Below are 57,671 nucleotides of genomic sequence, written 5' to 3'. Positions count from 1 at the left end.
TCCAAGGGGCGTGCTTCCAGCGTTTCAAAGGGATCGCCGCCGCGCGTGATGTGTTCCAGATGCATTTGCACGCTGGCGCGGATCGCGTCGCCGGTGGCTTGCGGATCGCGTTGACGAATCTTTTCGGCATCGCGGCAAACCTGTTCAAAGGCTTGAGGTTGCTTCAGCAGCGAAACCTTGACGACTTCGCTGAAGCCGCAGCGGAAGTCGCGATCGGGCAGCGTTTGCAGAATCCCAGCATCGTTGATCACACCCCACGGAACCGCAAATGTTCCCTTCCAGTTCTTCTTGCCGAACCAGTTCACCGCATTCTTGACCCCCACCCCCGAATCGGCTTGCGCCAGCGTGGTTGTTGGGATCCGGATCAAGCGAATGCCGCGGTGGGCGACCGATGCGGCATAGCCGACGGTATCCAAGACCGCTCCGCCGCCAACGACGATGACATAGCTGCGGCGATCGAGATCGTGGTCATTGAAATTTTTCAGCAGGTTGTCGACGATCGCCGGATCGTTTTTGCACGCTTCGCCACCGACCAGCGTTTGCGGCGGTTGGGTCAGCAGGACTTGGTCGGGGACCGAATGCAGCGTCGCTGCAATCCTTTCACCGATCGCCGGGTTCGCATCGGCCACGTGTTGGTCCAACCAAACCTGCACACGCGCCGGCGCATCGCCCGACGGTTCCAGCAGATCGATTAAAACTTGCGCATCGTCGCCGATGACGTCGCCAGTGAAACGCAAGCGCTGGACCAAAGGCAGCGAGAACGAAATATCAATCGAATCCGAAGACTTCATCAGCATGGCAGAGGAGATGCGGCAGCGGGTGGGAGATGATCGCAAACGTGGGTATGGCAGACAGGCGTCGACCATCCGCCTATTGTACGTGAAAAGAACGCGTAATGCTGCGCTGTCGGGCAAGGCACTTGATTGGATTTGGTGAGTGGGTGATAACCAGGACTGCAATCGCAATGGTCCGCCCCACAACATTTTGTCGACAGGAATTTACCCAATGGTCCGCACCGCAAGCACCATGCTGCCGCTGGGCACGCAAGCCCCTTCGTTTTCGCTGCCCGATACCGACGGGAAGCTTGTTTCGCCGAGCGATTTCACCAATTCCAGGGGCTTGTTGGTGATCTTTCTTTGCAATCACTGTCCGTATGTCAAACACGTTGCCCCCGAACTGGCTCGTTTGACTGCGGAATACGCAGCGAAAGGCGTCGCGACGATTGGGATCAGCAGCAACGATGCCGATGCGTATCCCGACGACTCGCCCGCCAAAATGGTCGAAGAGAAGGCAGCGCAGGGATACGAGTTCCCCTACTTGTACGACGCCGACCAATCGGTCGCCAAAGCGTACCATGCCGCTTGCACTCCCGATTTCTTCCTGTTTGATGACAAGCATCGATTGGTCTACCGCGGCCAATTGGACGACAGCCGTCCGAAGAACGATGTCGAGCTTTCGGGCAGCGATCTCCGCGACGCCTTGGATGCGGTCCTTTCCAGCGCCGCTGTCCCCGAACCGCAAAAGCCAAGCATCGGGTGTAACATCAAATGGAAGCCTGGAAACGAACCGGGATACTTCGATTCGGTTGGCATCCGTTAAACGACGATTCGTTTGCAACCGAAATCGTCAGTCGCGGGAAGGCCCGTTCGCTAGCCTTTTCCGTTGAATTCTGTCTCTCGTTCCGCTCTTCTCAAGATAAATTTCAAGTCGATGCCAGAAGCAAAATCGCTCCGTCTGGGCGCCCACATGTCGATCGCGGGAGGGCTTGAAAAAGCTGTCCAACGAGCCCACGATGCGAGTTGCGATGTGGTCCAGATCTTCACCAAAAACAACAATCAATGGGCCGCCAAACCGCTGACCGATGCGGTGATTCAGGCCTGGCGGGATGCATTGGTCCAGACCGGGATTGGATCGCCCGTCGCACACGCATCTTATTTGATCAATCTGGCGTCGCCCAAGGAGGAGTTGTTTCGCAAGTCGATCGAGGCATTGGTGGTCGAGTGGGAGCGCGCCGAACAATTGCAATTGGAAGGCTTGGTCGTCCACCCCGGCGCGTTTACCGACAGCAGTGAAGAACTGGGGATCGCCAAAATCGTCGACGGGGTGCGTGAGATTATCGATCGCGTCAAACCGCAACACTGTCGATTGCTGCTGGAGAACACGGCCGGCCAAGGGTCGTGTCTGGGGCATACGATCGCCCAGCTTGGTGCGATGTTCCGCGGTATCGATAACACGGAAAACCTAGGTGTTTGTTTCGACACCTGCCATGCGTTTGCTGCCGGATACGATCTGACAACCGACGCCGGATACGCGGTCATGCAGACTGAAATCGCCAACGAATTACCCCCGTCAGTAATTCGAGCGGTGCACATCAACGACAGCAAAAAGGGGTGTGGATCGCGCGTCGATCGACACGATCACATCGGTCAGGGGATGATCACGCTGGATGGATTCCGCCGCGTGTTAGCCGATCCTGTGTTCAATGTCTGCCCGATGTATCTGGAGACGCCCAAGGGAGTGGATGACGAGACGGGGGAGGACTTCGACGTTAACAACTTGAATACACTGCGCGGTCTTGTGGGGGGGCGTGCTTAGACAATAACGGCTACGGGAAACCACAAGTTATGTGTCTCTTTCCGCGATCTACCACCTTCTTTTGATAATCGTTCGACTAGAAGCCACGGGCGTCCCGAAAAGAGTATTGACGAGTCCGCGGCTCGTCAACGACAGGGGCAGCGGCACTGTTTGGTGGATACCGAGCAGTGCCGCGTTTTTTTTGCGCTAAGCTTCGATGACGCTGCCCGGTGTCGACGGGGAAGCATCATCGGCGAGCCCACGGGGAAGATTGCGTTCCCAGCCCCGTTGTATCTTCGCCAGATGTAAGTCGATTGGTCCGGTGAGCCTACAGCCCCAGATCCTCTTCGTCGACTTCGTCCTCGTCGTCCCGATCGGGGTGCAGCGGATCGTTGGGATCGAAGAAGAAGTCGGCCAAGCCCATCGGGACCGAATTCCCGCCGAGCGTCCGTTGTTTGCGCTCGGCCAGCGATTCGAGGTCCAACGCGTCGGGGCCTAAGCAATTTTGCAGCGCTTCGTGCCAGGCTTGATCGCGACTGAGCGGATGAGCTCTGTCCTGCGAGAGTCGCTTGAGTGCATACCGCAACATGTTGATTCCGTCGCGGGGGGAGAAGTCGAGTTTCAGTTGATGGGATCGTTGCAGGAAATCGACAGTCAGCGCCAGCATCTCCGCTTCGGCAAACGGCAGGTGGTATTGCAGGATCGCCATCTCATCCTGCGGGTCGGGAAATCCGACTTCCAATGTAGGTTGCAAGCGGCTGAGGATGTAGTCGGGGATTTCGAAGGTCGATTCATCTTGGTTCATGGTCACCGCGGCGCGGAAATTTTCATGGGCACCAATCGTGATTCCGGCCACAATCGATTCGACATACCGGCGCTGATCGAACAGCGGCGCCAGGCTGGCCCACGATTTTTCGTTCATCCGGTTGCCCTCATCCAAAATGCAGACTCCGCCGCATAACATCGCTGTCACCAACGGCGAAGCGTGGTAGGAGATGTTGCCGTTTTGCGACAGCACGGGCGTGACCAACAGATCCTCGGGACGCGTGTCGGCGGTGCATTGGTAGATGTAGATCGGCAGTTCGCGTTGCTGCGCACCGGCGATCGCCAGTTGGGTCTTGCCGACTCCTGGCGGGCCGATCAACCGAGGCGTCAAAGGCAGATCGGTCGGATCGACAGTCAACCAACAAGCCAGCAGTTGAGTCAGGATCTCGCCTTGTCCAATCCATTGGGTCTGGGATTGATGCGGGGCGGACAGCTTCAGCCGCACGCCGTCAATTTCGACAAAGCCTTTGTCGGCTTCAGCATTCATGATTCAAATCCAAGGTCAAACGGTGGTGATCGCGATGTGATGACGTAGGCTTCAGGTCGCACAGGGCAGCGGACGCGAGAGGGGGGATCGCCGAACGCGAGATGACCGTGGCGACAGGCCGGGCAAACCGTCTAGCAAAGAATTCTATCGTATCGGTTGGTGAGACGCGTCGAAAGTAGACAGCGGAATTGCCTCGAACGATCTCGGGAAGCTTTTGACAAGCTCCGTTAGTAGGAGGTAGGTTTGAGTGCAGGCGGCTCGCGTTGGGGACGCCATCCAGAGCGGATAGCGAGGAAATTCTCGATGACGACGAACGTGCGACCATGGATCCCCGCGATCTGCGGCGGCTTGCTGTTGACGATGCTTACACCCGCGATCGGGCAAACGCCCCAGCGGTCCTATCCGTCGCAAGAATATTACGTCGGTTTGGCTCTGATGCGCGAAGCGGCGCTACCCGATGCTGTCGAAATGTTCGAAGCGTCGATCCGTCGCGGCCGGACCGATCCGTCGGGCAAATGGATCGATTCGATTCCTGGATATGCGATGCTGGGCGAATGCAATTACCAGCTGGGAAATCTGCGGCTCGCTCATCAAAATTTTGACGCCGCAATCGGGTTGATGTTGCGGCATTCGGGGTGGCTCCAAGCGGTGCAATGGCCGCAATCGTTGGCCGGGGGGCGGGCGCCGGTCCCCGTTGGCACATGGGCAGCCAGTGGTCGCCGTTCAGCGCTGGCGAACGTTCCCGAAACGATGCAGATCATGATGGGCAGCCAGGACGTGCTGGGCCAGATTCAACAAGGGGGAACGCTGCAGACCGCTCAATTGATGAAGATCGATGCGGCGGAGATCATCCGCGCTCTCGCTTGGGCGGTCTATCGCCGCAGCCAGATCCTTGGCGGATTGTCGGTCGATGATTCTTTGAACGAACAATTGATCTCGTCGATGGGGCGGACCAATCTGCCACCGGGCCCAGGACAGGCGTGGGTCGATCTATTGCGAGCGATCGCGTTGCTGGCCGACAATCAACCTCAACAAGCGGTCGGGCTCGTCGATCGCGCCGCGACGCTGCCGGGCAACTTCGACCATCCCTTAACCCCCATCGCGCTTTTGGTGGGAGCGAACCTGTTGACCGTTGCCGGTAAACCACAAGCGACGAATCAATATGTCGAGGCCGCACTGTCGGCTGCGGCGTATGGGCACTACGAGGTCGCCGCCGAAGCGATGCGAATCGCGGTCGGACCGTTGGCCAGCCAGGGTTCTGGTGTGCTGACCGGTCGCGCCGGTGCGGCGGCGATGCAATTGGGACGCAAGTCGCGCCTGATGGCAGCGACCTGCTATCTGGTCGCGGCCGAATCGGCGGCAAATTCGGGCCAATTGCAAGTGGCCCAACGCAGCTTGGCCGATGCGCGAGCGACTCTGTCACGCCGCAACGTCGTTCTGCCTCGCGTGGAAGCGTACGCCAATTATTGCCTTGCGATCACCGCATTCCAAAACGGCGATACGAAAGGGGCTGCGGTGGCGCTCGATAAGGTAATGGCGTTTGCGTTGGGAGGTGCCTCGCCAACATGCCCACACACCTACCAGTTGGCGATCGTTCAATCGGCGGCGGGTGGAGGAGCGATCGGTGGCCGCACGGCGGACGAGCTCTTGACCGCGCTGACTCAAGGGCCTTCGTTGGGGCAATGGTATCTCGACCCCGTCAACGCGCTGGCGGCGACCCGTCCCAACGCGGCGGTCGACCAGATGCGGTTTTCGGGCTTGATCCAACGGCAGAAGTATGACGAGGCGTTGCAGGTCGCCGACGAATTGTTGGGGAATCGATTTCGCAGCCAGTTGCCGTTGTCGGGCCGGATGTTAGATGCGCGTTGGTTGGTATCGGCAACGCCGGATCTTTTGTCGCCCAATGCGTTGGCGGTCCGCGACAAGCCACCGGCGTTGATCAAGTCGATCGCGGGACTGGCGTCGGTGATGGCCGATCATCAAACGACGCTAGCCGGGCTCCCCTTCGAAGCGGCCGATGCACCTCAGGCGGCTCAGCTGCAATCGGCCTGGACCGAACTAGCGACCGCCGCCGATCAAGCCGAACGGTTGGTGGGACAGGCGTCGGTGCATCGGATGGACCTGCCGCGGGCCTTTCCGCCTGCAATCGGCGACAAAAGCATGTGGCCTCAATTGTCCCCCGGCAGCGCACTGCTGACCTTCTGCCCCGCGGGGCCCGATTTGATCGGCATGCTATACAGCAACGGCAAAGTCACCGCCTGGCAAGTCGCCCGGCCAGCCAGTCTGCTGCCGCAGATCTCCAATTGGGTCAAAACGCTGGGAGTCATTCGGCGACGTGGCGGCGCCGCTCAATTATCCACCCCCGATCAATGGGAACCAATCGCTGCCGCGTTGCGGAAACAAGTGTTGGCAGGCCTTGACGATCCGACGTTGACGGCGATCGATCGGTTGGTCGTTGTCCCCTACGGAACGTTGTGGTATCTGCCGTTTGAACTGTTGCCGATCGGCGGTGCGGAGCAGAGTACGGCGCTTGGGGATACGGTGACGATCAGCTACGCTCCAACACCTGGCCTGGCGTTGAATCCCCCTGCGTTATCGAAGGACAAGCTGGCTACCGGTGCGATTGCCGGCCGCTTTTTGGCTCCGGCCGATGCCGAACTCAACGAACAACTATCGCAAGAACTGATCGATGCAGTCGCTGGAACGGAGCGTTTGCCCGGCCAAGCGAATCTGCCGGGATCGTTGATCGGGCCGCGTTTCGGGCGTGTTTGGGTTTCTGCGCCGATCAAACCAGGGACAAAATCACCGCTGGCTATCAGCCCTTTTGTGTACGATCAATCCAAGCTGGGGGGCGATTTGGCCAGCTGGATTCGGTTCCCTTGGGGGGCACCGGGCGAATTCTTGATGCCCGGATTTCAGTCGAACATCAGCACCGCGGGGGGCGCGGTGACGGGAGATGAGATCTTTCTGATGGCCTGCGGTTTGCAAGCCTCAGGGGCCAAGCAGCTGCTGATCTCGCGTTGGGCTGTCGGGGGGACGAGCACCGCGGCGCTGTTGCGGGAGTATCTGGGAGAGGTCGAATTTTCGACTCCTCTGGATAGCTGGAAACGCTCCGTTTTGCTGCTGCAAAATCAAGAACTCGACCCCAGCAGCGAACCTCTGCTGAGCGATGGCGATGCCAAGGCAGGCCCCGCCAGCGGAGCGAATCCGCTGTTTTGGGCGGGATACATGATGATCGGGGCAGACATCGAACGCCTGCCCTAGCGCTATCGCAAGAGCATCAAATGCGATCGGCAGTTCCTTCCGATCAGGCCGTTTCGGTCTCTTCTTTGCCGACAAATTGATAGATCAACGCTCCCAGCACGCCACCGGCAATCGGTGCCAACCAGAAGAACCACAATTGGGTCAACTGCATTCCGCCAACAAACAATGCTGGCCCCGTGCTGCGTGCTGGATTGACCGACAGGTTGGTCACGGGGATGCCGATCAGATGGATCAGGGTCAGTCCCAGACCGATCGCCAGCGGAGCAAATCCGGCAGGAGCCCGTTTGTCGGTCGCTCCCATAATGATGAACAAGAAGAAGGCGGTTAAAACGATCTCGGTCACCAAACAGGCTAACATCGAGTAGCCCCCGGGCGAGATGGCGCCAAAGCCGTTGGTCGCAAACGCTCCCGCATCGGCGTTGTTGATGGCAAAACCTTCCTTGCCCGAGGCGATCATGTACAAGGTCCCTGCCCCCGCGATCGCGCCGAGCACTTGAGCGATCACGTACGGCAACAGATCGCTCGCTTTGGATCGGCCACCGACGGTGAGACCAACCGTTACGGCGGGGTTCAAGTGACAACCGGAGATGTGCCCAATGGTGTAGGCCATCGTTAGCACGGTCAGTCCGAAGGCCAACGCCACGCCGACTAATCCGATGCCGATATTAATCGGGGTATTCTCTTCGGGGGTGATCACTTTGGCGGCCAACACCGCGCTGCCACATCCGCCGAAAACCAACCAAAATGTTCCAAAGAACTCCGCTGCAGAACGGGTGCCGATACCAGCCATCATAAACTCTCAAAAACAGGGGTGAGAATAGACCAAGATAAGCGATGCACATGATCGCTCGTGGATGAGAGTATATCGATCGATTGGGGTGAACGATACTGCCTTTTTTGGGTGCCTAAACGAAACAAGGCGTTCTCTTGCGAGAACGCCTTGGGGGGGGGCGATAACGCAGACTCGGCCGAACCGAGTCTGCGTCTATGAGATAGCGAGGGGACTTAACCGAAGATTAGAGGCCCCACTCCTGAGTGATATCGCCAGCGATTTGATCGACGGCATCCTCTTCATCGTCGCTGTCGTCAGCGGCCAGCCAGTCGATGTTTGCTGCCGATTGGCTCGCGCCGCTGGAACCCGCTTGAGGATTCGTTTCATCGGCCAATGCCGCAAAGAACTCATCGTTGCTCTGGACATCAGGATCGACCGCGGCGGCATTGCTGCGGGCGACGGAGTATTCGCCGTTGGCAAGCGATGCAGTCTGTTTGTTCAAAGCATTGATAACCATCAACGCGTCGCTTGGCGTGATGTAGCTGTCACCATTGACGTCGACAAATCGATGGTTTTGGCTGCCCGATTCACCTTCGGCTGACAGTTGCTTCGCTCCGCTCAAATTCAACTGATTGATCACGCTCAACGCGTCGATCGGCGAAACGGTGCCATCGTTGTTGACGTCGTATCGATTGGTCGGGTTTTGGAATTCCGCTTCCCCACCGGCGGTTGTCGCTGGGCTGATCGTTAGCGATTTGTAGTCGTAGCGAATCTCATCGATCGGTACGACCTTATCTGCCGCTTCGAACAACAGCGTGTCGTTGTTGGGCGAAACATCGGCTGGGTCACCGGCGAAATACGCCGTGCCAGCCGCGGTCGCTTGGAACCGGATCGCCATCAGGTCGCGAACTTCGGTTCCTAAAGGATCGCCCGAACCATCGGTGTTGGTCGTTTGTGTCGCCCCCACCTCGTTGATGATTCCGTCGGTTCCCGCCGATCCACGTTGCACGTTGGTGTAGAACTGGCCGAATTCGATGTCGAAGTCCAACGAACTGGATTGGGACGCCGAACGTGGCAGGACCGAAAGGGTGTCGGCACTGTAAAGGATGTCCTGGTAGGCCGCAAAGACTCCCGTCAGCTGGCCCAGATTGGAGCGAAGGTCGTCGACATTGACCTGCAGGGTCAAGATGTCGTTGACGTTAACGTTTCGAATCTGAGCTCCGCTGGCGTCGAAGATCGCGTTCCCCGCATCGTCGTAGATCTGGAACGGCAGATCGACAACGTCGTTTGCGTCCAGAACTGCGTCGCTGCCGACAAAGACCGTTACCGTGGCGGTGCTGCGGAATCCATCGGGCGAAAGGAGCGTGTAAGTGAATTGATCGACACCCGTGAAGGCCGTTTGAGGCGTGTAGAGGATGGTGTTTCCCGAGAGCCGAACAAAGCCATTCGCAGGCGTTCCTAGTTCGGCGATTGCCGATGCACCAGCGGAACCTTCGATGTCGTTGTCCAAGACAAGCATCGGCACTTGGCTGGCCCCTTGTGCCACGCGGTACGAATCGTCGACAGCGGTCGGGATCGCCAAGCCAGCGGGAATGATGTTCAGCGTGGTGTCGCCAAACAACTGTCGGTTGACGGGCACTTCGGTGTCGGGGGCGGACAAGAAGACGACATCGCTGCGAATGTCGTCGGCAGGATCGGTTTGGAATTCAGCGATACCAGCACCGATCGCACGCATCTTCACGGTGAACAACTCGACCGGGCCGGAGTGCGTTTGTTGGCTGCCGAGCGTCGCCTGCGAGCCCCCTACTTCATTGATCATGTTCGGCGTCAGGGAATCGCCAGTTTGCAATTGGTTAAACAGCGGACCGTACAAGATGTCGAACGGCAAGCTGCTGCCCGAATTGCCGGGAGCAACGGTTGTGACCAATTTACTATACAGCAGGTCGATATACGCGGCCGCGATTCCCTGCTCCAAGACCGAAGTCCCCTCGCGAATGTCATCGACGAGAACCCGGACTTGGAATTCTTGGCCCACATTGATCGAAGTGAGCTCATTTCCGCTGCTATCGAGCGTTTGGACCGAGTATTCGACTTGGTTGGCAAGCGAATTTGGATTGATCTGAATCGTGACGGTCGCGGTGTCGGTGAAGCCCGAGCTGTCGCGAACGGTGTAGGCGAACTGTTCGGTTCCGGAGAATCCAGGAGCCGGCAGGTAGCTGATTTGTGTCGAGGTGAAATTGACGGTCCCGCCAAAATCGGTGTTCCCAACACCTACGATCTGCATGCCACCTAGGTTGCTCGGCGAATCGTTGGCAAGCACTGCCAGCGAGGTCATCGAGGTCGCATTCAACGGCACGTTGAAGAGGTCGTCGACCGCAACGGGACGGTCGTTCAACAATTCCACGTTGACCGTTACCGAGGTCGTGAAAGTCTCGCCCGATGCGACTTTAACTGTGTAGAAAAAGAAGTCTTCGCCAGTGAATCCGGTGCGCGGAGTATAGAGAATCGATTGACCCTCTTCACCGATAATCAGTGCCCCGGTAGTCACGGGACCTGCATTGGGATCCAGGTTGGGCTGGACAGAGTCCACGAAAATCGTGCTGTCAAACGTTGAATCGTTCGCCAGTACGCGAAGTCTCGCGTCGAGCGAATTTCGTGCAACCGTAAAGTCTTGTTGGGCTGGGTGGGTGTCGTCCAGGTACGAGTCCGGCTGGGCCAGATCGGTTGTCGCTTGGACGGTGAAGACATAATCTTCCACTTCCCCCGCGGTCGAGAAACCGGTCGATCCCAAGTTCAATTCGGGGCCGTAGCGGAAGCGAGCGTATTTATCCCCATCGGTCGTTCCCGCCGGAACGGTGATACCGGTGGTGAGAACTTGCGTCCCGTTGATCAACGTTTGGTTGGTGAAGATCCGTTCGCTGGAGCTAAAAACACCATCTTCGTTGAAGTCGATCCAGCCTTGCAAATATGCGGTCTGCCCAGCGTTGCGGGCGGTGACGACAAAGTCGGCTGTCGATCCTGGGGCGAGCGGCGAAGCGATTACGATTCCGTCTTCGTCATCGCTACCGTTGTTGTCATCTCCATCGGCATTGGTCGATGGGATGCCATCGGATTCGATGTCGGTCAGCACGCCCAGGCCAAGGGTGCTGCTGAATCCGTGGCTAGCACCGTTGGCGCTCAACAGCGTGGGATAAGGCGAGGGAAGGTCGCCGAAGTCGCGAGCGGCTTGATTGCCGAAGTTCAAGTTCTGGTTGGGAACTATTTGAGTGCCGTCAAAGAAGACGTTGTGTTCACCGTTTGAGGCTGTGCCAGGATATGTCTGACGGAATCCAGGTTCGACGACTTCGCGTACTGTGTAGTTTCCTGCACCGGGGAAATCGAGGCTGAAGCTGCCGTCCGACGCGGTGACCGTTTGTGGTTCAAACAGGTCGATGTGGTCATCCCCATCGGTGTCGATGTAGATGTAGACGCCACCGATTCCGGGTTCCCCGGCATCTTGTATACCATTGCCATTGATGTCGTTCCACTTCACACCCGTGATATCGAAGGCAACTTTCTGGAATCCGAAACTCGGTCCCGTCGTTGCGCCACTGGTCGATGTCACCAAGACGGAAGTGGGTGTAGAGGCCGCGTAACCGCTAGGGACTTGAGCGATGATGTTAAACGAACCGGCGACCGCACCAAGCGAATATCTGCCGTCGCTGCCGGTGACCACGCGAGGTTCCCCCGCATCCAAAGTGCCGTCCCCATCGAGATCGCCGAAGACGGTCACGCCCGCCAAGCCGATGTCTGATGTGCTGCGGCCATCTCCATTGGTATCGCTGAAGACCAGACCGCTGATCGAGCCTCCGCCCGTGCCGGTTGCCAAACTGTAGGCAAGCGTGCTGATCGAATCTTGGACTCCAAACGTATCTAATTCACCCGGTGTGTAGATGTCGGTGCCGAAATGCGTCTCGACATCGTCCGCGGTGCCATAAATCCCATCGTTTCCGACACCTACCAAAGCGGCAAGATTGCCTCCGGTGTCCATGATCTGGACTGCGGAGTTCGTATTGGACGTATGTCGCAGTCCTAAGAAGTGACCTGCTTCGTGGATCCCTACCAAAGCGATCGACTTGGCCAACAGATCGGCCGTTGTCACGCCGATCGAATGTGGAATCGCCAGGACATCGCCGACAGCCGTCGCGCTGAAGAAATCTTCCGAGAAGATAAAGGCGGTTTCTTCGGTGTCGAAGTTTCCAATGTCGAGCGATGGTGCGATGCCGAGGGCACCCAAAATTCCCAAGTCGGTTTGGGTTCCCGTCATCATCAAACGGCTGACGTTGGGCAAGCCCCACGGGTCTTCGTGATCGCGACTGTTAAGGATCTCGATCCCGTATTCACCTGGTGTGAAGGTGGAGAAGTAGTCGCCGTTAGGACCGGTAGTGCCGACGAAGCCGAATTTCGCTTCGAATTCAGCAACGATCTGATCGATCAACCGATCCGCATTGCCCACTTCGAACCCTTGGGCTTCCAGCGATTGTTCCAGCGAAGGCAGGCGGACCGAACCAAACTGGGTTTCGTCGAGATCGTTTAGATCGACAAATCCGCCATCGAAATCGAGGAACAGGATCTGATGCGTGCCGATCGGTTCGGCTTCAAGCGGCGATCGCAGCGTCTGGAATTCCAGGGAGTATCCGCCGATCGGCGTGATCCCAGGATTGACTCCCGAGTTCCCCGTGCCGACGCGGAAGCTGTAGGTTCCATCGGCGGGAATCACAAAGTTGAAGTAGACATCGCCGCCGGTCAGCAGTGGAGAGGAGGTAGGGAGAAGATCCTGCCCGACAAGACTGAGGTCGCCCAACGAGTTGTTGCCACGCACTTCGGTGGTCGACATCCCGGTGCTGCTCACCTTGCCCAGACTGACGTCGAGATCGTTGAAGCCGGTGCTATTGGCAGCGACGGTGATCCGTGTGCTGAAGACATCGCCCGCGGCAAGATCGAATTTGTAATAATCGGGCGCTCCACCGTCGAACGTTGCCGAAACGGTCACCTCGGGAGATTTTCCCGCGTTGGTGCCAAGATTCAGAACTTGGGCGTCGCGAACAAAATTGTTCGGCTCCAGTTCGGAAACGACTACCGGTGCCAGCAACCGACGATCTTCCAGCGACTCACATTGAATCAGCCGCCGACGCAGTTGCTTGCGATTTTTATCCGAACGACGCCGCATTGCCTGACTCCAAAATGCCTTTTTTGCCTTCACGGACAAAACCTCGAGCGTATCAAACGTATTTGTTTACAGATGCTGATCAGACCGCACGGTTGGTCAACAACCAAAGTTATCCAAAATCACGGATCGCTGATCCGATGGGGCATCGAAACCGGAAGGTTTCATGTGATCGACAAGACGATGTGTTTTCACGTAGATTTCGATGAGCCGGGAACCTGATTCTAATTCGGGCCTACCCACTGTCAACAAAACGCATTGTTTACGACGCCAGCACCGGAAGGTTAGTTCCAGTCGATCCGAATTTTCGGATTCCAAGCCCGCACGATTTTTCGAAATTACCGTCAAACGCTGCAATTTGCTGCTCTGTCGGGCCTCTCGCCCTCGACAACGAACGTCCGTCACCAATCGACCAACGAAAAAACGCCCAGGAGTTTCCTGGGCGTTTATTACTATTGTAAGTCCGATTTTCGCAGTTCGAGGTCGACCGGCGAGAATTTTACCAAAGGTGTTCCAAGCCGATCGAGAAGCCGTGCATCGTCAACGAATCGTCGTTGTTGACACTGACGTCTCGTGGTACCGCAGGGTTGGAGAACAGATTCGATGCTTGGGATGTGTTCACGTTGCCAGCACCCAATGCCAAGCCATCGAGACCGATGAACCAGTAGGCGGCGGTAAACGTCCAAGAGTAACTCAGCCGGTAGGCGAGCCGTGCTTGCAGTTCGCTCATCAACGCGGTGGTCGAATCGGCGGCGTTCTCTTGCAGTTGTGCAACGCCGAGGTTGTTGATCGAATTGGCTCGAATCAGCGTGTCCTGTTCGGCGCGGTTTCCGAAGATTCCCCCCTTCCACCCCACTCCAAGGTTGATTCCAGGGTGAACGTTCCACCATAGATCGCCGCCCAACTGGGCTCCAACCAACGCGTTGCGAGTTTGCGTCGCACTGCTGAAGAAGTCGGGGTTGGCCGCCGCGGCGGCCGGGTTGATCGCATCGCGTGTCTCGTAATTAAAGACTTCGTCGACGTCGAAGTAGCGGAAACCAAGCAACCACGAACCTTGGAAGCGGCAGTACGGTCCGACCCAGCGTCGGCGGTAGTTTACCTCGCCGCTGTGGATGTCCGACTTGTTGACCAGCGATTGAACCGCCGATTGATCCGTATCATCGTAGCCGCCGAACGGTGCGGTGCCAAAGTTGCTGAAGGCCGAATAGAGGGTGTTGGTTGGGTCGACCACGGAATAGGCTTGCGAGAAGTGGTTCGAACCAAAGTAGGTCGCTTCGATATTGCCACCGGCTCCAAACATCATGCTGGCAGTCAACCGGAAACCGGGGGCCAGTTCATCGAATTCGACGCTGTCGGTTCCCATCACGATGTTAGCATCGACCTGCCCCGTCACGCCGTTGACCACACCTTGGCCAAGGCTGGTTAACGCTTGGTTGGTCGACGATCCGTTCATCGATAGGAACATCACTTCGGCTTGGAAATCGAACCATCGCTGGGAACACAGCCCCGCTTCAGTATAAGGTGCGAACATCCCCAGACAGCCCAGCAGGTTGCCTGCGTTGCTGGGAGCTTGGCAGACACTGCAGCCCGATCCGCGACAGAATAAGCACAGGTTTTGCAGGCCGTTGAGTGGCCCATCTCCCTGGCAAATCTGCCCCAAAAGGCCGCCTGGTCCGCAACCGCCACACCCGCAGCCGCCGCCGCCACACCCACAGCTGCCGCCGCCATAACCGCTGCTGCATCCACAACTGCCGCCGTGACCGCAATAGCCATCGCAGGCCGAGTCGCACGCCCCGCCCCCGGCGGAGCCAAAGAAGCCGACCTGAGCGACAGCGCCTGGCGGCATCTGGCCGGTCGGTTGATACATCGCCTGTGAAACCCCGGGCGGCATATTTTCGGGGACCATAAAACTGGTTTGCGCAACCATCGGGGGATGGCCTTGCATCGAAGGCATTTGCCCATCGGCCTTTGGGGTCAGTAGTGCCCACATCAGGCTTAAGCACAACCCAGTTGTCGTCAACGCTCGAATTTGCATCGCGTGATTCTCCGCAGCTTCCAGGCTGCATGCCTCGTCCGGGATTCCGGGGGTGCAAAGGATCACCGCGCACAATACGAACACGCATTGTGTTGAACGCACCCCCCGTTCATCTTGTGGCCCCACAGCCGGTCGTTCCGAATCGGATCGACGAAACAACGCGCCGTTGCATTCGTTGGGACCACTTCCACCGGACTTATCGGCACAATTGGCCTTGCATGTTCGCATATTCCGGTCGCTAGGCTCAGGAAAAGTTGAACGATTCCATCGACGCTAGCAACCAACCGGGGTGCGCAACGAGACCGTTCGGCTACCACACAGATAACCGAGCGCGTTGACAAGAGAAACGGCACGCCAAGATAGTGGCAGCGGTGCCGATTTGTTCAGAAGGGCAATCTGCCCAAGCAAACCAAGAGTTCTATTTCTTGCGATGGCGGATTTTCGCGCGCATACGCCGTTTCTTTCGACCTACTTTGCGACGACCCTTACCTGTTTTCTTCGTTCCCAATTCTTGGCTCCAACAAAACGGAATGCGGACAAATGTTCTAAACGGCCCGTTAATGTAACCGGAATCGCCCCGTAGGCAAAGGGAACTGTCTATGCCCCCTAAGGAAAACCGCCACGATCTCTTCCGAATCGCGGCGGTCAGTCCGAATGATCGCTACCATCGGCGTCGCTTTTCAGCATCCTTACGCATCGTTTACCGCTCCGGCGGCGGGTTCGAGATCGAGATCGTGCGAGGCAATCTTCGACCGCATCGATCGACAAACCGTCAGTAATTCAAACGACTGTTCGACCAAGTTTTGCAATTGTTCGTCTTCGTTGACGACTGCGATCGCGTTGCGGGCCGCTTGGGAAAGCGATTCGACATGGGAATGTTCGGCGGTCAATCGCAGCCGTTCGACGAGAGCGACGAAGGTTTTGCGGTCCCCCGCGTCGGCGGCATCGATCAGGCATTCCACCTGTTCGCCAATCGACAGGATCATTTCATTGGACATCGATTCCTGACTGTCGATCTGTTGCGTCGCCCCCCGCGCTTCCAACACCTCGACAAAGATTTGCACAAGTTCGGGATCGAATTGCGTTCCCGAACAGCGGCGCAATTCGGCGATCGCATCGGCTATCGACATCCCTTTGCGATAGGGGCGATCGGAGATCATCGCATCAAACGAATCGACGATCGTCAAGATCCTTGCGCCGATCGGAATCGCATCGCCAACCGGATCCCCTGGGTTGCCGCCGCTGCCGTCGAAGCGAACGTGATGGTAGCGGACGATGTCGGTTAGCCGCGGGTGCTTGAACGATTTGTTGATGATCTCCACACCGATTCGATCGTGTCTTTCCATCTGCATCCATTCTTCTTTTGTCAGCGGCCCGGGCTTCAACAGAATCGCGTCGGGAACGCCGATCTTACCGATGTCGTGCAGCAACGCGGCGATTTCGACCACGTACACCTCGCGCGGGCTGAGCACGCGTTGGGCCAGCAACGCGGCGGTGTTGGAAACGCGGATCGAATGTTGCGCGGTCTGGCTGTCGCGGTACGACATCGCCGACAGCAAAGCCGAGACGGCTGGGAAGGGAATCGCCGGTGCTGTTGAGGATGTCGGTTCGGGCTTGGAACGATCGATCTTCGATTCGTCGACCACCAGATCGGCCGGGACCGTGTCGAAGCGAACTACCTTGTTGCGGCCATTGCGTTTGGCGACATACAAGCATTTGTCGGCTTGGTCCAACATTCCCTGCGGATCGCTAGCCCCCAATGCAAATCCCGACAAACCGATACTGGCGGTGATCGAAAACTCGGGAAACTGCAGCTCGCCCATCCGAACCCGGATGCGTTCCGCTGCCGCTTCGGCGTCGCAAAGCGTCGCGCCAGGCATCAAAATGCTGAATTCTTCGCCACCATAACGACAGACGACATCTTCCTCGCGAGCCAAGGAGTTCAGCAGTTCGCCGGTTTGTCGCAGCACTTCGTCTCCCATGCTGTGACCGTAAGTGTCGTTGATCGGTTTGAAGAAATCGATGTCGACCATCATCGCGCACAGCGGCACGCCATCGGTTTCCGCCCGATTCCAATGGTCGTCAAACAGTTCGAAGAAGGTGCGCCGATTCAGGCACGCGGTCAACGGATCGCGTGTCGCCAGATAACGCAGTTCTTTGTTCTGATTGCTGATCTCTTGTTTGGACCGATGCAGATCCTCCAGCGTCCTGGCCAACTGGGCGCGTTTGCGTTCCAAAGGCGTGACGTCGGCGAACGCGGCCATCAAGCCTTGGTAATTGCCGGCGTCATCGAGCACGGGGGTCACGTTGACCGAAAAGATCGCCGTCGCATTCCCCGCGTCATCGATCAACTTGGTCGTCACGCCTCGCAGATCGGCATCGTTGCGAGCGTCGTGCCACAGCGACGCGAGCCCTCGCTTCCCCTCTTCGGTCGATTCCAATGGCAATTCGGAAAATTTGATTCCCAGCAACGCATCGATCGGACGCTGCAGATATTTGGTAAAGGCGTCGTTGGCCAACACGATCCGATCGTCGGCGTCCAACAACACGACCCCTTCGGCAAAACTGTCCAAGGTCTGGCGGACGCGATTGGGGACGACGCGTTTGGGGTCCAGGAATCGGAGGATGCGATTGAAATGGAAGTGGCAGACGACGGTCAACAGCGGCACGACCAACGCCAGCAGTTTCAACAACGAACCGCTGATGTACCGGTGAATGCCTGCGTACAGGGGTGTGAATTGCAGTTCCAATTCTCCCCAGCGACCATTGTGCGAATCGATCGTGACGACATAACAACCATCCTCGCGATTGCTCACGCCACGTTGCCAGTCGACTTCGTGGTTCCCCGTCTGGGCGACGATCGCTCCGTTGTGATATCGCAAACCCGTCGAGACAACGTCTTCGTATCGATCAGCGAACAGTTCGAGCTGTGTTTGCGCTTGGGCAAACTCGCGTTTGCTTACCAAGAACGTCACGCTGGTTGCCAACGACTCACACATATCGACGCGTCCCTGAGACCGCAGTTTGCGTTCATCGGGGATCAAATCGGCCAGACTTGCAACCAAGATGGCCGAGACACATAACAGCACGATGCTTGCCGTCAGTTTGGTTTTCGTACTGATCTTCATTTTTTCGCCTCGCAGTTGGCGTGGCTGCTCTGAGTAATAATTCCGGCGATCGAGAGATCGTCGTCGTCCTTCGACGCGACGCCATCCCGGACAATATAAATCGGGTCGAAACGAGCCCATGCGGGGACCGCGGCACTCATGAAGCCGACCAGTGCCGTCGAATTGATCGCCCACAAGGCGACCCCGACGCTGGCTCCGGCAAACAGACAGCTTGCCGTTCCAGCGACCAATTGCAGCGATGCGTCTTCATCGGCAAGCCCTTCGGCAAATCGATCCAACGACCCGGTCAACGACGTCGCGTTGAAGTCGAATGTTTCGAAATTGCCCAACGGATCGAGCATCGCGCTGTGCAACAGCTGCATTGGTTGTGGAGTGTTGGATACCATCGATCGATCGGCCGGGATCACGTTGGCTTGGAAGGTCGGTCCCGATTCCAATCCGTCGTCGGTCTCGTCTATCGATAGCACCAACGTTTCGGCACCCGTGCCCCTGCGAACCGAGGCACCCTCCCGTTCGTCGTTCTCATCGACGACCGGCGGCGGCGCCAGAATTTTGTCGTTCTCGTCGTCGCTGTCGTCATCGGTTTCGGACCCCGTCGGGAGGACTGGATTGGTCGTGCCGCTCCCGGTTGCCACGGGCGTTCCAGCGCTTGGTTCGTCGGTCGATTTGGGGGTGCTTGTTTCCAAGTTGCCCACTGGCTCATCGACATCTTCCAATGCGATCGCGATGGTTCGGGTGCTAGTGCTGCCATCCGAACCACTCGCCACGACGACTACGTTGTGGCGGACGTTCGATTCAAAATCGAGCACCGCGCCGTCGGCGACACGGATTTCACCCGTGGTCGCGTCGATCTCAAATCTCCCCCCCGCGTCGTCGGACAATGTAAATTGGACCGCGTTGTCGGTTGCGTCTCGATCGAATGCGGTTGCGGTGAAACCGACCAACGTGCCGGCCTCGGCGTTCTCTTCAACCCGATCGGTTGCCGCATCGACGTCGGTGATCGGGCCGACATCAAATTCGTTGACGTCCGCGATGGCGATCGCCACGGCCAGCGTTTGATACGACCCGTCGCTGCTGGTGGCGCGAATGGTGATGCTTCGGCTGGGGCCATCGTTTTCACGATCGATCGGCCCGGCAACCCGAACCACACCGCTGAGGGCATCGATCATAAATCGCCCGCCGTCGTTGTCGTCCAGTCGGTAAAAAATCGTGTCCAACAGGTCGCCGTCGGCGGCAAACGCTCGAACGCCGATCCTGCTCCCTATCGCTGCGTTTTCCAACACGACGTCGGCGGATGCGTCGCGGTCGACGATCGCTGTGGTTGTATGATCGTTGCTTGGCAAGATTGTGAAGACGAACCGTCCCAGCGTGGGGAGAACGCCATCGGCTCCATCGTCGGACAACAGGAATCGGAACGCATCTTCGAGAGTTTCGCTGCCATCGTGGCTGTAGAGTATTCGTCCGGCATCGATGTCGGCTTGTGTGAACGTGTCCGATACCCGCAGGTCGCCGAACCCAAGCAGCGTCAGCGTTCCGTGCTGCGTCGCTTCGGTCAACGTATAGACGAGTCCTGCATCGGCATTATCGACGTCGCTGCCAGCGAGCATGGTTTGCGTGATCGAATTGCCAATCGCCCCTTCGGTCACCATCGCGCCGAGATTTGTCACCAGTTGCGGTGGATCGTTGACAGCGACGACATCGATCTTGACGATTCCCAAATCGACCGTTGCACTTACACCCCCGCCATCGCTCAATTCGACGTGGATTGCGTCGGCCTCGATGCCAACTGCGTCGTTCGTCGCGGTGAACTGAACGCGAGTCCGATCGGCAAGGAATGCGTTTAAAGCGTCGGCCGTCCCGATCAAGGAGACCGATGTGCCGTCACCGCCAGCGACTGTCACGCCCCACCCGGAAAGTGCCGATAGCGTTCCCGCGGATTGAGTCGAAAGTGTAAGCGTAAGTTCAGAAGTCGCCGAATCGATGTCCGTCAATTGCATCGCACTGAGATCGACATCGATGCTGCGATCTTCCCAGCCCAACAGAGCACCTGGCAGTCCGCCAAGATTCAGCGGAGCATCGTTGACCGCTTCGACTTCGATGTTCGTTTGATACGACGACGTCTCGGTCAATTGATCCGCTGCCCAGGCAAAGATGTTTGCAACCAGAATATCGTTTGCCGTCGCAATCGTGCCGTCGCCCGTCATTCCCGCGCGAAAGATCCCTTCGTCGGCCGAAAACAAGATCCATCCTTCACCATGCTGTCGCACGACCAGCGTCGGTTCACCCGTTACCGAATCGGTCGCCAAGACTTGGTCGCCGATCGCCAAACTGTCGCGATCAAAGTAACCGATCGCTCCGGTGGCTTGGAATGGAGTACCAGCGTTGCCGACAGCTCCAAAAGGTCCATCCATAATCGGATGCGTCGAATCGTCGACGTGCCAAACGCTATTGCCCGAACCCGCGATCGCCAAGCCAAAATGGAAGGAGACCCGATCGTAGGCGTCGGTGTCGCTGTTGACGATAAATATTCCGCCAGCCTGGATCCACGTCTCCAGTGCCGCCATCTCGTCGGCCGTCCAGTTTGCATCGGGAACAAAACCGTTGAACAACACATCGCCCTGAGCCAAGTAGGCGGCATCGATCGTCGCCGATGCGGGGACTACCGATACGCTCGCCTCCCAGATCTCCGTCGGACCGAAATTACCCGGGTTGGCCAGAATCGCATCGGTTGGGCCAAGCGATCCGCCGTTGAGAGTGAACGAATTGGGTTCACCCGCCAACAGCTTCATCGAAGTCTTACTGGAATAGACGTTGTATTCAAACGAGGCATATAGCTCGCCGTTGCCATCGGGTTCGGGGACAAATTCCAGCCGTCCCGCGGCCAAATCAGCTTGAGTAATCTGTTCCCCTAGCACGACCGATCTGCCCGAAAGCGTCAGCATTCCCTCTGCCGGCAACCGCGTTATCTCGATCGTCGCTTCGCTGTCTGCAGCAAAGGGTGTGTGATCGAAGTCGGCAGCAGCAAAGATGTAGGCAACATCTTCGGCGGTGGTCACCAATCGGTCGCCGGGTGGAGCTAACGCAACCGAGACGGTGACCGCGATCGTGGAACTGACCGGATCGCCCCCGTTGGCTGCGCCGTCACCATCGTTGAACGTCAGTTCGATCCGGCGATCCCCCAGCGTATCGGAGCTGGATTGGAAGCTCACCGACTGCAAGATCGTTTCGATTTCGTCGGCTGTCGCATTCCCATCGAAGGTCAGCGTCAGCCCGGCGTTGGATGTTGCCGACAGTGTCGCCATAAGGGTACCGTCGACCGACACGGTCGACCCGTCGGCGATTCCCACCGACAGCGTAACCGCCCCCGCGGTATCGAAAACCAGAAGATCGTCAGCCGTGAATCCAATCCCCTGCACCGACAAAACCGCATCGCTGTAATCGGCGGGGCTTTCCGGATCGAATAAGCTCGCATTGCCCAGGGCATCCAATCGCGTGGTGGTGCCGTTGTTGAAGGCTGAAACCACGCCACCATCGAGTCCCGTGATCTGCGGCGCTTCGTTGACGTTCTCGACTGCGATGCGGAAGGTCTGTGTTTGGAAGGAACCGTCGGTGGAGGTCGCTCGAATTTCAATGTCGTGTGATCTGGACGCTTCAAAATTCAATCGACTGCCATCGGCTACGGTAACTTTGCCCGTGACCGGATCGATTGCAAACCGTCCCTCCGCATCATCGTCCAATCGGTACATGATCTCATCGCCGACATCGGCATCGTTGGCTAACGCGGTGATGCCAACGGCGGTTCCCACGTCGGCTGCTTCATAGACCGACGCGGCGCTGGCATCGCTGTCGACGATCGCTGAGACGGAGTTGTCGTTGACGGGAGCGATCGTCCAGTGGAAACTGGCCGCCGTATTGGTGCCTATCCCATCATCGACGGTGAACGTGAAATGATCCGTTGTGGTTTCGCTGCCATCGTGGTCGTAATGGATCCAGCCCGCGTCGATATCTGCTTGCGAGAAGGTATCCCCGGTCGCTAGAACGACGCCACTGCGGCGCAATGCTCCGTGCTCGGCGTCGGTGACGATCGTGTAGATCAATACCGCCGCCGAATGATCGACGTCGGTCGTTTCCAGTAGCATGTTGTTCAGCACGTTGCCGGTCGATCCTTCAGCGACCGAGGCGACTGCGTTGGTTGTCAGCGCTTGTTCGTCGTTGACCGCTGTCAGTGTCACCGTCGATACGATCTCGACAACGCGATCGTCGTCTCCGCCATCGGCGGTGCCACCATCGTCTTGGATGTAGATTAACGCGATCTCTCGTGACGCACCGCGTGGCGATTCACTCTTGTTTTCGTAACGCAGGCTATCGACCAATTCTTCTCCGCTGGTCGTCGTGAAGCTGCCAGTTTTGCTGACCGAAACGCGAGCGGTGCCGCCGACCACGTTGACCGCGACATCGTATCGGTTGGCTAGTGTGGTCGCGGTGAACTCGTCGATCAGCACGATGGTATCGCCGTCGACATGCAAGATTTCATGTTCGCCGTTCTGCAGACCGTCGACCGAAAATTGCAGACTGGTGATTTGGTCTCCTGTATCGATCGGGTTAATGTCTGTTGAACCGAACAGGACGACAGCCGATCCGTTTTCAACGAAGTTGGGATCCGAGGCGATCGCCGTCACCATGGGAGCTTCGTTGATATCGTTGACATCGATCGTCAGCAGTTTCTCGGAATACAATCCGTCTGAATCGGTCGCTCGCACCGTGACCATGTAAGTCGACTGGTTTTCGAAATCCAGAATTCCGTCGGTCAGGACCAATCGATCCGACCCGTCGATTGTGAACTTCGCTTGATCGGCCCCGCCGACAATCGAAAAGCTTGCCGTATCACCCGGGTCGGGATCCGATGACGTCAGCGTTGCCATGGTGTATCCGACTGATGTGTCGGTATTTTCGTCGACGGCGGTACTGGTGAGAGTGATGTTTGTTGGTGCCGAACTGGAGCTGTACAGCGCGATCGCATCGAGACTCTCGGAAGTCGAATCGAGGAACATGTCGCTGCCATCAAAAAACAACGCCGTCGTCGCGACTCCGCTATCCGCTCCGGCAACCAGCGTTGTCTGCGAAACGTCCATGGCAAAGATGTCCTGCCGCGTGGTCCACAGCGCGTTCTGCCCCACCTCGCCGTCGCCGTCGGTCGTCAACAGGATCTGCCCGGCGGTGAGACTGAACCCGCCAACTTGCGTGTCGGTTTCGATCAGTTCGATCCCGTAGACGGCGCTGTCGATAGCGACGTTAGTGTCGCTGACATCCAACAGAACTCGGACGGTTCCCGAGGTGTTGGCACCAACATCTTCGGTCTCGTAAAGTCTGATCTGTTTGTCGGCCAGACTGCTGATGAACAGAAAATCTCCCGCGCTCACGGTGTAGTCGCCGATCAGCGTCTCGTGTTCGACCAGCGTGATGCCTTGCAGCGGTCCGCTCGGCAGATCGTCCAACAAGATCGTGAACGTTCCGCTGCTGTAATCGCCCGGCGCTGTCGGCGAGAAGAGGACCAGGTCGTGTTCGTTGACATGCACTGAATTCAAGCTGGTCAGCGTTACCGAAGTCTCGGTCGAAAACAGCAGATCTCCCGCTTTCAGATCGATCCCGTCGTGGAAGGTTCCTCCCACCGTCTGATCGCTTCCAACGACATGCATCGCGTTGAGCGTCGCTTTCAAACTGCTGAACGCATTCAGGTTCATCCGATTGTCCACCGAACCACCGGAGTCGTCGCCAAAGCGGACGCCCGGGTCGACCAGTTCCAACACATCGCTCTCGTCGACAAACAGATTGCCGCCAAAGCCCGAACCGTTGGCGTCGTCTTTGGTCGACAACCAGATCGATCCGCCCGAGGGAGAGGAGAAATCGAGCGTATGTTGCCATTGAACCTGGGCCGTCGCCGAAATCGCTACCTCGGCTTCGATTGCGCCGACGCGATATTCCAGATCCCAGTCGCCCCCAAGTTCGCTGTTTCCGGTGATGTCCTCGCTAGCCGCCACGTCACAGTCGCACAGCGCGGCGATCGATGCCAGCAAGTCCTGCCCGGCGGAACTGCTTGCCAAATCGCAACCGTAGATCATCAGATCGGCATCGACATCCAACGCCCCCGCCCAGCTGGCGATCTGGCCCGCGTACGCCTCGGCCGACCGCGAATCGAGCCGCGCCGCACCCAACTGAATTCCCTGGCCGTCGCCGTGACTTATTATATGAACCGCATCGAGTCCCGAACGCCGCTCGAGATGCTCGCTGATCCGATCGATTCCGTCGTCCCCCGCCTCCAACAGCACGACCTCGATGTCGCGTTCGTGATCGCCGCTGGAAAACAAGTCCTCCAACAGCGCATCCAAATCGTCGACCGCCGCGTCGATGAACACGATCTCGTTTCGGACCGCCGGATCGTCTGCCGCGCTCGCCAGCATCTCGACATCAAACGCGATCACGTCGTCGGGCGAATCGTTTCCCTCTGCCGACGCCGTCGAATCGGTGGGGCTCGCGACGAGGTCTGCGGGCTCGCCAGCATCCGATGCTCCTTCGGCCTGCACTTCGGCGTGGTCGACCATCGGTACAGCGCTATAGAGGATTCGATCCTCCAACCGCATCGCATCGATTCGCGCCGGTATCCGGTGGTCCTCGACCGCGACCGACTGAGTGCGCAGACGCCGGTCCAGGTTTGAGAGAAGTTTTTTTAACACGTTCAATGCCCCGATTCGCTTGGCCTGCGAGCATCCACCGCGCGCAATCTTGGCCGCTAAAACCTAGCCCGCGGTATCGCACGCGTCGGAGTGACAGCGCGATCCGCTGTCGTTTTTCTTGGATATAGGCAATCGCCAAGTGATGGGTTGCAGTTGATGCGAAAGATCCCGCCGAGGCGATTTTTAGGATTGATACATTTAGCTCAGTTGGGGTGGTGCAGCCGACGATAAAGACACAACCTGAACGTGTTTTAGTGCAGGAATCGCCGAGTTAAATGACACCTGTTCACCAACGAAAACTACAGATGCTTGTAGTGACACTCACGATCATAGTGAGTGTCTCTAGGGGTGCTAGCGCACAACAAGCTGCGCCGGCGGCACAGTTGTTGTTACCACGGTTGAACGCATCGTCAGCAGCCACGGCGCCGCAACCGATCACGGCCACGACATCGCAGATGCTCGCCGCTTGGGCATCCGATGCGATTCGCGTTGACGAACAACCAACGCTTGCGGAGGTCTCCGACGCGGCGGCATCGACTGGCCCGATCGATTGGTGGGTCGCGGCAACCGCAACGCCGCTGCGGCATGCGCCGCATACGATCCCCGTCGACCTGATGATGCTGTTTTCGTTAACCGTACAGCACTCGGCACGCGTCCAAGCGGTCGCTCAAACGCCTTGGATCAGCGGCACGCAGATCGAGCAAGCGCGAGGCGTCTTCGATCCGCGGATCTATAGCGATACCGATCTCAATAGTACCAGCGATCCGGTTGAAAATACGCTGACCACCGGTGGCCCGCCGCGATTGGAAGACCAACTGCTGGGAACCGAAGCGGGGCTGCGAGGACAAACCACATCGGGTGGCAGTTATGGCTTCGGTCAAAGCATTGGTCACAAGAACAGCAACTCCACCTTCTTCCTTCCCAACAACCAAGGTTCCGCGGGGCTGTTCGCCAACTGGAGCCAGCCGTTGTTGCAGGGACGCCACATCGACGCCAATCGCAGTCTGATCCTGACCGCCCAATTCGATACCGCCGCGGCTCAGGCCAAATATACCGACGCGATTCTGACCCAGTTGTTTGACGTCGCCAACGCCTATTGGTCGCTGTATGTCGAGCGGGCCAATCTGTTGATTCGACAGCGACATCTCGACCGCGCCCAACGAATCGCTCGACAATTGGAACACCGCCAATCGCTCGATTCGGTTCGCAGCCAGGTTTTGCGAGCCCAAGCAGCGGTCGCCAATCGCACAGCCGAACTGTCGCTGGCCGAAGCCAACATTAGGAATCAGGAGTCGCGGTTGCGGTCGCTCGTCAATGCACCGTCGTTCAGCGATCAGGGACAGGCCGAACTGTTGCCAGCTCAGCCCGCGGTGATCATTCCGGTCGACTTCAATATCGAAAGCGAAGTTGCCGTGGCAATCCACCGGCGTCCCGAGATCCAGGAACTGCACGAACTGGTCAACGCGACGCAGGTCCGCTTGAACCTCGCCCAAGACCAAACGCGGCCTCAATTGAATCTTGTCTTGCAAGGTCAGCTGGCCGGACGCCAGGGATCGTCCGATATCGCCGGCGCCTGGGCAAACCAGTTTACCGACGGCCGGCCTGGGGTAGGCGGTGGCGTGCAGTACCTTCTCCCCTATCGCAACCGCACCGCCAACGGTCTGGTCCGTCAACGGCAATACGAACTGACTCAATTGACCATGTTGATCCGTGAAAAGACGGGCAACATTCGGGCGGAGGTGGAGATCGCGATCCGCAATCTCCGCGCGTCGCACGCCGCCGCGATCAGCCGCCGCGAATCGCTTGCCGCGGTCCAGGCCGAAATCAAATACCTCGATGATCGCTGGCATTTGCTGGGCAACGATCCGCGGCTGGGACAACTGCAGCTGGACGATCTTCTCAACGGACAAGACCGCTTGTTGCGCGAGGAACTGGCGCTGTTGCAATCGATCACGCAATACAATCGCAGCTTGATCGAAGTCCAACGGGCGACCGGGGCTTTGGTCTTCTTTTCCAATCCTATTGGAAACTAGAGATCTTGGAATGGTCGGCACATTCGGCAATCTCGTTGCCGTAGGCTGCAGTGCTTTCGCTCCATTTGACCGAACCGATCGGGTGCTCTCCAATTTGGGCGGTACGTTTTTGAGGCGAACAAAACCCAAGGTTTTGTGCTGGTGCCGTCTCAACACTCCATCCCCAACGGTGCGATGTTCTACAGGGCTCTCCTCTACCTGCTCGCGGTTTTCGGTCTGCAGAGCTTCCATGGCCCGCTGGCCGTTGCTCAGTTTACACCCCCAGCTTCCGCCAGCGATTATGAATACAGCCCGATCGAAGGCTTTAGCCAGCCGTTCCGGACGGCTCGCGTCGCCGCCGCGGTCACCGGCATCGTCGACGCCCGCACCGTTGCCGAAGGGAGCGAGGTGTTGAAGGGGGACTGCCTGCTGAAACTCGATTCATCGGTCCACCAAGAACTTGTTCAGATCAGTCGCGTCGCGCTGCAGGCACGCGGCGAATTGGCAACAGCGAAAGCGGAACTCGCCGCCCGGCGAACGCGATTTGAACGGATCGAAACACTGGCCGGCCGCGAGCACGCCACGCCCGTGGAACTGTTGCAAGCCCGCGAACAGGTTGCGTTGGCTGAAGCAAATGTGTTGACCGCTCAAGAGAAACAGCTGCAGCGGAAGGCCGAGTTCAAAAAATTGACGGCCGAAGCGAATCAATATTGCGTCGCCGCTCCCTTCGATGGCGTGATCGTTCAATTCCTCAAAGAAGAGGGAGAGTATGTTGGTGCGGTCGATCCCGACGTCTGCGTGTTGGCCCAGTTGAATGTTTTGTCGGTCAATTTCCTGGTGCCACGCGACCGTCGTCCCGAGATCCAAGTTGGCGGTCACGCGACAGTACAATTTGTCGATTCGAATCGTCGGGCGACAGGTTCGATCTATTTCGTCTCTCCTTTTCCCGATGGCGAGACCAACATGTACACGGTCAAAGTTCGCGTCGACAACGCCGACCGTCTGCTCAATGCCGGCTCGCGATGCCATCTTTTGAATCTCGATGCGGATCCAAATGCCAACGCGGCGGATCAACCACAACTCACCATGCAACTGAAATAAGTGGGGCAGATCGTGGTCATCGACTCCCCGGCAGCCAGCGTCGCCGCGCCGCGCCGGACTCCAAATTTGGGTAGCGCCGCAACCGCGGCGAACCCGCCATTGCCACAGCCCGAGCCGATTCGCACAGCCAGCGGTTCGGTGAGCGTTCAATTGATGGCGTCGTTGATCCAGCGGCTGTTCGCCCGTTACGACGCGATCAGCGTCACGCATTGGTCGCAAACCTCCGACGGGCAATTGAAAGGGCTATCGTTGCGAGGCGACAATTCGCCGGAGACCCGCCAAAAAGCAGCTGCCTTGGCGCTGCAAGCGATGACGACAGCCCAGACTCAATCGCGGATCGTCTCCTCCAGCCAGCAACAGTTCCTGGTCGCGGCGGTCCTGCCGGCGGTCGATGGCGAAGCGATTTCGATCTTGTTCGGCTGTGAAAACCGTGGCAATGCAGCCCAGTGGTTCGAAGCGCGGACGCGTGAAGTCGAACTGGCGGCGGCTCATCTAGCGATCATCCATCGCTTGGAATCCGTGCCGCCACCGCAAACGAGCGATCCCACCGCCACCAATCCCACGCCGCGCGATAACGCATCCGCCCCCAACCACGCTCTTGTCGAACGCCTTCGCACCTGGGCTGCCAAGCAAAAGCAAGACGCTCGCTGGATCCTCGCGATCGGCTTCGCCGCGCTGTTGATCGGCGCAATCCCCTGGCAACATTCGATCCAGTGCGCCGTGACCTGTGAACCGGCGCTGCGCCGTTTTGTCGTTGCTCCGTTTGATGGCAAGCTGCAGCAGTCGCTTGTTGGTCCGGGAGACTCCGTCGACGCCGGACAGGTCCTTGCGATTCTCGATGGCGGCGACCTGCTGGCCCAGATCGCCAGCTTGCAAGCCAAGATCGATCAAGCCCTCCAACGCCGCGCCGCCGCCCTCTCCAGCGGCGATGGTTCCAAGTCGCAGCTCGAGCGGCTGGAGGTGCAACATCTCCGCAGCGAGATCCAAATGCTCAAGTCGCGTGAACAGAATCTCGAAATCCGTTCGCCGATCGCGGGTGTTGTCGTCAGCGGCGATTTGGAACGCGCCGAGGGGATCCCGTTGCAGGTCGGTGAAAATTTGTTCGAGATCGCTCCGTTGGATCGATTGGTCGCCGAGATCGCGATCCCCGAATCGGACATCGCCAACGTGCAAATCGGGATGCCGACGTCGATCCGCTTGGACGCCGTCGCCGGTGCGTATCATCAGGCTCATTTGACGCAGATCCATCCACGCAGCGAAATCCGCGACGAGGCGAGCGTCTTCATCGCCGAAGCTGCCATCGATAATCAAGACCTTGCACTTCGCCCCGGGATGCATGGCACCGCCAGTATCCAAGCCGGACGTCGATCGGTCGCTTGGTTGTTGTTCCATCGCCCCTACGACGCACTCCGCGGTTTGATTGGGTGGTGAGATGACAAACCACGGCGAAGCGCCAGCGAAGACGCCCCTGCCAGAGAGCCTGCGATTGCGCAACGATCTCGTCCTGCATCCGCGCAGCGACGACGCGGGCGGATGTGTCCTCGAAGATCCTCACAACCATCGCTTCTATCGACTTGGGCCCGACGAACAAGCGTTCCTTGCCGCGTTGACCGGCGGTGCGACTCCCGAAGCTGCCTGGAACGCGAGGAAACGCGATGCAGCCGATCGACCGGCCAGCGATTGGTCTCGCGAATCGGCCGCCACGTTTTGCCAGTGGCTGATCAAAAACGAATTGACTGGAACTGCGGTCGCGCCCGGCGGTGCTGCTGCCGCGCCGACACCGCTGCCGGGGCGATGCCTATCGTTGCTGGGACGCTGCTATTTCTGGAAAGCTTCGCTGTTGGATCCCGATCGGATCCTGACCGCCTGGGTCCCTCGCTGCCGCTGGCTCTTTTCATGGCAGACGCAGTTGTGCGGCTTGGCGGTTCTGGTCTTTGGTCTGCTGTTGATGACCGGGCAATGGAGCGACTTCTTCGCCAGCTACGAGAACTTGTTAACGCCCTGGCGCGGACTGTGGCTAGCGGTCGCTTGGGTCAGCTTGAAGATTGTCCACGAATCGGCGCACGCCGGGACCTGTAAGTCGTATGGCGGTACGGTCCGCGATGCCGGACTTGCGATCATCCTGATGATGCCGATCGCCTACGTCGACGTCTCCTCGGCATGGAGGTTTCGTTCGCGGTGGCAGCGGTTGCATGTGACCCTTGCCGGCGTGGCGGTCGAGTTGGCGGTTGCCGGTCTGGCATTGCTGGCTTGGAATCTTGCCGACTCCCTGCCGCTGCAACAAGCCGCCGCCGACCTCTTTCTATTAGCCTCGATCAGTTCGATCCTGTTTAACCTCAACCCGCTGCTGAAGTTCGATGGCTACTTTGCTCTGGCCGACATCACCGGCATCGACAATCTGTACGGATATGGCCAATCGTACGCGCGGTTTTGGGGATCTCGTTACGTGCTGGGGCTCGATCCACGCCAGCCAGCGATGCCCGCGGGGGATCCCCCCTGGGTGAAAGTCTATGGACTTGCCGCCGCCGTCTACCGGGTGTTCACCGTCTCGGGAATGACGTTGGCCGCAGCGGCCATTTTTCATGGCGCGGGAATTTTGATCGCCGCCGCCGGCGCGATCTCTTTTGCACTGTTGCCGCTGTGGCGATTGAGCCAACATCTGCGGCAACTGCACAGCGAAGGCAAATTGTTTGCCACGCGGTTGGCGATTCGGTTGGGCGGACTGGTGTCGATCGCGATGCTGTTGCTGTTTGTTGTTCCTGCCGATTTGCGCCAGACCACTCCGGCGGTTGTCCAATACGATCCTCCCGCGATCGTCCGCGCTCCGCTGGATGCATTTGTCGACAGCGTTCATGTTCGCGATGGCGACCGCGTCGTCGCCGGCCAACCGATCGCAACGCTCCGCAACGACGAACTGCAACAGCGACTGGGAATGCTGAATAAAGAACTGTTGCAACTGGAACAGGAACTCCGCGGGGCGCGTTGGAACGGTGACCTATCGCAATCAGCCGACGCTCAATCGCGGCTGATCGGATTGCGTCAGCAGAGGCAACAGAAACAGACCGAGGTCGACAGCCTGATCGTCCGCGCACCAAGCGACGGTCGGATCGTGGCTCGCCAACTGGAACTGCTGCAGGGCTGTTACGTTCGGCAAGGCGATGAATTGGGAGCTGTCGGATTCGAGCAGCGGAAGCGATTGAAGGTTTCGCTGAGTCAACGCGAAGCCAACTTCAGCGACGACGGCAGCCAGATGCCAGTGACCGTGATCGTCCATCGGCAGCCTGCCTGGCAAGCTCATCTCGCTCACGCCGAATCGCGGGCGTCGCAGGTCGTGCCCGACGACGCGTTGATCGCTCCCTACGGCGGCAGTCTGGCGGTGATCAAATCCGAAGAGGATCGTTTTGAGTTGTGCGAACCGCGGATCAACGCCTACGTCTCGCTGACCGAAACACAAAGCCTGCGGCTGCGCTGCGGACAGCGAGCCTTTGTGCGGCTGCAATGCCAACGTCGCTCTTTGGGACGCTGGATCTGGGAATCGCTAACGCAGGGGCATTGGACGCCTGCTACCGCATCACGAAACTGAAGCCGAGGTAGGCGAAATAGAAGCCGACTAACAGACCGCCGGCCCAGCGGGGCAATTGGTCTCCCTTGGCACACATGATCGCCACGCGGAAGGTGATCAAGACCGCTAACATCGCGGGGAACTGGACTCGGAAAAACTCCGGCGCCGCGTTGAGACCAACGGGCGTGACCGCCGCGGCGGCTCCAGCGACAAACAACACGTTCAAGATGTCGGCACCGATCACGTTGCCGATCGCCAGCTCGCCGCGACCTTTTAGGCTGGCGGTAACGGCGATCGTCAGTTCGGGCAGCGAGGTGCCAAACGCGACCAACGTCGCCGCGATCACTCCTTCGGGAACATTTAATCGCGCGGCCGTCTCGATCGCTGCAGAGATCAATATCTCCGACGACACGACGACAAAAAACGTGGCGACCAGCAGCATAAAGACCATCCCCACCGTCGATCGAACCGCCTCCGGTTCTCCGCTCTCATCGGATGGTTCGTCGCTGACACCTTTCGATTTGGCAACGTGGATCGACCACAAGACGTAGACCGCAAGCAGCCCCAGGAACATGAAACCGCCCCACTGCGGCAACACGCCTCCCTCGGTCATCATGGTCCCCAATCGGGTCCATGGCACACACATCCCGATCAACAACAATCCGGCACCAAATTGAACCATACCCTGGCGATTGACCAACCAACGGTCCAAAGGAATCGGTGCGATCAGGCACGCGACGCCCAGGATCAGACCGGTGTCGCAGATGATCGATCCGACAGCGTTCCCCAAAGCCAAGCCTGGCGTTCCGCCGATCGCCGCCATTACGCTGACGACAGCTTCGGGAGTGGTGGTGCCAAGACTGACGATCGTCGCTCCCACGATCACCCGTGGCATCCCCAACTTCAACGACAACTCGGTCGCTTCATCGACCAACACGTCTGCCGATTTGCCCAGCATCAACACGCCGACGACCAATCCCAACGCGATTAAGATCCACGGGGCGGTGTGCAACCAGGTGAGTAGATCGAACGCAAAAAAATGTTCTAAGAAGGCTTCGAGCACGATAGGGATCGCTGGGTTAAAGTTTGTCGAGGAAGGAATGCAGGGTGAGAACGTATCGCGAACAAGCCGCCGCGAAAAAGGATTCTAGAGAGCGGCTTCCAGGGTGACTGTCAGTTCCAAACGTTCCCCTTTGCGGAACAATGTCAACTGCTGCGTCGACCCGATCGGTTCGCGTTCGATCGCCTCTTGTAAATCGCGTGGCTTGACGATCGCTTGGCCATTAAATTCCAAAATCACATCATAGGGTTCGACACCCGCTTTGGCTGCGGCATGATTTTTAGTAACCGCGACGACCAAGATCCCCGTCTTCATCGGCAGTTCCAACTGACGAGCGATCCGCGCATTTAACATCGCCAACGACAAACCGATCGACGCGCGGCGGACTTCGCCAAATTCGGCCAACTCGCGAGCGATCCAGTTCGCTTGGTTGATCGGGACCGCAAAACCGATGCCTTGGTAACCGCCGCTGCGGGTCGCGATCGCGGTGCTGATCCCAACCACCTCGCCATCGAGATTGATCAACGGACCTCCCGAGTTGCCCGGGTTGATCGCCGCATCGGTCTGCAGCAGACGACCGCGGCGAATCGCGTCCAAGCGGCGACCGATCGCGCTGATGATCCCCGCACTGACGGTTGCATCCAAGCGAAACGGGCTGCCGATCGCTAGCACCCATTCGCCGATCTGCAGATCTTTGGAATTCCCCAGCCTGGCAGCGACCAACTTTTCTTCGGTCTCGATTTGAATGATGGCAATGTCGCTGGCCGGATCGCCCAACACCTTCGTCGCGGTGATTTCCAGTCCATCGTGCAACCGCACGATCACTCGGCGGGCGTCGCGAATCACGTGATTGTTGCTGATGATCAGCCCCTCGGCCGTCAGGATCACTCCCGATCCCAACCCGGTCGCCGGCAGCATCTCTTTGGTGTGCGGGATGTCATCCAAATCGGAGATCTCGTCGCCATCGTCGGGGGATTCGATATCAAAATCGTCCGCCTCGTCCGCTCCGACCGGCATCCCCTGGTCATCCAGGTTCTGCCCGTACGCGATGACGGTCACGACCGAAGCGGTCGCCAATTTGGCTGCATTTTGAAACGCTCGGGACAACGCTCGGGGGCCCGTGTCGTCCTGAGCGTTCGCCTTTGCCCAAGGGGCAAAGAGAATCGCGACGATCAAAATCAGACGCAGCCAACGCGGTTTGCCAATTCGGGGGGGATTCATGGGAGTGATCATATTGCGTTTATCCAGTTGGCACCAGGAAGCGATCTTTTTCCGCTGTTGGTATCTTAAACCCGGGCGAGTGAATTGGTATGGGGGCTGTTCATTTCACCTTACGGCTATTGAGCGTTTGTATCAAAGCAGTTTAGCCGTTGCGTGATAGCTCAGCCCCGGGCCGTTGGCCCTTCGCGTGATGAGAGTGTGTTGGGGGCGTCTCGGCCGTTAGCCAGCCCTGCAGGCTGGGCTATGCAAATTGCGGGACCTTAGGCCCGCAGTGGCTGTTGGCGGAATGAGCCTGTCCCTTTCGTTTGCCATATCGCTCGCCCCCATCAGGGACACGCCGAGTCAGGGCCGAAGGCTCGACCATTTGCATAGCCCAGGCCATCGGCCTGGGTTTAGGCCACGACAATTTCAAAACCTTCTGGGCTGAAGGCCCGAATAGATGAGCGCCCCCCGGGCCGTTGCCCCAATTCACCTGTCGGGACCTGGGACGCGACGGGCCTCCGGCCGTTACCCAGCCCTGCAGGCTGGGCTATGCAAATTGCTGGGCCTTCGGCCCGCGGTGGATGGCGGCGGAATGTGCCTGTCCCTTTCGTTTGCCATATCGCTCGCCCCCATCAGGGACACGCCGAATCAGGGCCGAAGGCTCGACCATTTGCATAGCCCAGGCCATCGGCCTGGGTTTAGGCCGCGACAATTTCAAAACCTTCAGGGCTGAAGGCCCGATAGATGCGCGCCCCGGGCCGTTGCCCCAATTCACCTGTCGGGACCTGGGACGCGACGGGCCTCCGGCCGATACCCAGCGCTGCAGGCTGGGCGATGCAAATTGCTGGACCTTCGGCCCGCAGTGGCTGTTGGCGAATCGATGCCTGTCCTGTTTTCCCCTGGTTTGCCTTGGTGGTTCGCCCAATCGCGCTGCGGGCGTCGCTGCGCAACCTGTCGACCGACCGATGAAATCGCCGAAAACGGACGATTGCCCGGCTCTTCGTAACCCCCACAATCGTTAACCGACGGACAACTGCTATCGCTAGCAAACCCATCGCGACTGAATATTTCCCTTGCGTCAAACGATAAGCATTCCTACGATTGCCTCCGTTGCATCACATTGGATTTCCCGTTTATCTCTCGCGATCAAGGACGGTCGCTCATCCATGCGAAATTTTTGCCGCATCCTGCGGATCTCGTTTAAGCAACGGTTGGCGATCGCTGGCGTTGTCCTTTCGTCAGCCTTTGTCGCTTTGTTGTGGGGCCTGAACATCGGTACGCTGTACCCGATGATCGAAATCGTCTTCGAGGGCGAAGGGGTCTCCAGCTACGTCGCGAAAGAGCAGGAGAAGCTGGACGTTCAGATCACCCAAATCGATGCCGATTTGGAACAACTGGCGCAGCAACGCGAAGCCGCAGCCAACGACGACCAACGGCAACAGATCGATAACCAGATCCTGTGGCAGAACTCCAAACGCGAGCTTGAGTTGCGCAAAGCCGATGCGCTGGCATGGGCACGACCGTGGGCTGATAAAATGCCCGACAGTCCCTTCCAAGTGTTGGTGATGTTGATCGTGGTGCTGATGATCGGCACGGCGATCAAATTAATCGCCCTGACCGCCAACTTGATGCTGGTTCAAGAGATCTCCGAACGGACCTGCATGGACGTGCGGAACATGCTGTTTCGCCAATCGTTGCGGTTGGACCTAGACAGCTTCGGCGATAACGGCTCCAGCAGCCTGACCGCTCGCTTGACCAACGACGTTGGCAACATCGCCACCGGAATCAACGTCCTGTTTGGACGCACGATCCGCGAACCGATGAAGATGATCGTCTGCGTCGTCGGTGCCGCGATCGTCTGCTGGCGTCTGCTGTTGCTGGTCATGGTCGTCGCCCCGTTGATGGCTTGGGTGATCTCGGTGCTCAGCAAATCGATCCGCCGCGCCAGCCGCCGCGTGATGGAAGAGATGACGCAGATGTACAGCGTGCTGAACGAAGCATTTGCTGGTATCAAAGTTGTCAAAGCGTACAACACCCAAGGCTTCGAGAGAGCTCGCTTCTCGCGCTCCGCTCAGCTCTGTTATTCCAAGTCGATGAAAGCCTCTTGGTATCATTCGCTCACCCGCCCCGCGACCGAGCTGTTAGGGATGGCGATGATCTCGCTGGCGATCATCGCCGGCGGCTATCTGGTGCTGAACCAAAAGACCCACTTGCTGGGAATCCGCATGACCTACACCGAACTTGGGTTCGCAGAGGTCCTGCTGTTTTTCGCCTTCCTGATCGGAACGACCGACCCGGCACGGAAGCTGACCGATGTCTGGAGCGTTCTGCAACGCGGCATCGCTGCGGCCGATCGAATCTTCGAAATCCTGGACCAACCGATTCGCGTCGTCGATCCGGCAGAACCGAAAAGCCTCACCGGCCGCCATCAAAGGATCGCCTTCAACGACATCCAGTTCTCGTATCCTTCGGGCCCAATGACGCTCAACGGATTGAACTTGGAGATCAAACAAGGGGAAACGATTGCGATCGTCGGGCCCAACGGTTCGGGCAAAAGCACGTTGATCAATCTGTTGTGCCGGTTCTACGATCCTCAATCGGGTAGCGTCACGATCGACGATGTGCCGATCAACGAGATCCGTTTGCGCGATCTGCGTCGCCGCATCGGCCTGGTCACCCAACGGACGTTTTTGTTCGAGGATACGATCCTCAACAACATCCGCTACGGAACGCCGGGAGCCTCCGAAGAGCAAGCGATCCAGGCGGCTAAGCGGGCGCACGCCGATGAATTTATCACCAGCAAGATGCCCGATGGCTACCAGACCCTGCTAGGCTGCGGCAGCATGCACCTGAGCGGCGGGCAGATGCAACGGCTCGCTTTGGCGCGAGCGATTCTGCGAGATCCGGAGATCTTGATCCTCGACGAAGCGACCAGCCAGATCGACCTGGAAAGCGAAGCGTTGATCCACGATGTGCTCAGCGATTTCCTTAAGGATCGAACCGGCATCATGATCACTCACCGACCGACCACGTTGGAATTGGCCGATCGAGTTGCGATCATCGAACAGGGCGAACTGTCCGACGTCGGCACCCATCATCAATTGCTGGGCAGAAACGATTTCTACAGCAGCTTGGTCGGCAACGACTTCAGCAGCAAAGCCGCCTAGGAAACGCTCCCAACTCCTCTACTCCCAACTCCTCCAGAAGGCTTTCTCCGTCGTCCAACGCGCATCGCGGCCGGACTTCGGCTAAACTCGGTTCACCCCCCTTCTCGATCCCCTGCGACGCACCGGGCGTTGCCATCAAGCGACGTCGCGCGTTTGATCGATCGAGCCCCCAACGAATCGAAGTCCACGGAAAGCCATGAAAATCAATCTGCTGTTGGGTGCGTTGGCACTCATTTGCTGCGGAAACGTCGTCGCCGACGAACGTCCAAACATCGTCTTTTTCTTCGCTGACGATCAAACCAGTAGCTCGCTGGGATGTTACGGCAACGCCGCCGCGGAGACACCGAACATCGACGCCCTGGCCGCTCGCGGCACGCGATTTGACAACGCGTTTGTCTCTCAGTCGATCTGTTGGGTCAGCCGCACCACGATCCTGACGGGGCTGACCGGACGCAGTTACGGCACCGCCGCCAACCCGGAACTCGCCCGTCCCGACGCCGTAGAGACTCTGTACAGCGACATCCTTCGCGAGCGTGGGTACCGGACGGGATACTTTGGGAAATGGCACGCCAAGATGCCGCGTGGCTTTAAGCAAAAGGATCACTTCGACGAATTTGAAGCGATCTCGCGGAACCCTTATTACAAGCGGATGCCCGACGGTAGCCTGCGTCACGAGACCGATCTGATCGTCGATCGCGGAATCGAGTTCATCGAGAACCAACCGGCCGACAAACCCTTTGCATTGAACATGTGGTTCAACGCTTGCCACGCCGAAGATAAAGATCGCCGGCCGGGGATCGGCGCCTTTCCGTGGCCTCAAGGCGTCGACGGCAAGTTCGAAGACACCGTCCTCGCGCCGCCCCGCTTGAACGATCCAGCGATCTTCGACGCGCTCCCCGAGTTTCTGCGGACGACGATCAACCGCGAACGCTTTTTCTGGCGATGGAACACCGACGCCAGGTACCAAACCAACATCCGCGCCTACTACCGCATGACGACCGGAATCGATGCGGCTGTCGGTCGCTTTCTCGAAGCGTTGCAAGCCGCCGGACTGGCCGACAACACGATCATCGTCTACACCGCAGACAACGGTTACCACATGGGCAACCGCGGCTTGGCGGGCAAATGGTCTCACTTCGAAGAATCGCTTCGCGTCCCGATGATCGTCGCCGATCCTCGCGTCGACAGTTCGCAGCGTGGCAAAGTCAGCGACGCGATCGCGCTGAACCTGGATCTTCCAGCGACCTTCGTCGATTGGGCCGGCGCGGAGATTCCCAAGCGTTATCAAGGCCGCAGCTTGCGACCGATCGTCGCCGATCAAAAGCCGGCCGACTGGCGGACCGAAAGCTTTCACGAACACTTCGCCGTGCGACACCGGATCCCCGCCTTTGAAGGACTGCGAAACGCGGAATACAAATACGTTCGCTACTTCGACCACGGCAACTATGAGTTTCTGCACGATCTGAAAAACGATCCCGATGAATTGACCAACCTCGTCAGCGATCCCAAACACGCAGAGACTCTGGCGGCGATGCGGGCGCGAACCGACGCCCGCGTGAAGGAGCTAGGTGGACCGTTGGATCCGCTGAAGGGAGAGTTCACGTCGTCGACGGTCCCTTATCCCGAAGCGTCCGCAATGGTCGGAGCTCGCGCCGATGCGGAGGGCTTCGTCCGGCTGTTCGATGGCAAGACGCTGCGTCACTGGTCGGGCGATCCGAAGTATTGGTCGGTCCAAGATGGCGCGATCACCGGCGTCACCGATGGCTCGCTGAAAATGAATCGCTTCCTGACCTGGGAGGATTCGACGGTCCGCAACTTTGACCTTCGCGTGAAAGTGAAAGTCACCGCGGGCGGCAACAGCGGCATCCAATACCGCGGCACCTCGCGCCCCGATCTCGGCCTGGATATCGTGACCGGATACCAATGCGACGTCGTCGCCAATGTCCCCAAATACAACGGCATGCTCTACGAGGAACGCGGCCGCCGGATTTTGTCGCACACCGGTGAACAAGTTGTCATCGATCCCGAGGGGCAACCTTGGATCGTCGGCAAGATGCCCGTCAAGGAGTTTGCCGCCGATCAATGGCACGACTACCGCGTTCTGGTTCGTGGCAATCATCACCAGCATTGGATCGACGGACACAAAACCGCCGACCTGATCGATCTCGACGAAAACGGACGTGCGCTCGAAGGCGTGCTTGCGGTTCAGGTCCACGTCGGGCCGGCGATGAAGATCCAATACAAGGACTTCAAAATCAAACACCTCCCCGATGACATGCCGCTGCAAACCGTGGAGGATGTAAAAATCCCAGCCGACGCAACCGGCGTCCGCCCGCAGGGACGGCTTCCCAAGGACTGGAAGGCTCCGGTCTACGGAGAGCGTTAATCGCAAGCCGCTGCTGCCGCGCGACGCCAACCGATCGGTCGGTTGGCGAAATCAAAGCCTAGCTGTCGATCGCGTCGACGTGAAACAGGTCTTCGCCGTTGCGATCGACCACGACGTTGGTTGCCAAAGGGAATTGGTGCGATCGACTTTCGAGAAAGTGCATGAAGTAGCCGGCGGTGTTTGGCAAAACCACCAGATCGCCGGCAGCGATCCCCTGGGGAAATCGGAACCGTCGCAGCGAGATCAATTCCGATTCGGTGCAGTACGCGCCGACGAGATATCCCGCCAACGCCTCGTTGCGATCCAAGCTTGCACTTTCGTTGGTTTGCAAAACCAGCGGATCGACGAGAAAGTCATCGCTGCCGGTTCGACACTGTGTGCGGTTCATGGCAACTCCGACAAACGAATCTCCACTGGGACGGCGTTTGACAAACTCAACACGGGCGACGGTGATGCCGCAGCCGTTTAAGACGCTGCGTCCGGGCTCGCATCGCAACTGCAGCTGCCGGTGGCGAATCGCAGCGGCGAGAGTTTCCCCCGGTTCGAATTCCGCATCCAATACGCCAGCCAACCAAGCTGCGGCGGTGGGCGATTGGTAATAGGGATAGGTGTTGCGGCGGCCGTGCAATTTCCCATCGACGTTGATAAATCCGAGGCCATCATTTTTGAAGGTGATCGGTTTGCGTTCGCCCAGCAGTGCGGATCGATGCTCCGCATGAAACGCTTCCCACTGCGACTTGCTCCCCAAATAACACATTGGTAGACCGCCACCGATATCGAGAAACCGAACGTCATGGCCAAGCGACCGGAATCGGTCGATCAACGGCAGCGATTGGCGGATCGCACTAATGCGTTGAGCTGCACTGTAACCATCCAGATGGAAATGGATACCGCAGACGCGAACCGATGCTTCGTCGCTGGAGTCGGGAATCTGGCGGAGCAGATGTCCCGCTTCGTCGATATCAAAACCAAAACGCGAGAACAGCTTCTCACCATCGTGCTGGAAGCCGCTGATCCGGATCGCAACCTCCGCTTCGATCGCCAACTCCGCTGCCACCGCTTCGACGCACCGAAGTTCGTCAATGTTATCGATCGCAATCGGAACTCGGTTCTGCAGGCACAACCGGATCAACGATCGTGGCTTGATCGCTGCGGTGCAGAGTATGTCCGCACTGCGCACCCCACGGTCGATCGCTTGCTGGCACTCCGCCTCGCTCGCGACATCGATCCCCGCGCCGATCCAGTTGGCGGCATCGACAAACGCTAAACACTTGTTGGCTTTCCGGGCAAAGTAAACCTGAAAACGTAGATCGCGTTCGTTGGCAACTCGATTCAATTGCTCGATATTGCGGACCATCGGTTCGGCCGAGATCACGTTCAATGGCGAACCAAATCGCTCGCACGCCGCATCGAGTTCCAGCCTTCGGTCGCTCAACAGTTCGACCATCCAAGGTTCCAACACCGCGTCCAACGGAGGCGTTCCTTGGCAGAAGGATCTCAGCGTGGCGATCCGCTGGCGGTCGGTGGGATCCGAAGTTTCGAAGCTACAGGTCATTCGTTCTCTTTCCGATTTTGAATTTTTGTTGCGACTTCGGCCGCCCAGCGTTGAGGTTGATCGTGAAGCGTTCGGCTGAGCGTATCGTTGCCCAACACACAGCCTTCTGTCGACCGCCCAATGATCGACAGTACGTCGACCACTCGACCTTTTTCAGTCACCGGACGCCCCAGGCGATCGACTTCGATCCCCTCGCTGCCGTGCAACCGCCGAATCGTGCGAGCTTCCAGTAGACCTTGCAGCGGCCCGGCGCTGTGAAGTTGAAGCGGGGATGGCAGCACGGCGTCAACGCATCGATCGACCGCCACGGTATCGATGCCGTTGCCGATCGTGCAAGTTCCCGCTCGCCGCGAGCTGTCGATCTGCAGTTCCGAGGTGAGAAAACGCAGGTCGACGATCCCGGCATCGATCAATGCCAACATCCGCCCGACGTTGTCAGCCGGCGGGCCAAAAGCAATCCGCTCCATCTCTGCCGCGATATGCCAAAACGTCTTCCACTGGTCCGCGGCGAGTCCGCCATAGCTGACTTGACGAACGATCGCAGGATACAGATTTCGCCAAGCGGCTCCCATCGCCCATCCAACATCGGGGACCTCGCGACCAGTTGCGACGCGAAACGAACGACGCATGGCGGCGAGCGACGTCGCAGGTTTCATCGTGCCGCGACACCAATCGTCAAACCAATTTTGAACCTCAGTCGACGTGCCAAACGAACGGTCGCGGAAATGGTTTACTGCTGCTGCGGCTGATTGTGTAAGAATCTGCCAGAACTCGCTCCCTCGATCGCAGCGGTGGATTGGCAGCTGAAGCGCATCGATCGCATCGCGACCGCGTTCCCAGATCGCATCCAACGCAGCGGGCTGCGGAAACAGCGACTCGTTCGGTTTGGCCAACATCGGTCGCCCACTGCGCGAAAAGGGGATGATCCGCCGCGGTTCACAGCCGCTGGGCAGATAACGCCAGTTGTCGCCCGTGACAATGAAAGCTCCGCTGCGTTCGGTGGTCAACGCCAGCGTGACGTCGATCCACGTCAAACCGTAACCTCGGATTGCAACGGTTTCTCCCGGACGGATCGATTCGACGGACAGATTCTTCCGGATTGGAAAAGCGGGAATGAACTCGACCTTCGTTTGTTCTTGCGATGGTTGCGGAGTCCGCCATCCCTCGTGCCCGACGGTCAAAACCAGTTCGTCGTATTCCGCTTCGAGTCGATCGGTCTGCACAACCCAGCGCCGGACGCGGCGGTCGACTCGCGAGACGCGGCAGCCGTGAAGCGTCACCTGCGCGAATTCCTCCAGCTCGGCGTAAACCTTTCGGTAACAGTCGTGCAGATATTCGCCGACGACGGCTCGTGGGGCGAAGCCGTTCGGATCGACTGATGTCCCGTACCTTTGCTTCAACCAGCCGACGAAGTCGAGACGCTCGGCCCCCGACTCCCCTAGATCCGCCCAAGCGTTGATGTGCTTCGCGGCGAAGTTCATCTTCAGGTAATGAGGTTGACAGGACGCGTAGACATTCCCCGCACCGGGAAACTCGGACGGCTCAAAGATGTCGATCGATAGGCTACGCACACAGCGATTTCGCCGCAGTTCATCGCTCAGCGATTGCAAACAGTACAGCCCACGCGGCCCACAACCGACGATCCCGATCCGGAACCGCGACGCCCCGTGCGACAGATTCGATCGATCTCCGACGGCAACCGATGCTGCCAGCGGAGCACTCATTGCGACCTCGCTTCGGTCGACGAAAGCGCTGGCGAATTGATCCGCGATTCGACTTCGTCAGCATTTGTGCCAAGCGCCGACTGAAGCCAATCGTCATTAAAGACAGTGTCCAGGTATCGGGTCCCCGAGTCATGCAGGATCGCGACACAACGCTTGCCGCGCAGGTTTGCTTCCATCGATCGAACAACTTCTAAAACCCCGCCCGCCGATCCGCCAACGAGCATCGCTTCGCGCCCCGCCGCCCGGCGGCAGCCAACGACACAATCGATGTCGGAGACGCGAACGATTTGGTCGAACGTTTGATCGCGAGCGAGAGCAGGTTCGTGGCCAGCGCCCAATCCAGGAATCAACCGCTCGCCCGGCGAACCGCCAAACAACACGCTGCCGTTGGCATCGACTGCGATCACTTTCGTATTGCGACGGTGGCGGCGCAAGTAGTCGCGACAGCCTTGGGCCGTCCCCGTGCTGCTGGTCGCGACAAAAAGATAGTCGATGTCGCCGCCGGTATCGCGATCGATCTCGCGAATCGTGCCATTCAGGTGAGCGATGGGGTTCTGGCGGTTTGCGTATTGGTTGGGCCAATAGCTGTTGGGAGTGACTTCCAGCAGTTCTCGCACCCGCTGCAATCGAGCCGCCAGGAAGCTTCCGTCGACCTGCCGCTCGACGCGTACGATCTCCGCTCCCAAGGCTCGCATGATCGCCACGTTTTGCGGTTGGGCATGCGGATCGACGACACACATAAATCGCAAGCCGTGGAAGCGACACGCCTGAGCCAAACCGATCCCCATGTTTCCCGAAGAGGATTCGATCACCGTGGCTCCTTCCGCAAGTTCCCCCTGTCGAATCGCATGGTGCAACATTCGCGTGGCGGGACGATCTTTGGCACTTCCACCCGGGTTCGCGGATTCGAGCTTGGCATACAGTTCGACGCTAGACTCTTCGAGATAGCGACGCATCCGAACCAAAGGTGTTTGGCCGACGCAGTCGAGGATGCCGTCAGCCGATTGGACGACCGATCGACTGGCTGACCGGCACTCTTCTGCGACGTCGTTTTCCTGTTCGAGGACCGCCATAGGTTTTACTCCAGCATGGATATTTATCAGCTTGCAGACGCCATGCGGCTGCAAAGTTCAACTGATCCGCTACTGAAAGCAAACCCCATGCCGCAAACCGGCGGTCGGTTGCCGCTCCCGTTTTTACGGCGATTTGCATTGCTTGCCGCGTCACTTGGTGGCGCGATCGCAAAAGAGATGGTTTCGGGACGACCGCGTTGATCGTTGAGAAACCGGTGCGTATGGAGGCTATAGTCGAAACTCGGATCCGACGAAGCTGCGGACCTTTTCTAAGAGCAGCGCACTGTCGATCGGCTTGCTCAAATAGTCGTTGCATCCACACTGGATGCAGCGGTCCATGTCCCCCTGCATCGCGTCGGCGGTCAGTGCGATGATCGGCCCCTTGTAACCGAGTCGACGCAGTTGATCGGCGGTTCGGTAACCGTCGAGTCGCGGCATCTGCATGTCCAATAGGATTAGGTCGACGACGCGGTCGTTGCGGAGCATCTCTTGCATCTTGTCGACAGCTTCCTGGCCATCTTCGGCCTCGGTAATCGTCGCCCCCGCGTTAGATAACAGACGCGAAGCGAGGAAGCGAATGTCGCGGCGGTCGTCGACCAGCAGCACGCTGCAGGTCAGCGGCGAGACATCGCTGGACGACTCCGACACCGGCACGTCTTCGAACGGTCGCAGCGGGACCAGCCGCGTGTTGGTGAGATCCCCGGGATCGATCGATACGGCAAAACAACTCCCCTCGCCCGGTTCGCTCTCGACGGAGATTTCGCCTCCCATGATGCTCGCCAATCGCTGCGATATCGCCAGTCCCAAACCGGTGCCACCAAAGGTCCGCGAGACCGACGAATCAGCTTGACTGAACGGCTGGAACAATCGATTGATCTGACGCGTCGTCATGCCGATTCCGGTGTCGGCAACCTGAAACAAAACTCGATTCGACGACCGGGCGTAAGAAACCGAGAGCGTGACCGATCCGCGATCGGTGAACTTGATGGCGTTGCCAACGAGATTGATAAGGATCTGTTTCAGCCGTTTCGGGTCGGTCTGAATCGTCTCGGGAACCAGGCCCTCGTAATTGATATGCAGGTCGATTTGACTCTCGGCAGCGCGGACATTCATGATGCTTCGCACATCTTCGATCAAGCGATTCGGAGAAAACGGCTCGACCGCCAGATCGAACTTCCCCGCTTCGATCTTCGATAGATCGAGGATATCGTTGATGATCGCCAGCAAAAACTTGCCGTTCCGGCGAACCGTATCGATGTGGTCTCGCGTCTCTTCGTGGTCGACCTTTTCATCGATCAGATCGATGTAGCCGAGGATCGCGGTCATCGGCGTGCGGATCTCGTGGCTCATGTTCGCCAAGAATTCGCTCTTCGCCCGGTTTGCACTCTCGGCCTGTTCGCGTGCTTCCAACAACGCGGCTTCCGATTCGTGTCGCTGCGTGACGTCCCAGACGATCCCCGAATGCCGTAACACTCTTCCCGATTTGCTTCGCACCGGCTCGCCGACCGCCGACAGCCAACGCTGGCCCAGTTGGGGATGCGCGATCCGAAACTCCAACCGCAGGTCGGTTCCATGTTCCAGCGAACTTGTCCATTGCGAGACCAATGCCTCGCGATCCTCTTCGTGGACGCGTTCGAAACAGCGTTCGGGATTTGGGACCACCGCTTTTTCAAAGCCGAATAGATCGTAGAACATCGGTGACCAATAGAGTTCTTTTTGACTCCATTCCCAAACGCCCATCTGGCCAGCTTGCAACGCCAATCGCAATCGGCGGGCATCGACAGCAGCCGCCTCGACCGCTCGCCGGCGTTCGATCAATAGATCCCGGACCGCGTATTGCCGGCGTCGATCGCGGAGCCGAGCCCGCAATTTGCTGACAAAAACCGCGATTCGCAGCGGGCAGGGAACCAGCGTGACGTTCCCCAGGGAGAGCAATTGTTCGACCCGCTGCGACGAAAGCTCTTCGGTTCCCAACAGCACCAGGACGGGGAAGTCGGACCATTCGGGCTGCCGTGACAGGACATCGTGCAGCCGCTGCATCTGGGCGTTGCCCAGGTGATCTTCGCCCACCAAACCGACGCCGACGCCCGCTTCGATCGCGTCGCACAGCTGTTCGATGGACGAACAGAAATCGGCTTCGATCTGGACGTCGTCCAAGATCTGCTTGCATATCTTGGCGTCCTGCGGAGTCGGTGCGAAAATGGCCACGCGTTGGCTGATGTCGCTGGACGGTTCCAGGGAATTCATTCGGGACTCGCTTCTCGGGGATCCAACAGCACATCGCGAGGTCCGATGAACTCGGGCGTTCCGGCCAGCACGCCGCGAAAATTCGTCAACGGTTGGCCGATCTCAAGGCCTTGATCGCTCAAGCCGAATTCACGAATCGTCCGCTCGTGATTGGCCGTGCGATTCTTGACGACCGATATCGCGCGGTGAATTTCGCCAGCGGCTTCGAAGTAGCGGAACAGGATCACCGCGTCGGCGAGATAGCTTGTGTCGACAGGCGTTCCCATCCCGTGCCCCATCATGCCATGCTGAGCAACGACCAGGAAGGTTGCAATTCCTCGCTTGCCAAGATAGTTCAAGATGTCGTGCAGTTGGACGACAAGAAAGTTTTCGTGCGGCATCGAACTCAAATAGCCGTTGAGGCTGTCGATCAACACGACAGTTGTCTTCCGCCCCTGAGCATCCTCGGCGACTTCCGAACGCACCTTCATCGCAAACTCATTGGGTGCGATCTCGCCGGCGGGAAGATGCCGAACAGCGATCGAGCCGTCATCGATGTATTTTCGCAGCGGTAGTCCGAGTCCCTCGGAACGCGTCAACAACGCGTTGTCGCTCTCTTCAAATTCGAACAGCACCGCCCGCTCGCCACGCTTTGCCGCTTCCACCGCGAACTGCACACCCATCGACGATTTACCGACACCGGCGGGGCCTAACAAAAGCGTGCTCGAACCCTCGGTGATACCGCCGCCCAACAATTGGTCCAGCGAATCCAAGCCGCTGCTGATCACGCGGCCGTCGGCAAACCACGGACTTGTGTCGACAGTCGCTCGCGGAAAGACTTGCATCCCGCCGCGCATCAACTGGACATCGTGAGCACCGCCGATGAAGTCCGACCCGCGGTGTTTGATCACTCGCAGATTGCGGCGTTCGTTGCCGTAGTCGGTCAGTCGTTGTTCGAGTCGAATCACGCCGTGAGCCAAACTCTGCAGCTGTTGGTCTTCGCCGCCGGTCGCCTTGTCGTCCAACAGCAACGTGGTGCAGCCGCGCCCAACAAAAAATTGCTTCAGCGCAAGGATCTGCCGGCGGTATCGCAGTGCTCCCTGAGACAGCAGCCGCATTTCCGACAGCGAATCAAACACGATCCTTTGCGGCTTCATCGCCTCGACCTGTTTCTGCACCTCTCCAACTGTGCTCCCCAGTTCGACCTCCGACGGTTCGAACATCGTGTACTGCGCGCGGCCGGCGGCGTCTTCGGGGTTCAGTAGTTCGTGGATATAGATGCCGTCGAGCGACCAGCCGTGCGACTGCGCGATCCCGATCAGTTCTTCTTTTGTTTCCGATAGTGTGACGTAGATTCCTTTCTCGCCACGATCGCGTCCCGCCAGAAGGAACTGCAGTCCAAACGTTGTCTTCCCCGTCCCCGGAGTCCCTTCGACCAGATACAACCGATCGCGGGTCAGTCCACCATGCAATATCTCATCGAGCGTTTCGATCCCCGTGCTGATTCTTTCGAATGCCATCTTGCTTTCGCCCGTCATGAACTTTGTCCTTATCCGTCGCAGAACGCACCCAAGCCAGCGCATCACGAGGCGACATCGGTGTCTCCGCAGCCGCTCGCTGCCCAACTATCGATCGGGCTGTAGCAAACAGTTGGTTTGGCCCCAATGCCATCCCCGATTGTCGATTGCAAACCCAACTGATCGTACCAGATTTTCTGCGGTGCATCAGGTAGAGAACCAGACAGTCCAGATCGATTTAGGCTTAGTGTTTAGGGGAATCAGCTGGCACGCGATAGCGGCCTAATTCTCCGATAGAACTGAAGGCCAACGCGCGACGGATGATACTTAAAATGAAACGCCGACCTGCCCAGTTGAAGGAGTCGGTGCGAAATGACGCAGCGGCGATTCGCTCGTTGTCAAAGGGAATAGCCAAGCCAGGAAACCGAAAGCACAACGAACGTTCCCGTTACCGCTATCAACACAGTTCATTCGATCTCTCCAACCACCAGTTTGCATAGGGCGTGTTGTGGATCATACAGCGATTGAAATCGGTGTCGTCGTCCCACCAAGTCGGCCCCCGCTCTCCCAATGCACGTTTGGCCTTGTCGACCGACTGGCGTGCGGATTTTAACGCGACGTCGTCGGCCGCTTCTCGAGCTCGCTTCACCTCCCGACGCGCCGCCATCAATTCATCGACAAACAACTGCCGCTCGACCTCGGACAGGTGCGGGTTGGTGCAGCGCCACAAACGCCCGCGAACTACAAAATAGTGACCGTCGGGCGTTCGTGGATGTTGCATCGGCAGAGAGTTTGACAACGGGAAAGAGAAGATGACGGACGGTTGCCGCTCCGTGGCCTCGCGGCCGCTGGGGGCCAACGGTCACAACGTCCGCAATTGAGGTTCGCGGTCCCAGATCCGGTGTCGCTTCGCCTGTTTGAGAAACTCGCTCAAGGTTGACGAATCGATCGAGATCACGCCTTCATCGGCGTCGGTGGCGACGGAAGCTTTTTCAAAGATCCCCGTCGCCGAGTCGGTGAAGCCGATGACTTTCAGATGCGCAAACGCATCGCGAACCCAGTTCACCGCTGCCGCTTCGCCAGCCAGCATCTCGGCATGGCCTGCCGAAGGGGCGACGATGACACAGTCGAACAGCACCGATGGTGCACCGGCGAGGAAGTCGTCGGTTGCCAGTTCCTTGCCGTCGCTGGTATGAATCGCGCCGCGAGTCGGAGCGATCACCGCCAGCGTTGCCCCTTCCTTTTTGGCGGCGGTGGCAATTGCGTCCAGCAGCTTCGCATCGATCCCGTCGGTCGTCAGCAATCCGATCTTTTTGCCTTGCAAAGATTCGGGGGCGACCGAATCCTGCGACAACGGCTTCGACGGTTGCACGTCGCGGACAGGAACCCGCGGCTGGATCGTATCGGCTTGCCCCGACATCCCCAGCTTCTCGGCAACCCGATCGCTCAGGCTTTGGTCGACGTTTGCCAGGTGCCCCAGCATCCGAGTGCGAATCTTCGCCTCGTTACATTTCCCCAACTCAAACGCAAACCCGCCAACGATGTGTCGTTGTTCGGGATCGCTCATCGAGATCCAAAACAGCCGAGCTTGCGAATAGTGATCGGCGAAACTCTCCGGACGAAGCCGCCGTTTCTCGCCCGCTTCGGCGGCGTGGTAGCTATTGAAACCGGCCATCGCGTTTTCGCGAGGACTGCCATCGTCGAGGCTGTTTGGCTCGTTGGCAACACGTCCCGTCGGCACCTCCATCTGCATATGCCCATCGCGTTGGAAGTTGGCAAACGGACACTTCGGCTTGTTGACTGGAATCTGATGAAAGTTGGGACTGCCCAGTCGCGACAGCTGCGTGTCGAGGTAGGAGAACAGTCGACCTTGCAGCAGCGGATCGTTGGAGAAATCGATCCCGGGGACTACGTGTGACGGGCAGAACGCAACCTGTTCGGTCTCGGCAAAGAAGTTGTCGACGTTTCGGTCGAGAACCATCTTTCCCAACGGCGTCAGCGGAACCAGTTCCTCGGGAATCAGTTTGGTTGGATCGAGCACGTCGAAATCGAATTCGTTCGCCTGATCTTCGCTGAACACTTGAACCGACAGTTCCCATTCGGGATAGTTGCCCGACTCGATAGCGTTCCAGAAATCGCGGCGATGGAAATCGGGATCGGCGCCGGAGATCTTCATCGCCTCGTCCCAGATCACCGAGAAGGTTCCCAGCGTGGGACGCCAATGAAACTTGACGAACTGCGATTCCCCTTTCTTATTGATCATCCGAAACGTGTGGACGCCAAAACCTTCCATCATTCGAAACGATCGCGGGATCGCCCGGTCCGACATCACCCACATCAGCATGTGCATGCTTTCGGGATTCAAGGAGACGAAGTCCCAGAAGGTGTCGTGAGCCGATTGGGCCTGAGGGAAGTCGCGGTCGGGCGCCGGTTTGACGCTGTGGATCAAGTCGGGGAATTTGATCGCATCTTGGATGAAGAAGACCGGCATGTTGTTGCCGACCAGATCGTAGTTCCCTTCGCTGGTGTAGAACTTGACGGCAAAGCCGCGGACGTCGCGAGCGGTGTCGGGCGAACCGGCGCTGCCAGCGACCGTGGAGAAGCGGCAGAAGACCGGCGTCTTCGTCTCGGCGTCCTGCAGGAATGCTGCCTTGGTCAGCTTGGCGTGAGATTTGTAGGCCTGAAAGTAACCATGAGCTGCGTAGCCGCGGGCGTGCACAACGCGTTCGGGAATCCGTTCGTGATCGAAATGCGTGATCTTCTCACGCATGATAAAGTCTTCGAGCAATTGCGGCCCACGCGGCCCAACCGACAGCGTGTTCTGATCGTCGGCGACGACTAAGCCCTGGTTTGTCGTCAGCGGTTGGTCCCCCTTCTTCGACCGTTGGTGCAACTCGCCACCCTCGCCCCAGTGCCCCGTTTCCGCCGCCGCTTTTTGTGCCTTCTTCTTAGCCATAGTCTTCCTGCTCGAGTTGGTCGTAACGATGCAGGAGGTCGAGAGTCCCCCCGCCGTGGATCGCGCTGTCGGGCTCAATGCAATTGATGTGCCAGAACAGGAATCCTCCGCACAAGCAAGCTTTTCCAACAATCCCAACGATCCCACCTTCGCAGTAGGCGGTTCGCCGACCAAGCTGCTCGCTGACCGACCGAATGACGCCAGGGGCGTAGCGGAACTCGTCAACGGCCTGTCGATTTAGTCATTCGCTGTCGACATGGAACTGGATAGCGCTAAACTCTGTTACGGGGCAATCGTACGGCCAGTTTGGAGAAGAGCGATGGGCTGGGCACAACCGAAAGAAAATCGCGAACAGCTCGTTCTTTTCGCTGAAAAACTTGATGACGCCGTCCCCATCGAGCATCCGGTTCGCACCATCGATGCGATGCTCGGCAAGATCGATTGGTCGAACTGGGAGGCTAGCTACGACCTCACCAAAGGACAGCCGCCAATTCATCCTCGCGTCATCGCCGGAGTCATTCTCTACGGGCTACTCAAACGCGTGCAAACCTCCCGGGCACTGGAGGAAGCCTTGCAATTTCGCTTGGACTTTCGCTGGCTGGCCGAAGGACGCTCGATCGACCACAGCACCATCGCCCGCTTTCGCACCTCCAACGCCGAGGCTATCGGCGACCTGTTTGTTCAAATCGGCCTGATTGCTCAACAGATGGGGCATCTCACATTGCGGTCACTCGGCTATGACGGCACGCGCCTGCGAGCAAGCAACCGCCGCAGCGGCACGCGGACGCCGGACGAACTTCGCCAGGCCAAGAAGCAACTCACCGCCGAGTTTGAAGAACATCGCCAAGCCGTTGAGCAGGCTCAGGACAGCGAAGACGAAATCTTCGACGCTGCGGCGGCAGCCGACAAAGAAGAGCAACTCTCTCGCCAGAGCCAGCAGATTGACTCGGCCCTTGCCGAGCTCGAGCGGATTCAAAGCGAAGGCAAGAAGGTTCCCGATCGCTTGCCGATCACCGACCCGCAAAGCCGGATCGCCAAAAACAAGGAAGGCGGCTTCGCACCGAACTACAACCCAACGGCCACGGTCGATGCCGATAGCGGGCTGATCGCCGCAGCCGATGTGATCAGCGGCATTGATGAACAGAGCCACATGCACGGGGCGATCGATCAGGTTCGCGAGAGCTTCATGGAAGGCGACCGGGAGCGTGAGGTCCAGGTGCTGGCCGACGGATTGATGGCAACCGGTGAGAACATTGCTGCCTGCAAGGACAAGCACGTCGACTTCTACACGCCAGCGGGACCGGAGAACCCGGCGTACCGCAAAGATCCAAGTCAACCGATCGCAGCCGAAAAGCTTGACCGACTTCCTGTTCGCGGCAAGAAGCCGAAGAAGGGTGAGCAGGACGAGCGGACGTTTGACAAGTCAGCATTCCTGTACGATGCCGAGGCGGACGTTTACTACTGCCCGATGGGCAAGACACTCGAGCGCAAGAGCCGGCGCAAAGATCACACCGGTGCCGAGCGTTTCCTTTACCGAGCCGACAAGCGAGACTGTTCGGGTTGTTCACTTCGGACGAAGTGTTTCAAGAACAGTCGCAATCAATATGGTCGCCGGATCGAGTGCGGTGTCCACGAACAAGCCAAGACTTCGCACACGCGTCGGATGCAGAGGGACTGCTCACGCACAAAATACGCTCTTCGAGCGGCGGTAACCGAACGTCCTTTCGCGTTGATCAAGCATCACTTTGGTGTTCGTGAGTTCCTTGTGCGCGGCCTAGAGAAGGTTCGTTGCGAGTGGCAATGGTTGTGCATCGCTCACAATGTTCATCGCTTGCTGTGTCTGGCTCCCCATCTTGCACGAGCGTGCGTTCCATAACGTTCGACTTCACCGGCATCGTGCCTTTCCCTGTCCGCCTCTCCTCCTACCTGCTCTCGATGACTTGTAGCTACCGCTACGCCGTCATCGCCAGCGGAGGTAAGGAGGAAACCAAGAAAAAAACGAACCTAGTGCTTTGTCAGGCTTTGATTTTGGGGTAGAGGGATTTTAGTTTTGTTCTCGCATCTTTGACTTGGAATTGCCAGTCAACGCCACGCTGTCTTCTGTTTGAGTGTGAGGACCACGCCTGTGTTTCCTTTCTCAGCGGCGCAATCGTCGCGAATCGACGACCGTTGATACACTGCCGCGTCATTGAACTGAGTTCGTTCTCAGCCGCGTTGAGCCAACTTCCATGCTTGGGTGTGTAACGGAACTCGATGCGACGAACCAAGGCACGGGCTTTTTCTGGCTTAAAGGCCTCGTAGAAGGCGCCTTTGGTGTGGGTATTGAGATTGTCACATACCAGGATGATCTTCTTCGCCTTTTTGTAGCGTGTCGTCAGCAGTGCCTCCATTTCGATGGCCCAATCGACCTTGGTTCGCTTTGGACGCACGGTGACTTCTCTCCATCCGGCCAGCGGCTCGGTGAACATGAACACGCTGGCGGTTCCGCACCGTTCATACTCGTAATCGACGCGTCGAGCATGATTGCGGGTCGCCGGGATCGGCGTTCGCGTCTCTTTGTGAAGCTGGACCGGCTGTTCGTCCATGCACACCACGGGATAGTCCGAATCATACGGTTCTTCGTAGGTATCTAGGACTTCTTCCATGCACGCTACAAATTCGGAGTCGGCGTCGGGTGGAATCACCCAATACTGGATCTTGCGATTGGTCATGCCGTTTTTTTAAGCGTTTGGCGAACGGTTTCGTAGCTGATCGAGTCCACGATCCCCAGTTCTACCACGTGGTCTGCCAACAGACGCAGCGACCAACTCGCGAACCCTTTGGGAGGTTTCCCCAACCGCAAGGCGATCACTTTCGCTTCTTGCTTTCCGTCAAGCGTCTTCTCTCGCGGGGCGCTCAAACGCGGTTTCCCGTGCAGCGCCGTATCGAACCCTTCGGTCACCAAACGTTTGCGAAGATTCTCCACGGTCTGAATCCGACACGCCAAAGCTTCCGCGATTTTGGCGTCGGTCCAGCCAGGTCCTTCCGTGTCAGCTTTGAGAAGGATCAGCGCCCGCCGTACCTTCTGCGAGGAGCCTTTCAGCTTCTTTACAATCGCCTTCAGTTCTTCCCGTTCTGTATCCGAAAGCCGAACGATATACTTCTTAATCATCGAATCCTCCGTGACTCGTGGGGCAATCGACCTACAAACTCCCGGATTCTTCCAATTTAGGAAACCCCAATTCCTAAGGCTGACAAAGCACTAGTGAGAAGTAGGTAGCCGGCCTAGCCGAACCTACCGAACTTCGAACCGCGCGGAACGGTGTCCATACGCAACGGCCCAGTGCGGCGCGAAACGCATAAAAAAAAGGCTGCACCGCGCGAACGCGGTGCAGCCCTGTGCTTCAAACGCCGCCCCGCGAGGGCGACGCTCTGTTTCCAAATGGTGCTGGCTACTCTTTCGCCAAGCTTCGCAGAACCGTTGGCAGGATGCCTTCGTTGCGATAGTAAACCATCTCGACAGGCGTATCGATGCGGACCAAGCATTCGAATTCGGTCACCTTGCCATCATCGGCAGTCGCCTTGACGGTCACGGTCGAACGGGGCTGCAGGTCGTTGGAGAGCCCTTGAATGTCGTAGGTCTCTTCGCCGGACAATCCCAGCGATTGCCAATCGTTTCCTTCGACCATCTGCAATGGCAACACGCCCATACCGACCAAGTTGCTGCGGTGGATACGTTCGTAACTGGTAGCGATCACGGCTTTGACGCCCAACAACAGCGTTCCCTTGGCAGCCCAGTCGCGGCTGCTGCCGGTGCCGTATTCGGCTCCCGCGATCACGATCAATGGAGTCCCTTCCTGTTGGTACTTCATCGACGCATCGTAGATCGACATCGTCTCGCCAGCGGGCAGGAAGCGGGTCACGCCACCTTCGGTTCCCGGCGCGATCTGATTGCGAATCCGGATGTTGGCGAACGTGCCACGAACCATCACGCGATCGTTACCACGGCGGCTGCCGAAGCTGTTGAACTCTTTTGGTCCAACGCCATGTTCTTGCAAGAATCGGCCCGCGGGTCCGTCCTTGGCGATCGCACCGGCTGGCGAGATGTGATCGGTCGTGACCGAATCGTTCAACAGTGCCAGAACGCGAGCACCGCGGATCGGTTGGATATCGGGAACATCGGCGGTGACCGACGACAGGAAGGGCGGTTCCTGGATGTAGGTACTCGATTCGGACCATTCGTAAATATCGCCACCGGAGACGTCGATCGCATTCCAACGCTCGTTGCCGGTCACGGCTTGGGCGTATTGGCGAGTGAACATTTCGGGTTGGACCGCTTCGTCGATCACCTGGCGAACCTCTTCGGTCGATGGCCAGATGTCCTTCAAGAAGACAGGCTGCCCATCTTTGCCCGTCCCCAAAGGTTCGGTCGCCATGTCGATGTCGGTCGTTCCGGCCAAAGCAAATGCAACGACCAACGGAGGGCTGGCCAGGTAGTTCGCTTTGGTGTGCGGGTTGACGCGGCCTTCGAAGTTGCGATTGCCGCTAAGCACGCTCGACGCGACCAAGTCGGCTTCGACGATCGCCGCCGAAACGGGTTCGGGCAGCGGGCCGCTGTTACCGATGCAAGTCGTGCATCCGTATCCGACGGTCTGGAAGCCCAATGCGTCCAAGCTTTCGCTGACGCCCGCTTTGTCCAGGTAATCGGTGACGACGCGCGATCCGGGAGCCAAGCTGGTTTTGACAAACGGCTTGACCGTTAGCCCCGCTTCGACAGCTCGCTTGGCCAACAGCCCCGCACCCAGCATTACCGAAGGGTTGCTGGTGTTGGTGCAGCTGGTGATCGCCGCGATCACAACCGAACCGTGGGTGATTTCCGATGACTTTCCATTGTCGTTGACCGTTGCGGTCTTGTTCAACTGAGTCGCATCCAAGCCGAAGCCCTTGGCTCCAACCGGCGCGGTCAACGATTTGTTGAAGTCGGCTTTCATGTCGGCCAGACGGACGCGATCTTGCGGGCGTTTGGGGCCAGCCAACGCCGGTTCGACGGTCGACAGATCCAACGACAGACGCTTGGTGTATTGGCACTGGTCGGCGTCGTTGCGCCACAGTCCCTGTTCCTTGCAGTAGCGTTCGACCAATTGGACCTGTGGTTCGGGGCGGCCGGTGCGACGCAGATAGTTCAGCGTCTCCGCATCGACGGGGAAGAAGCCCATCGTCGCTCCGTATTCGGGAGCCATGTTGGCCAGGGTGGCACGATCGGCCAGCGTCATCGCTTGCATCCCTTCGCCAAAATATTCGACAAACTTGCCGACCACTCCTTCGGCTCGCAACACCTCGGTCACTCGCAGCACCAAGTCGGTCGCGGTCGCACCGGGTGGCAGCTCGCCGGTCAATTCCATCCCGATCACTTCGGGCATCAACATGTACAACGGTTGGCCCAACATCGACGCTTCGGCTTCGATACCGCCAACGCCCCAGCCCAACACGCCCAGGCCGTTGATCATCGTGGTGTGGCTGTCGGTGCCGACCAGAGTATCGGGCAATGCGATCGGACCGTGTTCGTCTTCGCGGAGCCAGACAACGTTGGCCAGATATTCCAGGTTCACCTGGTGCACGATACCGACATTTGGTGGAACGACGCGGAAGTTATCGAATGCTTGTTGCCCCCAACGCAGGAACTCGTAGCGTTCGCCGTTGCGTTGGAATTCCATGTCGACGTTTTGCTGCAACGATTGCGAGCTGCCGAAGTAATCGACTTGCACGCTGTGATCGATCACCAGGTCGACGGGAATCAACGGGTTGATCCGCTTGGGATCGCCACCCAGGCGGCCCATCGCCGAACGCATCGCCGCTAGATCGACAACCGCCGGAACGCCGGTGAAATCCTGCAGCACCACGCGGGATGGCTTGAACGGAATCTCTTCGGCCGCTGGCGCAGATGCGTTCCAGGCGGCCAGATTCTTAACATCCTGTTCGGTCACGCTGAATCCGTCGCAGCCACGCAAAACGGCTTCCAACAGGATGCGGATCGAATAAGGCAGTTTGCTGACAGCGCCAAGGCCAGCGTCTTCCAGGCGACTGATGCGGTAGATGCCAGCGGTTCCGTTGCCGGTGTCAAATGTGTCGCGCGCGTTAAATGGATCGGTTTTCGTCACGGAGGTAACCTATCGAGTGTCGTAAGAAGCAAGCCAAAAATGGAATCAACACGACTCGAAACCGCGAGCGGTTTAAAGCAGTACCCTTCCGCCTTAAATGGACGTGTTAGTGTCATTCCCAACCATGCGGAGTATAGCGTTTTGCAATTTAGTTGTCTGCTAGGGAACTCAGCCCCAAAGTTCAAAATAGACACTCTGGGCGATCTGTTCGCAATTTTCCGATTCTACGGCTCGATCGGATTGTTCTGTTGTTGACGGCTGTGCCGTTCCGATCGATTAAATCAATGAACCAAGACATGGAACGATCTAACGATCTAGCCGGAGCACACCAAGCGATGAAATCTCGAATGCCGCAACCCAATCGTCAATGGAATTCCTCTTTGGGGGCGGTCGCACTCGCCGCCATCTTGTTTGGTTCCAGCCTCACTGCGGGAACGGCGGTCGCCCAATCCATGGACCGCGGCGTGCAACAATGCTCCTGCTCGCTGTTAAAGGGAGTCTGGGCAGGTTATGGCGGAACGAAGCAGAACAGCTGCGATGCGTGTGACGCTGGCTACGAACCAACCTGCGGATGCGAACAACCCAGTTGCGGATGCGAACCGAGTTGTGACGGCGGCTGTGATGGCGGCTGCAGCGGCAAGTCGGGCTGCGGCCTGTTGTCCAACAGCGCCGACATGTTTTCAAAATTCAAATTGAAATTGGGCACGATGCTGAAGCCCAAGGGGAACGATTGCCAATGCTGCCGGCAAAATGCCCCCTGTGCAAGTTCGTGTGGGTGTGGCGATAAACCGCAATCGCACCACAACACGGCAATCTACCAACACAACATGCCCGAGATGATGCCTGTCCCACCAGCGCCAATGATCGTTGCCCCCGTGGAACCAAGTTCCGACGTGGAACACTCACCGCACTACCACTACGAGGAACCCTCGTTGCCCGCCCCGAAAGCCGACTCGGCGAACGATCCGTT

General features: G+C 58.3%; 30 protein-coding genes (2 of these 30 running past the window's edge). 12 read left to right on the top strand and 18 right to left on the bottom strand.

The genetic code is table 11. The annotated features are described in order from the left end of the window. Nucleotides 1-791 carry the 5' portion of a 3-dehydroquinate synthase gene (locus tag EC9_RS08695; RefSeq protein ID WP_246106029.1) on the bottom strand. It extends 361 nt beyond the left edge of the window, so the window shows 791 of its 1,152 coding nt (coding positions 1-791); the start codon lies at nt 789-791; its stop codon lies off the left edge, out of view. A 214-nt stretch (nt 792-1,005) separates the two neighbouring features. Here EC9_RS08695 and EC9_RS08690 point away from each other — a divergent pair, with 214 nt between their 5' ends. Further along, nucleotides 1,006-1,599, top strand: a complete 594-nt coding sequence (locus tag EC9_RS08690) for a thioredoxin family protein (RefSeq protein WP_145344122.1) — start codon at nt 1,006-1,008, stop codon at nt 1,597-1,599. A gap of 111 nt (nt 1,600-1,710) precedes the next feature. Then, on the top strand, nt 1,711-2,595 hold the full coding sequence (locus EC9_RS08685; RefSeq protein WP_246106028.1) for a deoxyribonuclease IV: 885 nt from the start codon (nt 1,711-1,713) through the stop codon (nt 2,593-2,595). A 307-nt stretch (nt 2,596-2,902) separates the two neighbouring features. Here the strand turns inward: EC9_RS08685 and EC9_RS08680 are convergent, their stop codons facing one another. Beyond that, nucleotides 2,903-3,886, bottom strand: coding sequence for an AAA family ATPase (locus EC9_RS08680; RefSeq protein ID WP_145344120.1), 984 nt, complete (start codon nt 3,884-3,886; stop codon nt 2,903-2,905). Nucleotides 3,887-4,189: 303 nt separating this feature from the next. Between EC9_RS08680 and EC9_RS08675 the strand changes: the two genes are divergently transcribed. After that, nucleotides 4,190-7,150: a CHAT domain-containing protein gene (locus EC9_RS08675; RefSeq protein ID WP_145344118.1), complete on the top strand. Its 2,961-nt coding sequence runs from the start codon at nt 4,190-4,192 to the stop codon at nt 7,148-7,150. Nucleotides 7,151-7,193: 43 nt separating this feature from the next. Here EC9_RS08675 and aqpZ read toward each other — a convergent pair whose 3' ends face one another. The 5 genes from aqpZ to EC9_RS08645 form a co-directional block, all read right to left on the bottom strand. Next, a complete protein-coding gene (gene aqpZ, locus EC9_RS08670) occupies nt 7,194-7,943 on the bottom strand; it encodes an aquaporin Z (protein ID WP_246106027.1) in 750 nt (249 codons plus the stop codon). 223 nt (nt 7,944-8,166) lie between these two features. Further along, a complete protein-coding gene (locus EC9_RS08665) occupies nt 8,167-13,131 on the bottom strand; it encodes an Ig-like domain-containing protein (protein WP_145344116.1) in 4,965 nt (1,654 codons plus the stop codon). A 496-nt stretch (nt 13,132-13,627) separates the two neighbouring features. Next, complete coding sequence (locus EC9_RS08660) at nt 13,628-15,055, bottom strand: hypothetical protein (RefSeq protein WP_218934682.1); 1,428 nt, start codon at nt 15,053-15,055, stop codon at nt 13,628-13,630. Nucleotides 15,056-15,852: 797 nt separating this feature from the next. Continuing rightward, nucleotides 15,853-18,291 (bottom strand): diguanylate cyclase, encoded by a 2,439-nt coding sequence (locus EC9_RS08650; protein ID WP_218934681.1) that lies wholly within the window; start codon nt 18,289-18,291, stop codon nt 15,853-15,855. Next, nucleotides 18,288-25,022 carry a DUF4347 domain-containing protein gene (locus EC9_RS08645; RefSeq protein ID WP_246106128.1) on the bottom strand — a complete coding sequence of 2,245 codons (6,735 nt, stop codon included), beginning with the start codon at nt 25,020-25,022 and terminating at the stop codon, nt 18,288-18,290. Before EC9_RS08645 ends, EC9_RS08650 begins: the two co-directional genes overlap by 4 nt. A gap of 332 nt (nt 25,023-25,354) precedes the next feature. On the opposite strand from EC9_RS08645, the gene EC9_RS08640 reads away from it, so the two are divergent. From EC9_RS08640 to EC9_RS08625, 4 genes are all read left to right on the top strand, one after another. Further along, entirely contained in the window at nt 25,355-27,055 is a 1,701-nt protein-coding gene (locus EC9_RS08640) for a TolC family protein (RefSeq protein WP_218934680.1), read from the top strand. A 141-nt stretch (nt 27,056-27,196) separates the two neighbouring features. Then, nucleotides 27,197-28,135, top strand: coding sequence for an efflux RND transporter periplasmic adaptor subunit (locus tag EC9_RS08635; protein ID WP_145344103.1), 939 nt, complete (start codon nt 27,197-27,199; stop codon nt 28,133-28,135). Nucleotides 28,136-28,147: 12 nt separating this feature from the next. Continuing rightward, entirely contained in the window at nt 28,148-29,566 is a 1,419-nt protein-coding gene (locus tag EC9_RS08630; RefSeq protein ID WP_145344101.1) for an efflux RND transporter periplasmic adaptor subunit, read from the top strand. Between the two features lies 1 nt (nt 29,567). Beyond that, the gene (locus tag EC9_RS08625; RefSeq protein ID WP_145344099.1) at nt 29,568-31,718 is read left to right on the top strand and encodes a biotin/lipoyl-binding protein; all 2,151 of its coding nucleotides are present in this window, start codon (nt 29,568-29,570) and stop codon (nt 31,716-31,718) included. Here the strand turns inward: EC9_RS08625 and EC9_RS08620 are convergent. Next, nucleotides 31,699-32,760, bottom strand: coding sequence for a calcium/sodium antiporter (locus tag EC9_RS08620; protein WP_197451712.1), 1,062 nt, complete (start codon nt 32,758-32,760; stop codon nt 31,699-31,701). The genes EC9_RS08625 and EC9_RS08620 overlap by 20 nt on opposite strands. 84 nt (nt 32,761-32,844) lie before the next feature. Then, nucleotides 32,845-33,978, bottom strand: a complete 1,134-nt coding sequence (locus tag EC9_RS08615) for a S1C family serine protease (protein WP_218934679.1) — start codon at nt 33,976-33,978, stop codon at nt 32,845-32,847. A 1,148-nt stretch (nt 33,979-35,126) separates the two neighbouring features. Between EC9_RS08615 and EC9_RS08610 the strand changes: the two genes are divergently transcribed. Continuing rightward, a complete protein-coding gene (locus EC9_RS08610; protein WP_145344097.1) occupies nt 35,127-37,127 on the top strand; it encodes an ABC transporter ATP-binding protein in 2,001 nt (666 codons plus the stop codon). Between the two features lie 196 nt (nt 37,128-37,323). Further along, the gene (locus EC9_RS08605; RefSeq protein WP_145344096.1) at nt 37,324-39,513 is read left to right on the top strand and encodes a sulfatase-like hydrolase/transferase; all 2,190 of its coding nucleotides are present in this window, start codon (nt 37,324-37,326) and stop codon (nt 39,511-39,513) included. A gap of 58 nt (nt 39,514-39,571) precedes the next feature. Here EC9_RS08605 and EC9_RS08600 read toward each other — a convergent pair whose 3' ends face one another. From EC9_RS08600 to EC9_RS08570, 7 genes are all read right to left on the bottom strand, one after another. Beyond that, nucleotides 39,572-41,068 (bottom strand): Y4yA family PLP-dependent enzyme, encoded by a 1,497-nt coding sequence (locus EC9_RS08600; RefSeq protein ID WP_145344094.1) that lies wholly within the window; start codon nt 41,066-41,068, stop codon nt 39,572-39,574. Beyond that, nucleotides 41,065-42,792 (bottom strand): FAD/NAD(P)-binding protein, encoded by a 1,728-nt coding sequence (locus tag EC9_RS08595; RefSeq protein ID WP_145344091.1) that lies wholly within the window; start codon nt 42,790-42,792, stop codon nt 41,065-41,067. The genes EC9_RS08600 and EC9_RS08595 overlap by 4 nt, the downstream gene beginning before the upstream one ends. Further along, nucleotides 42,789-43,865: a 2,3-diaminopropionate biosynthesis protein SbnA gene (sbnA, locus tag EC9_RS08590; RefSeq protein ID WP_145344089.1), complete on the bottom strand. Its 1,077-nt coding sequence runs from the start codon at nt 43,863-43,865 to the stop codon at nt 42,789-42,791. The genes EC9_RS08595 and sbnA overlap by 4 nt, the downstream gene beginning before the upstream one ends. A gap of 228 nt (nt 43,866-44,093) precedes the next feature. Further along, nucleotides 44,094-46,112: a hybrid sensor histidine kinase/response regulator gene (locus EC9_RS08585; RefSeq protein WP_145344087.1), complete on the bottom strand. Its 2,019-nt coding sequence runs from the start codon at nt 46,110-46,112 to the stop codon at nt 44,094-44,096. After that, complete coding sequence (locus EC9_RS08580; RefSeq protein ID WP_246106026.1) at nt 46,109-47,611, bottom strand: ATPase domain-containing protein; 1,503 nt, start codon at nt 47,609-47,611, stop codon at nt 46,109-46,111. The genes EC9_RS08585 and EC9_RS08580 overlap by 4 nt, the downstream gene beginning before the upstream one ends. A gap of 454 nt (nt 47,612-48,065) precedes the next feature. Beyond that, nucleotides 48,066-48,389, bottom strand: a complete 324-nt coding sequence (locus tag EC9_RS08575) for a hypothetical protein (RefSeq protein WP_145344083.1) — start codon at nt 48,387-48,389, stop codon at nt 48,066-48,068. 81 nt (nt 48,390-48,470) lie between these two features. After that, entirely contained in the window at nt 48,471-50,564 is a 2,094-nt protein-coding gene (locus tag EC9_RS08570) for a catalase (RefSeq protein WP_145344081.1), read from the bottom strand. A gap of 55 nt (nt 50,565-50,619) precedes the next feature. On the opposite strand from EC9_RS08570, the gene EC9_RS08565 reads away from it, so the two are divergent. Together EC9_RS08565 and EC9_RS08560 are read left to right on the top strand one after the other, a co-directional pair. Continuing rightward, the gene (locus tag EC9_RS08565) at nt 50,620-50,805 is read left to right on the top strand and encodes a hypothetical protein (RefSeq protein WP_145344079.1); all 186 of its coding nucleotides are present in this window, start codon (nt 50,620-50,622) and stop codon (nt 50,803-50,805) included. Between the two features lie 78 nt (nt 50,806-50,883). After that, complete coding sequence (locus tag EC9_RS08560) at nt 50,884-52,440, top strand: IS1182 family transposase (RefSeq protein ID WP_218934678.1); 1,557 nt, start codon at nt 50,884-50,886, stop codon at nt 52,438-52,440. A 139-nt stretch (nt 52,441-52,579) separates the two neighbouring features. Here EC9_RS08560 and EC9_RS08555 read toward each other — a convergent pair. Further along, nucleotides 52,580-53,712, bottom strand: a protein-coding gene (locus tag EC9_RS08555; protein WP_145124286.1) for an IS630 family transposase whose coding sequence is annotated in 2 segments (ribosomal slippage) — nt 52,580-53,277 and nt 53,277-53,712 — 1,134 coding nt in all. Because the reading frame shifts where the segments join, the coding sequence is not laid out codon by codon here. A 283-nt stretch (nt 53,713-53,995) separates the two neighbouring features. Then, a complete protein-coding gene (gene acnA / locus EC9_RS08550; protein WP_145344075.1) occupies nt 53,996-56,701 on the bottom strand; it encodes an aconitate hydratase AcnA in 2,706 nt (901 codons plus the stop codon). 335 nt (nt 56,702-57,036) lie between these two features. Here acnA and EC9_RS08545 point away from each other — a divergent pair, with 335 nt between their 5' ends. Further along, nucleotides 57,037-57,671: the 5' portion of a hypothetical protein gene (locus EC9_RS08545; protein WP_145344073.1), read on the top strand. Its footprint extends 187 nt past the window's final position; only the first 635 of its 822 coding nucleotides appear in the window; the start codon lies at nt 57,037-57,039; the stop codon falls past the right edge of the window.

Source organism: Rosistilla ulvae (assembly GCF_007741475.1).
GTDB lineage: Bacteria > Planctomycetota > Planctomycetia > Pirellulales > Pirellulaceae > Rosistilla > Rosistilla ulvae.
The sequence above is the reverse complement of the archived record's forward strand: the minus strand, read 5'-3'. Positions and strand labels throughout refer to the sequence as shown.

Bases quoted from the DNA above. Each gene is read 5' to 3' on its own strand.
- EC9_RS08690 (WP_145344122.1), top strand. From the start codon at position 1,006: ATGGTCCGCACCGCAAGCACCATGCTGCCGCTGGGCACGCAAGCCCCT.
- EC9_RS08685 (WP_246106028.1), top strand. From the start codon at position 1,711: ATGCCAGAAGCAAAATCGCTCCGTCTGGGCGCCCACATGTCGATCGCG.
- EC9_RS08680 (WP_145344120.1), bottom strand. From the start codon at position 3,886: ATGAATGCTGAAGCCGACAAAGGCTTTGTCGAAATTGACGGCGTGCGG.
- EC9_RS08675 (WP_145344118.1), top strand. From the start codon at position 4,190: ATGACGACGAACGTGCGACCATGGATCCCCGCGATCTGCGGCGGCTTG.
- aqpZ (WP_246106027.1), bottom strand. From the start codon at position 7,943: ATGATGGCTGGTATCGGCACCCGTTCTGCAGCGGAGTTCTTTGGAACA.
- EC9_RS08665 (WP_145344116.1), bottom strand. From the start codon at position 13,131: ATGCGGCGTCGTTCGGATAAAAATCGCAAGCAACTGCGTCGGCGGCTG.
- EC9_RS08660 (WP_218934682.1), bottom strand. From the start codon at position 15,055: ATGGTTGCGCAAACCAGTTTTATGGTCCCCGAAAATATGCCGCCCGGG.
- EC9_RS08650 (WP_218934681.1), bottom strand. From the start codon at position 18,291: ATGAAGATCAGTACGAAAACCAAACTGACGGCAAGCATCGTGCTGTTA.
- EC9_RS08625 (WP_145344099.1), top strand. From the start codon at position 29,568: ATGACAAACCACGGCGAAGCGCCAGCGAAGACGCCCCTGCCAGAGAGC.
- EC9_RS08615 (WP_218934679.1), bottom strand. From the start codon at position 33,978: ATGAATCCCCCCCGAATTGGCAAACCGCGTTGGCTGCGTCTGATTTTG.
- EC9_RS08610 (WP_145344097.1), top strand. From the start codon at position 35,127: ATGCGAAATTTTTGCCGCATCCTGCGGATCTCGTTTAAGCAACGGTTG.
- EC9_RS08605 (WP_145344096.1), top strand. From the start codon at position 37,324: ATGAAAATCAATCTGCTGTTGGGTGCGTTGGCACTCATTTGCTGCGGA.
- EC9_RS08600 (WP_145344094.1), bottom strand. From the start codon at position 41,068: ATGACCTGTAGCTTCGAAACTTCGGATCCCACCGACCGCCAGCGGATC.
- EC9_RS08595 (WP_145344091.1), bottom strand. From the start codon at position 42,792: ATGAGTGCTCCGCTGGCAGCATCGGTTGCCGTCGGAGATCGATCGAAT.
- sbnA (WP_145344089.1), bottom strand. From the start codon at position 43,865: ATGGCGGTCCTCGAACAGGAAAACGACGTCGCAGAAGAGTGCCGGTCA.
- EC9_RS08585 (WP_145344087.1), bottom strand. From the start codon at position 46,112: ATGAATTCCCTGGAACCGTCCAGCGACATCAGCCAACGCGTGGCCATT.
- EC9_RS08580 (WP_246106026.1), bottom strand. From the start codon at position 47,611: ATGGCATTCGAAAGAATCAGCACGGGGATCGAAACGCTCGATGAGATA.
- EC9_RS08575 (WP_145344083.1), bottom strand. From the start codon at position 48,389: ATGCAACATCCACGAACGCCCGACGGTCACTATTTTGTAGTTCGCGGG.
- EC9_RS08570 (WP_145344081.1), bottom strand. From the start codon at position 50,564: ATGGCTAAGAAGAAGGCACAAAAAGCGGCGGCGGAAACGGGGCACTGG.
- EC9_RS08560 (WP_218934678.1), top strand. From the start codon at position 50,884: ATGGGCTGGGCACAACCGAAAGAAAATCGCGAACAGCTCGTTCTTTTC.